This window comes from Paracoccus sp. IB05, assembly GCF_016405985.1.
GTDB lineage: Bacteria > Pseudomonadota > Alphaproteobacteria > Rhodobacterales > Rhodobacteraceae > Pseudogemmobacter.
Window position 1 is genome coordinate 54,777 of the sequence record NZ_JAEFCF010000017.1, and the last position, 40,619, is coordinate 95,395.

Sequence of the window (40,619 nt, forward strand, 5' to 3'; positions counted from 1 at the left end):
GTCTGACGCTCTCAGGTCACAACCAGGTGCGGAATCTGCATTTCTTCTCTGGAAACCATGCGCAACATTCCTATTATTCGCGCAACCCGGTCGGCTTTTCCGCATCCGGGCGAGGTGGGCTTGATGCGGGTGTTCCGCCGGCCTCACCGGATTTCTCAAACCCGCAAGTGAAGCGGGCCCAGGCGCAAGGCAAAACAAACAATGGCTGGCGATAAACAGAACCTCCAGGACGCCTTCCTGAACCATGTCCGCAAGGCCAAGGTTCCGGTGACGATCTTCCTGATCAACGGGGTCAAACTGCAGGGTGTGATCACCTGGTTCGACAATTTCTGCGTGCTGCTGCGGCGCGACGGTCAATCGCAACTCGTGTATAAACACGCGATTTCGACCATCATGCCCGGTGCGCCCATCAATCTTTACGAAGGCGAAGATTGATTAATACGCCCTCCGATCCCGCATCCGATCCCCCTGAAAATTCAGTCGGGCCCGAGTATCAGGACGCGCCCGGATCTTCCGGCTGGACGGACGATGATGATCTGTTCTCTGATCTGTCCGCGCTCCGGGCAGAGCGGAGCAAATGGCAGCTGACCGCGACTGAAAAGACGCGGGCAGTTGTCTTGCATCCCGATATCCGCAGCCGCCAGACCCGCCGCCTTCCCGAACATGGTCTTGCCGAAGCCGTAAGCCTGGCTGCAGCGCTTCCGAATATGGATGTGGTCTGGTCGCAGGTGGTCAGGGTTTCAAAGACCGTGCCCGCGACACTGTTTGGCCCCGGTAAGGTTGAAGAGATCGGCGAAAGGCTGAAGGCGGAAAACATCGGTCTCGTCTTTATCGACGGGCCGGTGACGCCGGTACAGCAACGCAATCTCGAACGTGACTGGAAGGTCAAGCTCCTTGACCGGACCTCGCTGATTCTCGAGATTTTCGCCGACCGCGCCCGCACCCGCGAAGGTGTGTTGCAGGTGGAACTGGCCGCGCTGAACTATCAGCGCACCCGCCTCGTGCGGGCCTGGACTCACCTTGAACGCCAGCGGGGCGGCTTTGGCTTTGTCGGTGGCCCCGGCGAGACGCAGCGCGAAAATGACCGCCGCGCCATTGACGAACAGGCGATCCGGCTGCGCCGTCAGCTGGAAAAAGTGGTCCGCACCCGGGAATTGCACCGCGCGGCCCGTGCCAAGGTGCCTTTCCCGATCGTGGCGCTGGTCGGCTATACCAATGCCGGAAAATCGACGCTGTTCAACCGGGTGACCGGGGCGGAAGTGCTGGCGAAAGACATGCTTTTCGCCACGCTCGACCCGACGATGCGGGCGCTGGAAATCCCCGGAGCGCTTGGCGGCAGCCGCCGCGTCATCCTCTCGGATACGGTGGGCTTCATCTCGGATCTGCCGACCCAGCTGGTCGCCGCCTTCCGCGCCACGCTGGAAGAGGTGCTCTCTGCCGATCTGATCCTGCATGTCCGCGACATCTCGCATCCCGAGACCGCCGAACAGGCCGCCGATGTCGAAGAGATCCTGACCTCGCTCGGCGTGCCGCCCGAGACCCCGAAATTCGAGATCTGGAACAAGCTCGACCTGGTTGATCCCGCCGCCCGCGAGGCGCTCGCAGTACAGGCTGAAACCCGTCCCGACACTTTCGTGATCTCGGCGCTGACGGGCGAGGGCGTGCCGGATCTTCTGACCGCCATCTCCGCCAGTTTCGAGGCCGAGCGCCGCGAGGAAGAGCTGGCGCTTGGCTTCAGCGAGGGCCGCAAACGCGCCTGGCTGCATCAGACCGGTGTCGTGGTCCGCGAGGACCAGACCGATGAGGGCTGGCAGATCACCGTGCAATGGAATGAAAGGCAGGCGCAGGAATGGGCGCGGCTCTGATCCCGTTCGCGCGGGCGCTGGCTGCGGGTCTGATCGGCACGGCCCTCGCGACCGGGGTGCATTTCATGACCCTGACCTCCGGTGTGGCACGGGGCCTGATCGGCTCCGGCCAGGGGCTGCCGCAAACACCCGGCCTGCCGCTGACGGCAGGCGGGCTCGCGCTCGAATGCCTGATTGCCGCGCTGCCGGTACTGCCGGTGGTCGCACTCACTGTCTTTGCCGGGCGCTTCCTGATGAGCCTTGGTTTTCTCGCCACCTGGGCCTGGGGCGGCGCCCGCCTCGGCACGCTTATCGCTGCCGCCAGCGGCAGAACCCTCGGCTGGGGCGACGGCTTCTCGTTGGTTTACAGCAGCGGCATGTTCAGCCTGATTGCTGCACTGACCGCCGCCTTCGTGCTCTGGATCCTCGCGCCGCGCCCGCTCTGAGACGCGGCCATATCATTTTCCCCTGACCCAAATACTCCCCCGCCGGAGGCGTTCCCCGGCGGGGCAGAGGCGGCTCATTCAGCCGGAACAGACGGTGTCAGCAGCATCACCCCCGCCGCCGCCGCATGGGCGAGATCGGGGTCCAGCGACATCGGGATATATTCGCCGCGCCGCCACAGCTCGCCCAGATCATCATAATGGCGCGACAGCGGGTGGCCCGACTGTCCGGTCGCCGTGATGAAGATCGAGCTGTCGGGATCGGCGAAATCATAGACTCCGCGATAGCCGGCGCCATGGACGTTCAGATAGGGCTCCGGCCCCGATCCCTTGGTCACGCCGCGCATCAGCGTGTCATCGCCGCCGGATGTCGACTGGCGGATATTCACGAACCATTTGACGAAGGGGATATTTCCCAGCACCGGATGGTCATGCGTCGCCTGATGCGCATCGCCCCATCGCCAGCTTTCGATATTGCGCCCAAAGGTCTCGCTCAGCTCGATCAGCGCCTCGTCCAGCGCCATCCGCGCCATATCGGTGCAGGTCTCGACCGGCGCCGATTGCACCACATCACACCAGACCGCCGCACCATCGATATTGCGATAGACGCGTTCGAGGAAGACCGGATCGATACGGCGGAAATTCTGCGTCAGTGGCCCCATCTCGTCCTGGATCAGCCGCCCCATCAGCACCCTGAGCCAGGCTTCGGCGATCAGCGGTTCGGGCGCATGTTCGCTCATCTCGCCATTCCAGGCCGCCAGCAGTTTCAGCGCGCGCTGGCGGAATTCCTCTGCCGTGCCCGTTTCCGCCGCCTCGCCGGTGAACCACAGATCCGCCCCGATCAGTGGCAGCAACAGCCGCGCCGTCGGGTTCATCGTATCCAGCTGCGCCTCCATAAAGCTTTCGCGGGTATGGACCTCGCGGGTGCGGATCAGCGCGAGCCAGGCCTGGATGCGCTGCGTATCGCCCCAGGTAAAGCTGACATGATTGGGGAAGGGGCGGTCGACCGTCTTGTTATTGGTATTGCCGAGAATGCCCTCGGGCGGGTTCACGAAACGCGGATTTTCCTCATAGGGGAAGATCCCCTTAAAGCCGGTGGCCTCGACCCAGCCCGGGGACGGCATCCGGCCCTGGCTCGGATGGGCCGCGTCGCGGATCGGCATGGCGCCGATCAGCTGCATCGCAATGCCGTCCTTTCCCGCCAGCATCAGGTTCTGCGCCGGTGCGACATAGAGCCGCCCGGCCTCGATCGCATCCGCGACCGTATTGGCCGACATCAGCCGCACGGCAGCCGTCATCGAGGTATCTGCCGGCGAAAGCGCGGTCCAGGACATCACCGCGACATGGCCGGTGGGGGTCACCGATTGCAGGTCATATTGCCTGCCCGAAAGCACCGGGCCATTTCTCGACCAGCGCAGGGTCAGCGTGATCGGCGCGCCGTCCTTGACCCGAACCACACTCTGGCGGGTGATAAAGCGCTCATAGCTGCCATCGGGGAGCAGATATTCTTCCTGGTTCTCCGGGTTCAGCTTTTCGATGACGATATCCTGGTCATCAAGATAGGCCGTGGTCAGGCCCCAGCCGAGTTCTTCGCTGCGCCCGATCATCACCACCGGAATGCCGGGGATCGTCGCGCCGATCACGCCGCCTTTTTGCAGTTCCAGCCGCGCCAGATACCAGATCGTCGGCGCGGTAAAGCCCAGATGCGGATCATTGGCCAAAAGCGCGCCGCCCGCAGCCGAGCGTCCCGCCATCGCGGCCCAGGCGTTTGACGCGCCCGAAAGCGCCGGCTCCACCAGAGGCGACAGCGGCCCGAGCGCGAAATCAACGGGCTTTTCGCCGGGCTGCACGCCGGGGATCAGGCTCGCGTAATCGGGAGAGGTGATGCCTTTGGTCGGATCTTCCGGCAGGATATCGGCCAGCCTTTCAGGCGACAGCACCAGCGAGGCGCGGGCGCGCAGGACTTCATTCTGCCCCATGCCGGTCAATTGCAGCGCCATCAGCTTCAGGATCGCGATGGAATCGGCGGGCGCCCAGGCGGCGATCTCGGGCTCAAAGAACCAGAATTCCGGCGCACCTCGCCCACGCGCGCCCGTGTTCACTTCACCGATCCAGGCATTCACCCCGGCCGCATAGGCCTCAAGCACCGCCAGCGTCTCGGGATCCTGCGCCTTCACCGAGTCCAGCGCGAGACCGTAGAGATCGTAGCGCCGGATCAGCTCATCCACAGCCAGCGTCCGCTCGCCGAATATCTCCGACAACCGGCCCTGGGCTGTGCGGCGCAGCATGGTCATCTGCCAGAGCCGGTCCTGGGCATGGGCAAATCCAAGTGCGAAATAGGTGTCATGATCGTTCTTGCCGAAGATATGCGGCACCGAGTCATTGTTCCTGACCACCTCGACCGGGGCCGAGATGCCCTCAAGGGTGAAACCCTCGTTGTAATCCACCAGCGAGCGCGACAGGAACCAGTAGCCGATCAGAACGGCCAGGACCGCGAGCACAAGCAGCCCGGCGGTAATCCGCATCAGCCAGCGAAAGAGGGTGAGCATCGGGCCTGTCCTTGACGTCCTTGGTCCAAAGGGTTCCTAGTCCATCACGAAACCAAGGGCAATTCACGGCGACAGGAGCGGATCATGGCAAAGGTGGCATTTCTCGGGCTGGGGGTGATGGGGTACCCGATGGCCGGGCATCTCGCGGCGCAGGGCCATGAGGTGACGGTGTGGAACCGCACCGGGGCCAAGGCCGCAACCTGGGGGGCGAAGTTCAAAGGCCATGTGGCTCTGAGCGCGAAAGAGGCGGCGTCAGGCGCGGAATTCGTCATGGCCTGTGTGGGCAATGACGAGGATCTGCGCGAGGTTTGTCTGGGCGCAGAGGGCGCTTTCGCCGGCATGGCGAAGGGCGCGATCTTTGTCGATCACACCACGGTTTCGGCGAAGGTGACGCGCGAGCTGGCAGAGATCGCAGTGGCGCGCGGTTTTGGCTATGTGGATGCGCCGGTCTCGGGAGGCCAGGCGGGGGCCGAAAATGGAATCCTTTCCGTTATGTGCGGCGGGTCTCAGGCCGATTACGACCGCGCGGCCCCGGTGATCGATGCCTATTCCCGGATCTGCCGCAGAATTGGCGATGCGGGGGCCGGGCAGCTTGCGAAAATGGTCAACCAGATCTGTATCGCGGGGCTGATGCAGGGCCTTTCCGAGGCGCTGGCCTTCGGATCAAGGGCCGGGCTTGACGGTAAGGCCGTGGTCGAGGTGATCTCGCAGGGCGCGGCGGGCAGCTGGCAGATGGTGAACCGGCATCAGACCATGCTGGAGGACCGGTTCGATTTCGGTTTTGCCGTCGACTGGATGCGCAAGGATCTGAACATCTGCCTGGAAACCGCCGAAGAGATCGGCGCAAGCCTGCCGGTGACCGCGCTGGTCGATCAGTTCTACAAGGATGTGCAGCTGATGGGCGGCGGCAGGAACGACACGTCAAGCCTGATCCGCCGTCTGCCGCGCTGATTAACGTCTTGCCTTGCGTTGCAGGATCAGATGCAGCGCAAGGCCGATCCCGGCGACAATCATCAGCATCAGCCCCAGATGCAGCCCGTGCAGCCGCCCCAGCATCAGCGTGACCGCGCGCCCGAAATGATAGCCAAGCCCGGTGAACAGCACCGCCCAGACCGCGCAGGACAGCGCATTCAGGGCGGTAAAGCGCCGCCATCTCATCGCGGTCTGCGCCAGCAAGACCGGCCCGACGATCCGCGTCCCCGGCACAAAGCGGAAGGCAAGCGTCAGCCCGTCCGGATGGCGCGAGAGCCATTGATGCAGCCAGCTTGCCTTTGTCCTGTCTGCCATCCGGGTCAGCCAGCTGCCGATGCGCCCCTCGCGCGGCATATGCCGGGACAGCAGGAACCAGATCTGATCGGCAAGGAAGGCGCCGGCGAAAGCGCTCAGCGCGGTCAGCGCCCAATGGCTCAGCCCGTGATGGGTGATGACGCCGCCAAGAATGGCGGCGGTTTCGCCTTCGAAAAAGCAGCCCCAGAAGACCGCGACGAGACCCCAGCGGGACAGGAGGCCCTCCAGGGTCATCGCAGATCAGGGAATGATGCGGGTATATTTGACGCCGGCAAGTGTTGCGCCCGCAATCAGCCCCTGCTGGCCGAAGATCAGCGCGATCACCGGGTCACTTTCCGTGGTGGCCTTGCCGATCGAGGCGCCTTCCTCGGGCGTGGCATAGCGCAGATCCGCCGAGGCGGCCCAGCCGGTCGAGCGGCGGAAATCCTCCAGCGCGTTCGGCGTCATGTAGAACAGCGCATGGGCATATTGCTGCGCGCCGATCTGCAGCCCGACACTGGCCTTGGTCGCGGAATAGTAATCCACCGTGGCGCCCTGGATCCTGAGCGCGCCGCGCCCGAAAGCGCCGCCCCAGACCAGACCGGCCTCGGTCATCAGCGGCATGTAAAGCACGCCATTGGCGCGCGACGCCAGCTCACGCGTGCCGGGGTAGCGGCCGAAGAGATAGTTCTGCGTCGCATCCACCCGCGCATCGATCTGCGCTGCACCATTCGAGCCGACACCATTGCCGCAGGCGGCGGTCAGCAGCGTGGCCGAGCCGGCTCCGGCCAGCATTGCGCGTCTTGTGATCTTTTCCATGGCTCTGCCCTCAATGATTTTTGCCGGCACATCCGGCAGAGGCTCTGCGGCCCCGTTCCCGCTAAATCTAGCGGCGGATCTGCGGTTTGTCATCGGTTATGCGCAATTCTCCGCAGGATCGGCGGCATTTCCCGCCGATCCTGCGCGGGCCGGCGGTCAGCCGCGCAAAAGCCGGGCGGCCTCGGGGGCGAAATAGGTCAGCACGCCGTCACACCCGGCCCGCCGGAACGCCATAAGGCTTTCCAGCATCACCTTTTCGCCGTCGATCCAGCCATTCAGCGCCGCCGCCCGGATCATCGCATATTCCCCCGAGACCTGATAGGCGAAGGTCGGCGCCCCAAATGCCTGTTTCACCCGGTGGCAGATGTCGAGATAGGGCATCCCGGGCTTCACCATCACCATATCGGCGCCCTCGGCGAGGTCACGCGCCACCAGACGGATCGCCTCATCGCCATTGGCCGGGTCCATCTGATAGGTCTTTTTGTCGCCGACCAGCCGTCCGGATGCGCCCACCGCATCGCGGAAGGGGCCGTAAAAGCCGCTCGCATATTTCGCGGCATAGGACATGATCGAGACATTGCGGTGGCCTGCGGCCTCAAGACCGCTGCGGATCGCGCCGATCCGGCCATCCATCATATCAGACGGCCCAAGGATATCCGCGCCCGCCTCGGCCTGGGCCAGCGCCATTTTCACCAGCGCCGCGACCGTCTCGTCATTGATGATCTCGCCATTCACGACAAACCCGTCATGCCCGTTGGCATTATAGGGATCAAGTGCGATATCGGTCATCACCGCCAGATCCGGGATCTCGCGTTTCAGCGCCCGGATCGCGCGATTGGTGAGGTTTTCGGGGTTCCACGCCTCTTCGCAGGTCTCGGTGCGCAGCGCCGCATCGGTATAGGGAAAGAGGCAGATCGCGGGGATGCCAAGTTTTGCGGCCTCTTCGGCCCGCATAAGCAGCCGGTCCAGCGACAGCCGGTTCACCCCGGGCAGCGAGTGGATCGGCTCTTCAACGCCAGTCCCTTCGCGGATGAAGACCGGCCAGATCAGGTCATTCACGGAAAGCTCATTCTCACGCGTCAGCGCCCGAAGCGCGGGTGTCCGGCGGATGCGGCGGTGGCGGGTGGCGGGGAAATCGGCCTGAATCGGGTGCATATCTGATCCTGCAGGATGGCGGCACGGTCACAGATCATGCCGGACAGGCTGCCTTGCTTTGTGTCTCTTGTCCTGGGGGCTTGCGGCCCGTGCCCTTGCCTGCCATGGAATGGGGTGGGTCTTCAAGCGAGACCCGTCGGGATCGGCATCGGACAGACGAAGGATACTTCGCGCTTGGAGCTTTACGGCATTCTCTCTGAAGTGATCGACCTGCGATCCTTCTCTAACCTGTGGTACTGGATTGTCCTGGCGGTGCTGTGGTCTTCGGCCAGTCACTGGGTTCTGGGCGTGCCCTATGACCTGATCTCGCGCGGGCGCCGGAGCGGCGGCCAGGCGCAGCTGGATGTCGAGGCCATGGTCGCGATCAACAGCCGCCGGATGCTGAATGTCACCCGCACCGCTGCCATTCCGTTGTTCTTCGGCGTGGCTTTCTTTTTCACCACGCTTGCGATGCTGGCCTTCTGGTACTGGCTTGAATTCGCCCAGGCGCTGTTTTTGCTGACGGTCTGGCTGGTGCCGGTGGGGTGGCTGTCGCTCTGGACCGCGCTCAGGATCGAGGCGGGCGAGAATATCGGCGAGGCGCTCAACCGCCGCCTGATGATCCTGCGCCGCCTGGTGCAGGTTCTGGGGATGTTCGCCATCTTCATCACCTCGCTGTTCGGCATGTGGCGCAATCTGTCCTATACCGTTTTCCACTGACTTCTGATGAGCTTACCTGACCTGCCATGACCACACGTCTGCCGATCATTCTCGGAGGCGCCCCCGAGGGCTATGACGGGCACCTGCTTGCGCGTGAGCTGGAGCGCGGGGCGCCGGTGATTTTTGTTGCGCGCGATGACAAGCGGGCTGAAGCGATGCGGGTGGCGCTCGCGGCTTTCGCGCCCGGCGTGCCGGTCCTGAGCTTCCCGGCCTGGGATTGTCTGCCCTATGACCGGGTTTCGCCCAATCCCGAGACATCCGCGCGCCGCATGTCGGTGCTGGCGGCGCTGGCCGATGGCATGGCGGGCGCCTTTGTCCTGATCACCACGCTGAACGCCGCCACGCAGCGGATTCCGGCACGCGAAGTGGTGCGGGCGTCTTCGTTCCAGGCGAGGCTTGGCGACCGGGTCGATGAAAAGCGGCTCAGGGATTTTCTGGCCCGGATGGGATTCACGCCGGTCTCGACCGTGTCCGAAACCGGGGATTACGCGCTCAGGGGCGGCATCGTCGATATCTGGCCGCCGGGGGTTGGCGGGCCGGTCAGGCTGGATTTCTTCGGTGATCAGCTTGACGGTATCCGCCGGTTTGACGCGACCAGCCAGCGCACCACGGAAAAGCTGAAATCGGTCGAATTCGCGCCGATGTCCGAGGTGATCCTTGACGAGGCTGCGATCAGCCGGTTCCGGCAGAATTACCGCGTGGAATTCGGCGCCGGTGGTTCGGATGATCCGCTTTACGAAGCGGTCAGCGCGGGGCGCAAACATCAGGGGATGGAGCATTGGCTGCCCTTCTTCCATGAGCGGCTGGAGACGGTGTTCGACTACCTTCCCGATGCCACCGTGATGCTGGATGACCAGGTGGTCCCGATGCAGCTCGCCCGCTGGGAGGCGGTCGAGGATGCTTATGACGCCCGCAATGACGCGATGGCGGCCCGGGCAAAGATGGACAGCCCCTATAAGCCGGTGCAGCCGCAGGGGCTCTATCTCGACGAGGCCGGCTGGAAGGCGGCCCTGGCCGACCGGCGCGAGATCCGGCTGTCGCCTCTGGCGCAAAGCCCGGGGCCGGGCGTGCTGGATGCGGGCGGGCGCGCGGGGCGGTCTTTCGCCCCCGAACGTCAGCAGGAAAGCATCAATCTCTTCGAGGCCCTGGCCGATCACATCCGCGCTTTGCGCGCGGATCGCCATGTCGTTCTGGCCTCCTGGTCCGAAGGCGCGATGGAGCGTCTGCGGGGGCTTTTGTCGGATCAGAAGATCGCGACCGAAACGATCCGCGATCTGCGCGATCTGGATCAGCTGCCGGCAAAGGGCCAGGGTAAAGCGGGCGGCAAAGCGGGCGGCCATGTCTCGCAGATGATCTGGGCATTGGAGGCGGGGTTCACCGCCAAAGGCCTTGCCGTCATCTCGGAACAGGATGTGCTGGGCGACCGGCTGGTCGGGAAACCGGCGCGCAAGCGCAAGGCCGAGAATTTCCTGCGCGAGGTCGACAGTCTTTCCGTGGGCGATCTCGTCGTTCATGTCGAACATGGCGTCGGCCGCTATCTGGGCATCGAGACCATCACCGCGCTTGGGGCCCCCCATGCGATGGTGATGATCGAATATGCCGAAGAGGCGAAACTCTACCTGCCGGTCGAGAATATCGAGCTTCTGTCGCGCTACGGCCATGAAGAGGGGCTGCTGGACCGGCTTGGCGGCGGCGCATGGCAGGCGAAGAAGGCAAAACTCAAGGAGCGCATCCGTGAGATCGCCGACAAGCTGATGCGGGTCGCGGCAGAGCGCATGCTGCGTTCGGCGCCGATCCTTGAGGCGCCGCATTCGGCATGGGAGGCCTTCGCCGCGCGGTTCCCCTGGCCCGAGACCGATGACCAGCTTTCGGCGATCCAGGATGTGGTGGCGGATCTGGAAAAGGGCTCGCCCATGGACCGGCTGATCGTCGGCGATGTGGGCTTTGGCAAGACCGAGGTCGCGATGCGCGCGGCCTTTGTGGCGGCGATGGCGGGGATGCAGGTCGCGGTGATCTGCCCGACCACTTTGCTCGCGCGCCAGCATTACCGCAGTTTTGCTGAACGGTTCCGGGGCTTTCCGCTGAATGTGCGGCCCCTGTCGCGCTTTGTCGGCGCGAAAGAGGCGGCAGAGACCAGGAAGGGCCTCGCCGAGGGCGGCGTCGATATCGTCGTCGGCACCCATGCGCTGCTGGCCAAGGGCGTGTCGCTGAAGAACCTCGGCCTCCTGATCATCGACGAAGAGCAGCATTTCGGCGTGTCGCATAAGGAACGCCTGAAAGAGATGCGTTCCGAAGTGCATGTGCTGACCCTGACCGCGACGCCGATCCCGCGCACGCTGCAACTGTCGCTGACCGGGGTGCGCGATCTGTCGATCATCGCAACGCCGCCGGTGGACCGTCTGGCGATCCGCACCTATGTCTCTGAATTCGATACGGTGACGTTGCGCGAGGCGCTGCTGCGCGAACGCTATCGCGGCGGGCAATCGTTCTTCGTCGTGCCGCGTGTTTCCGACATTCCCGAGATCGAGGAATTCCTCAAGGCGCATGTGCCGGAAGTGTCTTACGTGATCGCGCATGGCCAGCTGGCGGCGGGCGATCTCGATGAGCGGATGAACCAGTTCTATGACGGGCGCTTCGATGTGCTGGTGGCGACGACCATCGTCGAATCCGGCCTCGATATCCCGACCGCGAATACGATGATCGTGCATCGCGCCGATATGTTCGGGCTAAGCCAGCTTTATCAGATCCGGGGGCGGGTGGGCAGGTCCAAGACCCGCGCCTATTGTTACCTCACGACGCGGCCCCGGATGATCCTGACACCGCAGGCGCAAAAGCGCCTGAAATTGCTGGCGAGTTTCGACAGCCTTGGCGCAGGGTTCAATCTGGCGAGCCATGATCTCGACCTGCGCGGGGCTGGCAATCTGCTCGGCGAGGAACAGTCTGGCCATATCCGCGAGGTCGGCTATGAGCTTTACCAGCACATGCTGGAAGAGACGATTGCCAAGCTGAAATCGGGCGAGATCGACGGGCTGGCGGATGTCTCGGATGACTGGTCACCGCAGCTGAACCTCAATGTGCCGGTGATGATCCCGGAGGCCTATATTCCCGATCTGGATATCCGGCTGGGGCTTTATCGCCGGCTGTCGGGGCTGAGTTCCAAGGTGGAACTGGAGGGCTTTGCCGCCGAGCTGATCGACCGGTTTGGCGCGATCCCGAAAGAGGTCAATACGCTGATGCTGATCGTCCGGATCAAGGCGATGGCAAAAAAGGCGGGGATCAACCGGCTGGATGCCGGGCCGAAAGGCGCGACGCTGACCTTCCAGAATGACAGATTTGCCAATCCGGCGGGGCTGGTGGAATTCCTGAAAGCCCAGGGGCCGGCCGCGAAAGTGCAGGGCAATAAGATCGTGCTGCTGGGCGAGATGAAGACCGAGGCCGAGCGGATCCGGGGGGCTTTCGCCATTGCCCGTGATCTTGCGGAAAAGGCGCGCGGCAAGTAACCGCGCGCCTTTTTTCTGAGGTCGGATGCCTCCGGCGGGAGTATTTTTATCAGGGGAAAGAGCTGGTCCCGATCCGGGATCAGCGTCTGGTGAGGCGCATCAGAGCCAGCGCGAGGCCGAGGAAAACCACCGAACCCGCCACCAGCGGCAGATGGCTGCCGGAGAAGCTCTGGGTGACCGGCAGCGAGATGACCACCGACAGCACCGTTGAGACCCCCGCCATGATCGAGGCGGCGAAGCCTGCGATATGGCCCACCGGTTCCATCGCGAGGGCGTTGAGATTGCCCATGGTCAGGCTCATCATGCAAAAGAGGCTGATGATCCAGATCATGAACAGGGCGAATTCCAGCTCCTGCGGCAGCACGATCCAGAGCAGCGAGGCCAGCACGAGGACCGAGACCAGCAGAACCGCCGCAAAGGTCAGTGTGATCACGCGGCGCATGCCCACGGTCATCACGAGGCGCGCATTGGCAAGCGAGCCCATCGCCGAGAACCCGGCCGCCAGCGCGAACCAGAGCGGGAATTCCGCGCCGCGTTCGAAATGCTGTTCGAAGACCGGCGAGATCGAGGAGAGCAGCGCGACCAGCACTGCCATCACCAGCGTCTGGATCAGGATCGTCACCACCACGACGCGATGCGAGAACATATCCTTTGCCGAAGCGATCAGACGGGGCACATTCAGCGGGATGCGGTCGCTCACCGGCAGGGTTTCGGGCTGCCGCAGGCCGAGCCAGACAAGGCTGACCAGCGAAAACACCACGAAGACGAGGAAGATCGCGTGCCAGTCGGCAAAATGGATCACCGCCTGGCCCATCAGCGGGGCAATGGCGGGGGCGACCATGAAGATCATCATCGCAAAGGACATGATCCGGGCCATTTCACGGCCGCTATACATGTCGCGCACCATGGCAAGCGAGACCGTGCGCGGGCCGGCAGCACCGATGCCCTGGACCACACGGGCCACGATCAGCATTTCGAGCGAGCCTGCGAAGTAGCAGACCAGCGAGGCCGCGCAATAGACCGCGCCGCCGATCATCATCACCGGTTTGCGGCCCCAGGCATCAGAGAGGGGGCCGGAGACAAAGGTGCCGAGCCCCATCCCGAGGAAGAAGGCGCCGATGATCAGCATGGCGCGGTTGGGCGCCTCGGGGGAGAGGAGCTTGCCGATATCGGTGATTGCGGGCAGCATCGCGTCGATGGAAAGCGCGATGGTCGCGAAAAGCATGGCAATCAGCGCGATGAATTCGGGCTGGCTCAGCGCCGGTTTCGCGTGATTGGGGCCCGGATCATGCGGGCTGTTCGGAGTTTTCATATTTCAGGTCTTTGTTATTTCCTGGATCACATTCCCCCAGAATTCAGGGGGTTGCGCTCCGTTTACGACATATTGCTGTGCGACGAGGAAGGTGGGCACCGCGTTCACACCTTTGCGGCGGGCCTCGGTCTCTCGGGCAATCAGCTCTGATTTATCGGCATCCGACTGCAAAAGCCGCAGCGTCGCCTCGCGGTTCATGCCGGCACTGGCGGCGATATCGGCCAGCACTTCGGCATCCCCGATGTCACGGCCCTCGTCCCAATAGGCCTGGAGGATGAGGGTGACAACCTCATGCTGCACGCCTTCGATCCCGGCCCAGTCGATCAGCCGATGCGCGTCAAGCGTATTGGGAATGCGCGAGGGGCGGTCGGGGTCGATCTCGCCCCCGGCGTCACGGGCCACCTGGCGCAGACGTTCATTGATCTCACTGACCTTCTCCTCGCCCCCGAAACGGGCGGCGAGATAGCTGCGCTTGTCGACACCTTCGGCGGGGATATCGGGGTTCAGCCGGAACGGGTGCCATTGCAGGCGAAACGGATGTCCTGGCGCGGCGGCAAGCGCACGTTCGAGGTTCTGCATCCCGATATGGCACCAGGGGCAGACGGGGTCGATAAAGATGTCCAGCCTGACGTCAGGCCGGGTTGCGTCGATGGTCATTGTGAGGCTTTCCGGCTCGGGGGGGATGACAACCCGTCTCCATATACAAGGCCACGAGACGGCGGCGGAGCACTTTGCCGGTCGGACCACGCGGCAATTCCGTCAGCCCGAGGGCTGTGAGCGGTATCCAGGCGCGCGGGCACTTATAGCGCGCGAGGCGCGCGGCTGCAAAGTCATTTGCGGTGCGATCAGACACAGCCTCGCCTGCGTAAAAACACGCAATGATGCGGGTGCCGCTGCCCGGAGTGGCGCCTGGCGGCTCGATTTCAGCCACGGCCAGTTCGGTGATGCCGGGCAGGCCCGCCAGGGCGATCTCGACTTCGCGCGGGCTGACGCGGATGCCGCCTGCATTCATCATCTCATCGGCGCGGCCCTGGTAATGGAAGGCGCCGCTTGCATCGGTCGCGACAAGATCGCCGGTGGTGAACCACGGCCCTGAGGGGGCAGCGGATCCCTCATAAGACAGCATGAGCCCCGGATCATCGGTTGCTATGGCGAGATGGCCGGTTTCGCCCGGGGCGACCGGCTGGCCGGCCTCATCAAGCACCGCGATGCGGCGGCCGGGCTGGGGAAAGCCGCAGCTTCCCGGGGGCGCGGGGCGGGCGGGGCTGCCCGAGAGAAAGGTCGAGACCTCGCTCATCCCGAGGGCTTCATGGATGTCGGTTCCGGTCTTCACCTGCCAGTCGCTGCGCAAAGCGGGGGGCAGCGCCTCACCGGCGCAAAGCGCGTGGCGCAGGCGCGGGAGTGCGGGCGATGGCCCCCGCAACAGGCGGCGGAAGATCGCAGGCACCGAGGCGAAGATCGTCGCATCATGGCGTCTGAGCACCAGGGCGAGCTGTTCCGGCGCGATGTCCGGCGCGGCAATCAGCGCGGTCGCCCCGACCGTCCAGGGGTCCATCAGACCGGTTCCCATCGTATAGGTCCAGTTGAAGGCGCCCGAATGCAAAAGCCGGTCCTCGGGCCGCAGCCCCTCCCATCCGTCATGCATCGGCTGGCGGCCAAGGATTGCGCGATGGGCGTGGCGCACCGCCAGCGGCGTGCCGGAGGTGCCGGAGGTGAAGACGATATAAGCCTCGCGCTCGGCCGGGCCGGGGTGCCAGTCGGCGGGGGGCAGGGTTTCGGGCGCGGGCGGCACGGTCAGGCGGCGCAGCCCCTCGGGGCAGGCGATGCCTTCACCGGCGATCACCGCTTTCGGGCTGACCTGCGCGGCCATGCGGGTGATTTCAGGCCCGGTCAGAAGGGGCGAGGTCGCGACGGGCACGATCCCTGCCGCCATCGCACCAAGATAGCAAAGCGGGTAATCCGGCGTATTCCCCAGCCGCAGGAGCAGCCGGTCGCCGGGCCGCAGCCCTTCCTCCAGCAGCCAGCCCGCAAGCCCCCGGACCGAGGCGATCAGCCGCGCATAGCTCCAGCGTGTCGCCCCCGTCAGGCTCAGGACCGCCAGCGCAACCTTGTCGGGCGTCGCCGCCCCGGCGCGCAGCACATGTCCGGCGAGGTTGAAACGGCTGGGGTCGGTAAAGTCCATCATCGAGACGGCCTCCGGGCGCGGGATGCAGGGGCAGGGCGGCTGCGTCCGGCATAATCCGCAGCCCGGCCCGGTACAAGCCGGGGCGCGGGTTGTCAAAGGCACGGGGACACAGCGTCACCGGAAGAACTTCAGCCCCGACCGCCTGCCACAGACCTTTGGCTGGCACGCAGTCTGACGGCGCATGAAGCGCATAGCCCCCGTGGCTTCGGGAAAGTCAGAAAACCGCTCTCCCAAAGCGCGCCGTCATCGCAGATGCGCTCAGGTCAGAGCCGGAAGGCGCGGCCCGATCGCGTCTCAGAACCAGCCCTGTACGGTGCGCGCGCCGCCAGAGACATCGTCGCCCACGCCCGCAACCGTGTTGCAGCCCGCAAGCCCTGCGACAAGCGCACCAAGAAGAAGAAGTTTTTTCATGATCTTACTGCCTTTCTGCCCAAAGGCCGGACCATCTGCGCGGCCCCGAACCCGATTTTATGCGCGGGAATATAGCCACTCAATCGGCCTGATACCACCATGTATCCGGCTGGAACCCGTTCCAGTCGCCATAGAGTGGGATTTTTGCCGGATAGCGCAGCTCTTTGCGATGTGCGATGCGGGCGCGGTCGGAATACCAGATTGGCATGACATAGCGCCCGGCGGTCAGGATCCGGTCCAGCGCCCGGACGGCGGCCTGAAAGCTCCCGGGGTTATCGGCGCGCAACAGGGCCGCGATCATCGCATCGGCGGCGGGCGAGTTCATCCCCATCCAGTTGCCGCTGCCCGGGCTCGTGACGCCCCCCGAACCCCAATAAAGCACCAGCTCATTCCCGGGCGAGAGCGAGAGAGAGCGGATGTAATGGGTGACTTCGAAATTGTAATCCTTGGTGCGTTCGCGCATCTGGGCCGCGTCGATGATCGAGACCCGCGCCTCGACGCCCAGCTGTTTCAGTGCTTCGACCCAGATCGAGGCGACCGCGATCAGCTCGTCCTGGCCGACGCTCAGAAGGATCTCAAACCGGAACGGCGTGCCCCCGGCATCGCGCAGGATGCCCCGGTCATCGACCAGCCAGCCGGCCTCTTCCATCAGCCGCGCCGAACCCCTGAGCTTGCGGCGGTAATCGCGCTCATCACTGGCAAAGGGCAGCCGGTAGCCGTCCAGCGTGCCGGGGATGAGGCTGTCGGCAAAGGGCTCCAGCAGCGCGCGTTCCAGCCCCTCAGCCGGCGTGCCGGGGATCATACCGAGCGGTGAGTTCGAAAAATAGCTTTCGATCCGGGGCTGCACGCCGCCATTGATCACCTGATTGACGAATTCGAAATGGAAGGCCTGGATCAGCGCCTCGCGCACCCGCCAGTCCCGGAACAGCGGGTTGCGGGTATTGAACACGAACCCTTCGATCCCCGAGGGCCGGTGATGCGGGATTTCCGATTTCACCACATCGCCCGCAAGCCGCGCCGGGAAGTCATAGGCGGTCGCCCATTTCGACGGGTTGGTCTCGCGGAAACTGGTGATGAAGCCGGATTTGAACGCCTCGAAAATCGCCTGGGGATTGGCAAAATACTCATAGCGGATCTCGTCGAAATTCCACTGGCCCCGGTTGAAGGGCAGATCCTTGCCCCACCAGTCGGGATTGCGGCGATAGATGACGCTGGTGCCGCGTTCGACTTTTTCGACAAGATAGGGGCCGGAGCCAAGCGGGGGATCAAAGCTCGTCGCGGTAAAATCACGCCCCTCCCAGCTGGCCTTTTTCAGGATCGGGCGCAGGCCGAGGATCAGCGGCAATTCACGGTCTTCGGTGGTGAAGGTGAACCGCACCTTGCGCGGGCCGGTCTGTTCGGCTTTGGCGATCTTTTTCCAGGCGGTGTGATAGCGCGGCGCGCCATCGGTCCCGAGCGTCTCGAAAGACCAGAGCACATCCTCGGGTGTCACCGGCGATCCGTCAGAGAATCGGGCCGCTTCACGAAGGGTAAATTCTGCGTATGTCCGTGCCGCATCCGTCTCAACCGATTCGGCCAGCAGCCCGTAAAGCGAGAAGGGTTCGTCGTAATTTCGACCCAGCAGCGTCTCGGTCACCAGAGAAGAGACGCTGACCACCGGCTGGCCCGAGGTGATGAAAGGATTGAGGCTGTCAAAGGTGCCGGGAAGCGCAATTGTGATCGCGCCACCTTTCGGAGCATCAGGGTTGACCTGCGGCAGCGACACAAAATCCGGGGGGAGCGCGGGCTCTCCATACATAGCTATGCCATGCTTTGGTTCTGCAACTGCAGGGTGCGGCAGCAAAGCCGCCAGAACCAGGCCGGCAAGAGCCCCCATAAGAGCCGGGTTGCGGCGCATCGGTCGCAGGGGAGATTCGGTCGACATAGTGGAAACAATCCCTGGGCCGTCATGGTGTATTGGCGTGATCCTAAGCCGAGGGGCCAGGGTTTTCAAACTTTTAGCTTGGCCATCGGCGCAGAGAGGACTATATAAGACTCACTGCTCGATAGGTTTCTTGCCTGTATGAAACCTGCCTCAACGACTTAACGCCGGCCTCGCGCCGGCGTTTTTTTTGGCCCAAAGGCCATGGGTGATGCAAGAGCGGGCAGCCTGAGAACACCATAGATTTACCAATCCTTGCTGGAAATCCCGGGTTCAGGCGCTAGAGTCCCTTGCAGGTGCAGCATGGAGTATCGGGTCATGGATCTGAGGGAAAAACGCGCGGTGATCACCGGTTCGAATTCGGGAATCGGTCTCGGAATCGCTGAGGAACTCGCGAAGGCAGGGGCCGAAATTATCCTCAACAGCTTTACCGATCGCGCGGAAGATCACGATCTCGCGAAGAGTTTCACCGAAAGATTCGGGGTGAAGTCGCGCTATATCCAGGCCGATCTCTCCTCGGGGGCTCAGGCGAGGGCGCTGGTCGAACAGGCGGGCGGTTGCGATATCCTCGTCAACAATGCCGGCATCCAGCATGTGGCGCCGATTGATGAGTTTCCGGTCGAGACCTGGGACCGGATCATCGCGATCAATATGAACTCGGCCTTCCATACCACGGCAGTGGCGCTGCCGGGGATGCGGGCAAAGGGCTGGGGCAGGGTGGTCAATATCGCTTCGGCGCATGGGCTGACGGCAAGCCCGTTCAAATCGGCCTATGTCACTGCGAAACATGGGGTGGTGGGCATGACAAAGACCGTGGGGCTGGAGACGGCAGGGCAGGGAATCACCTGTAACGCGGTCTGCCCGGGCTATGTTCTGACGCCGCTGATCGAGGCGCAGATCCCCGATCAGATGAAAGTTCACAATATGGATCGCGACACCGTGATCCGTGAGGTGATGCTCGACCGCCAGCCCTCGCGTCAGTTCGTGACCACGGAACAGATCGGCGGCACCGTGGTCTGGCTGTGTTCGGATTATGCCTCCCAGGTGACCGGGACGACGATCTCGGTCGACGGAGGCTGGACCGCGCTTTAGGGCACGCGAGCAGCACGACGCGGGCGGCGCCGGATCCTGCACAGGATCCGGACCGTTTCCTGTACAGGAAACGGCGCTGACGCGGCGGCGTGACGGCGGGGCAGCAAAAAGAGGAAGATCTATGACGGCCATCAGCCTTGCATTGCAGGGGGGAGGCGCGCATGGCGCCTATACCTGGGGGGTTCTTGACCGGCTTCTCGAGGAGCGGGACCTTGAGTTCGCCGCCATCAGCGGCACCTCTGCGGGGGCGCTGAATGGCGCGGCCCTGAAGGCCGGGCTGGTTGCAGGCGGGCGCGAGGCGGCGCGCAAGCGGCTGCGCCAGCTCTGGGACGATATCGCTGATATCGGTGACTTTCGTGTTTTGCTGCCCTGGTTCCAGCCCTTCCTGCCGATGATGCGCATGGTGCAGGATGTGACCGAGGCGCTGATGCCCGTCAGCCCGCAGGGAATGGCGGCACAGATCTACAGCCCCTATTCCTGGGGCGCGGCCTGGCGCAATCCGTTAGAGCCGGTCATCCGTGACCTCGATTTCAGCCATGTCTGCACCGCCACCGGCCCCGCGCTTTTCATCGGCGCCACCAATGTCCGCACCGGCAAGGCCCGCGTCTTCCGGGGCGGAGAGATCACGCCCGAGGCGCTGATGGCCTCGGCCTGTCTGCCCTCGGTCTTCCAGGCGGTCGAGATCGGTGGCGAGGCCTATTGGGATGGCGGATTCGCCGGCAATCCCTCGCTCTGGCCGCTTTATGACCGGGCGCTGCCCGACGATATTCTGATCGTGCATGTCAACCCGCTGCGGCGCGAGGATCTGCCCGAGACGCCGCTCGAGATCCAGAACCGGATCAATGAGATCAGCTTCAACGCCACGCTTCTGTCAGAGCTGCGCTCGATCGCCTTTGTCAAACGGCTGATCGCCGAGGGCCGTGTCCAGCCGGGGCAGATGAAGGATCTGCGCCTTCATATGGTGCTGGACGATCTGCTGATGAACGCGCTTTCGGCCAGTTCAAAACTGCAGCCCTCCGCTGCGCTGATTGAACGGTTGTTCGAGGCGGGCCGCGCCTCTGGTGAGGGGTTTCTGAGCAGATGTTCGGATAAGATCGGACGCGAATCTTCCGTGGACCTGGCGGCTCTGTTCGGCTGAGGCTGCTTTGCCGTGATCAGGCCGGCTCTTTCGGGGTCGGATAGACCAGCCCGCCCGAGACGATCAGCTTGGCCGCATCATCGACGCCGGTCTCATCAAGGATCACCAGCTCGCGCGTCGGAACAAAGATCAGCATGCCGCTGGTGAAGGGCGTCAGCCCGACAAACACCGCCGACATCTCGCCGCCCAGTGTCGCGAGACGTTCCGCGATCTCGCCTTTCGGGCGGGTCGAGATGAAACCAAGCGCCCAGGAGCCGGGGCGGGGAAACTCGACCAGGCAGGCCTTGTCGAAACTGGTTTCCTTCTTGTTGAAGAAGGTTTCGGCCACCTGTTTGATCGCACCGTAAACAGATCGTACCACCGGCATCCGGTCGACCATCGTCTCGGCCTTGCGGATAATCGACCGCCCGATCAGCCCCTTGGCGATCCAGCCGACGAGGATGGTGAAAATCAGGAACACCAGCACACCGACACCGCGCACCGGGAATTCATATTCCGGCCCGAGATAGCGCAAAAGCACCGCATCGGGCTGCCAATAGGCCGGGATCAGCGGCAGGATCCAGCCATCGATCCAGCCAATCACCGCCCAGACGAGGTAGAGCGTCAGCCCGACCGGCAAGACGACGACAAGGCCGGTGAGAAAGCTGGCCCTGAGGCTTGCGAAAAATCCGCGCTTTTGCGGCGGAATGGGCAGGATCGGATCGGACATGCTATCTCCCTGATAGCGCTAATCTAGGGGGGGGCGCCCCCCCCGCGCAATGGGCGATCCGGGAAAATCCCGACTGATCAGGCCTGTTTTACCGAAGCCGCCGCGATCCGGGCGGCGAGCCGGGCATTGTTCAGAACCAGCCCGATATTTGCAGCCAGCGAGCGGCCGCCGGTCAGCTCATAGATCCGGTCGAGAAGGAAAGGCGTCACCTGTTTTGCCGTGATGTGACCCGCCGCGACCTCGACCAGCGCGGCCTCGACATGGGGCATGATCTCGGTCAGCGGGATCTCATGTTCCGGGGGGATCGGGTTGACCACCAACTGGCCGCCGGGAATGCCGAGCGCCGCGCGCATGGCCGCCGCCGCCGCGATCTGCGCCGGATCATCCATCCGCAGGGGCGCCTTCAGGCCCGAGTCGCGCGACCAGAAGGCCGGCAGATCGTCCTGGCCGAAAGCGATCACCGGCACGCCGGCGGTTTCAAGATATTCCAGGGTCTTCGGCAGGTCGAGAATCGCCTTGGCGCCTGCCGCCACCACCGTCACCGGGGTCTGGGCGAGCTCCTGAAGATCGGCAGAGATATCGAACGAGGTCTCGGCACCGCGATGTACGCCGCCGATGCCGCCGGTCGCGAAAGTGGTGATGCCCGCAAGCCGTGCGCAGATCATCGTCGCCGCCACCGTCGTCGCGCCATTGCCGCCCCGGACCATACAGGCCGCCAGATCGGCGCGCGAAAGTTTCGCCACATCGGTGAACTGGCCAAGCGCGTTCAGCTCGGCCTCGGTCAGCCCGATATGGATGCGGCCCTGTAGCACCGCCATGGTCGCGGGCACGGCGCCGGCGGCGCGGATTTCGGCCTCGACCCTGGCGGCGGTTTCGACATTTTCCGGCCAGGGCATGCCATGGGTGATGATGGTCGATTCCAGGGCAACCAGGGGCATGCCGTTTTTGCGGGCCAGGGTCACTTCGGGCGAGAAGGTCAGCGGGATCTGGGTCATCAGTTGATATCTCCGGAAACATAGGTGGCGGCGGCCAGGAGGGCGGCGTGCAAAGCCGCCTCGCGGGGCAGCCCGCGCAGTTCGGCTGCGATATGGGCGGCCATGAAAGTGTCGCCGGCGCCGGTCACCCGGGTCACGAGGACCTGCGGCGGGCCGCCGGAAACGGTGGGTCTCAAACGGCAGGCCTCGGCCGCCGGGCGGCCGCCATCGGTGACCAGCACCCGCGCGGCGCCGCGCGCGATCAGGGCATCGGCGGCCGTGGCGGCGATGTCGAAAGCGCCTCCTGCCAGCAGCCCGGCCTCTTCGAGATTGAGATAAAGCGTCGCGCCGGGATGGGCGAGGAGCGGGCGCAGCCTTCCGGCCTTGCCGGGGCTTGCCGGCGCAATCCTGAGATCGGCCTCGCGAAACAGCGGTGAAGTGGCGATTTCCGCGAGCAGCGCTTCGGTCAGATTGCCGTCAAGCGCGATCAGCCCGGCCCAGGGGGCGGTCGCGCAGCCGAGCCGGCCATCTTCCAGCGGGGCAAGAATACGCGCGCCGGCCAGTTCCAGCGAATGGGCATCGGCGATGGCGGCGATCAGCCCGTTCGCGCCTTCGACCGCCAGATAGCGGTCGGTCGGCAAATCCTCGGATCGCAGCGCAAACCCGGTGCCGACGCCAAGCGCGGTACAGGCGCGGATCAGGTCATCGCCCTCGGCGTCGCAGCCGATCAGTGTCAGCATCTCGGGGCTGAGGCCAAATCGCGCCAGCCCCATGGCGATATTCAGCGCGACGCCGCCGGGCAGGCGGGTGATACGACCAGGCACATCCGAGCCCCGCCGCATCACGGCCGGGCTGCGCCCGATAATGTCCCACAGAACCGAGCCGATACAGAGAATCCGCGATACATCTGTCATCATCCTCTTGTCGCGCAGTTTTCAGCGCCACGCCAGCCTGTGTGGTCCAGGGGGGCATCGCCTGCGCGGGCGCCGGCGACAAAATGCGCAGGCCCCGCTAAGTTGAATAATGTTCATATTTCGTTCACGAATTGCAGTTGGCGCGGCGCGGATTTTATCCTATCTCTCTTTCGCGTTTATCCCCTGAGTGTCGAGATGGCGGTGTGATGATGGCCGAGCATAAGTTTATCGAAGTGCGCGGCGCGCGCGAACATAATCTGAAGAACGTCGATCTTGATATTCCGCGCGATCAGTTCGTGGTGATCACCGGGCTGTCGGGCTCGGGAAAATCCTCGCTGGCCTTTGACACGATCTATGCCGAAGGGCAGCGCCGCTATGTCGAGAGCCTCTCGGCCTATGCGCGCCAGTTTCTCGACATGGCCGGAAAGCCCGATGTTGACCATATTTCGGGTCTGAGCCCGGCGATTTCCATCGAACAGAAGACCACCTCGAAGAACCCGCGTTCGACGGTGGGGACGGTTACCGAAATTTACGACTACCTCCGTCTGTTGTTCGCGCGGGTCGGCGTGCCCTATTCCCCGGCGACCGGGCTGCCGATCACCGCGATGCAGGTGCAGGATATGGTCGATGCGGTGATGGCGATGCCGGAAGGCACCCGCGCCTATCTTCTGGCCCCCATCGTGCGCGACCGTAAGGGCGAATATAAGAAGGAATTCCTGGAACTTCGTAAACAGGGCTTCCAGCGGGTCAAGGTGAATGGCGAATTCCATGAGCTGGAGGAGCCGCCCACACTCGACAAAAAATTTCGCCATAATATCGACGTGGTGGTCGACCGTATCGTGGTGCGCGAGGGGCTGGAGGTGCGGCTTGCCGACAGTTTCCGCACCGCGCTGAACCTCGCCGACGGTATCGCCGTGATCGAAATGGCCGATGAGGGCGCCGAGCGCAAAACCTATTCCGAGAAATTCGCCTGCCCGGTTTCCGGCTTTACCATTGCCGAGATCGAGCCGCGGCTCTTTTCCTTCAACGCGCCCTTCGGGGCCTGTCCCTCCTGCGGCGGGCTCGGTGTCGAGCTGTTCTTTGACGAGCGTCTCGTGGTGCCCGACCAGGGCATCTCGATCCTGCAAGGCGCGCTTGCCCCCTGGGCGAAGTCGAAATCGGCTTATTTCACCCAGACCGTCGATTGTCTGGCGAAGCATTACGGCTTTGACAAAAAGACCAAATGGCGCGACCTGCCGGAGCAGATCCGCCAGCTTTTCCTTTACGGATCAAAGGGGGAGGAGATTGACTTCACCTATGATGAGAATGGCCGCGTCTATAAGGTGCGCCGTCTTTTCGAGGGGATCATCCCCAATATGGAGCGCCGCTACCGCGAGACCGACAGCACCTGGTCGCGCGAAGAAATGGAGCGATATCAGAACAATCGGCCCTGTTCTTCCTGCAATGGCTACCGGCTGAAACCCGAAGCGCTGGCGGTTAAAATTGCCGGGTTGCATATTGGCCAGGTGGTGCAGAAATCGATCCAGGAGGCGTTTGACTGGATCTCGACCGCGCATGAAACGCTCACCGGCCAGCAGAATGAAATCGCGAAAGCCATTCTGAAGGAAATCCGCGAACGCCTTGGATTCCTTGTGAATGTCGGGCTGAACTATCTGACGATGGCGCGCAATGCCGGCACACTTTCGGGCGGGGAAAGCCAGCGGATCCGTCTGGCGAGCCAGATCGGGTCGGGGCTGACGGGCGTGCTTTATGTGCTGGATGAACCTTCGATCGGGCTGCATCAGCGCGACAATGACCGCTTGCTGACGACCCTGAAAGGGTTGCGCGATCAGGGCAATTCCGTGCTGGTGGTCGAACATGACGAGGATGCGATCCGCGAGGCGGATTATGTTTTCGATATCGGGCCCGGGGCTGGTGTCCATGGCGGCCAGATCATTGCGCGCGGCACCCCGGCGGAGATCGCGGCCAATCCCGACAGCCTGACCGGCCAGTATCTCTCGGGGCAGCGCGAGATTGCGGTGCCGAAGGAACGCCGCAAGGGAAACGGGAAAAAGCTCACTGTTGTAAAGGCTTCGGGCAATAACCTCAAAGATGTGACGGCTGAATTCCCGCTGGGCGAATTTGTCTGTGTCGCGGGGGTTTCGGGGGGCGGCAAGTCGACCCTGACCATCGAGACACTCTACAAAACCGCTGCGATCAAGCTGAATGGCGCGCATGAGACGCCGGCGCCTTGCGAGACGATCAAAGGGTTCGAGCATCTCGACAAGGTTATCGATATCGACCAGCGCCCGATCGGGCGGACGCCGCGGTCCAATCCGGCGACTTATACCGGCGCCTTTACCCATATTCGCGACTGGTTTTCCGGCCTGCCCGAGGCGAAAGCGCGCGGCTATGGGCCAGGGCGGTTCTCGTTCAACGTCAAAGGCGGGCGGTGTGAGGCCTGTCAGGGCGACGGCGTCATCAAGATCGAGATGCATTTTCTCCCCGATGTCTATGTCACCTGCGAGACCTGCAAGGGGCAGCGCTACAATCGCGAGACGCTGGAAATCAGGTTTAAAACCAAAAGCATCGCCGATGTTCTTGATATGACCTGCGAAGATGCGCGTGATTTTTTCCAGGCGGTGCCCTCGATCCGGGAAAAGATGGATGCGCTGTGTGAGGTGGGCCTTGGCTATATCAAGGTCGGCCAGCAGGCGACGACGCTTTCCGGCGGCGAGGCACAGCGCGTCAAGCTCTCAAAAGAGCTCAGCCGCCGCGCGACGGGGCGCACGCTCTATATCCTCGACGAGCCGACCACGGGTCTGCATTTCGAGGATGTGAGGAAGCTTCTTGAAGTGCTGCATTCTCTGGTTGATCAGGGGAATACCGTGGTGGTGATCGAGCATAATCTCGACGTCATCAAGACCGCTGACTGGGTTATTGATATCGGCCCCGAGGGCGGTGATGGCGGGGGGCAAATTGTCGCCAGCGGCACGCCCGAAGCGGTCGCCAGGGTCGCGGCCAGCCATACCGGGCGCTATCTCGGCCCGATGCTGAAGCCGCGGCGGGTGGCGGCAGAGTAAGCCGCCAGAACCCTTTCAGCCGGGCCTGGATTTCCCGGGCGGTACTTTCAGGCCCGGTTCACCCGGGTCTGGGTCATAAGGCCGCGCAGGTCGCTCTGTCGAACTGATCCTTCAGACCGGATCATAGCGGGATGTCTGCGCGCTTCCTGATCATTGAGGGCCTCTCCTGCCTCACTTGCAGGCGAAACCGGTCTGCTCGGCCGGCGCTGCATCGAGAATCAACCTTTCCTCTGCGGAAAATCACGGCGTCTGTAAGCACCTCTCGCGACGTCTGGCTGCTGCTCTGTACTGCCCTGGCCCGAAGACCGGCCCTCCTTGCGGCGGAGTTCCTTTTTTGAGGCACTTTTTCAGGCAGATTTCCTGCGCGCCCCGGTCGCATCGCTTTGGCGGCCGGGATCTTTTATTGCCCGTTGCATTGCGCTGCCGCATTTGCTTACGTCTGTGGCAAGAGAGCGGTTAATCCGCCGCAGAATTCGGCTGGCCAGGCCAGCACTGAAGTCAGGGAGAACTGAGTGACGGTTGATCCGAAGAACGACGCTTTCGTCGCTTTCGAGCATGTTCAAAAAAGCTATGACGGTGTCTCGCTGGTCGTTAAGGATCTGAACCTCCATATCGCCAAGGGCGAGTTTCTGACCATGCTCGGGCCATCGGGATCGGGTAAGACCACCTGCCTGATGATGCTGGCGGGGTTCGAGACGGCGACCCATGGCGAGATCCTTCTGGATGGCCGCCCGATCAATCAGGTGCCGCCGCATAAGCGCGGCATCGGGATGGTGTTCCAGAATTACGCGCTTTTCCCGCATATGACGGTGGGGGAGAACCTCTCCTTCCCGCTGGAAGTGCGCGGCATGGGTAAGGATGAGCGCGAGACGCGGGTGAAACGCGCGCTGGATATGGTGCAGATGGGGGCCTTTATCGCGCGGCGCCCGGCGCAATTGTCAGGCGGGCAGCAGCAGCGTATCGCGCTTGCGCGGGCATTGGTGTTCGACCCGAAACTGGTGCTGATGGACGAGCCGCTCGGCGCGCTCGACAAACAGCTGCGCGAGCATATGCAGTTTGAAATCAAGCGCCTGCACGAATCCCTCGGCATCACGGTCGTCTATGTGACCCATGACCAGGGCGAGGCATTGACCATGTCCGACCGGGTCGCGGTGTTCAATGATGGCCGGATCCAGCAGCTTGCTCCGCCCGCCGATCTCTATGAACGCCCCGAAAACAGTTTTGTCGCGCAGTTCATCGGCGAGAACAACAAGCTGCCGGGCACGATTGAGGAGATCGGCGGCGGCAAGGCACGGGTGCGGCTTTCGACCGGCGAGCTGATCGACGCGACGCCGGTGAATGTCACTGCGAATGGTCAGAAAACGCTGGTCTCGATCCGGCCGGAACGGATCGAGTTCAAGCCCTCGCTGATGCCGCCGGGTGCGCTGACGCTGGATGCCGAAGTGCTGGAGGTCGTCTATATGGGCGACATCCTGCGCACCCGGATGCGCGTCGCCGGGACCGACGATTTTGTGGTCAAATGCCGCAATACGCTGGATCAGACCCGGCTGAGCCCGGGCGAAAAGATCAAGGTTGGCTGGCATCCGGAAGATGCCCGCGCGCTTGACGCGGTCTGAGATTGCAAAAGCGCGCGCCCCGGATCGTCATCCGGGGCTTTACCAGGGGGCTGTAAAAGCGGGCACCAGACCCGCGCGGCCCCGAGGTCACTGTTTTCCCCCGAACGGGGTCCAATTTCAACACGGGAGACTGAAATGAAGAAACTGCTCGTCCTCTCCACCGCGCTTGGTGGGTTCGCGCTGCCCGCACTGGCTCAGGAGGTCACGGTCATGGGCTGGGGCGGCGCCTATGCCAACAGCCAGATCGAAGCCTATTTCAAACCCTTCACCGAAAAGACCGGCATCAAGGTAAATTCAATCGATTCCGACAATCCGGCGATCCCGGTCAAGGCGCAGGTCGATGCGGGCAATGTGACCGTTGATGTGGCTGTGCTTGAAATTGCCGATGCCGTGCGTCTCTGCGACGAAGGCCAGCTGGTCCAGATCGATGGCGCCGATCTGCCCGATGGCGCCGATGGCACCAAGGCCATGGACGATTTCCTTCCCGGCACCGTGACCGAATGCATGGTTGCAGCCGATATCTTTGCGACCATCATCGGGTATGACACCACGAAGTTCCCTGAGGGCGCCGGCCCGACCACCATCGCCGATTTCTTCGATACCGAGAAATTCCCCGGCAAACGTGGCGTTCGCAAGAACCCTAAAGTCACGCTTGAAATGGCGCTGATGGCGGATGGCGTTCCGGCGGCTGAGGTCTATGCCGTGCTCGAGACCCCGGAAGGCGTCGACCGCGCCTTCGCAAAGCTCGATACGATCAAGAAAGATGCCGTGTTCTGGGATGCCGGCGCACAGCCGCCGCAGCTTCTGGCGGATGGCGAGGTGGTGATGACCATGGCCTATAATGGCCGGATCTTCAACGCGGCCCATGGCGAGAACAAGCCTTTCGACATCGTCTGGGACGGCCAGGTCTATGAATGGGAAGGCTTTGCGATCCCGAAAGGTGCCCCCAACGAAGCCGGCGCCCTCGAGCTGATCAAATACGCAACCTCGAGCGAGGTTTCGGCGAAAGCGGCCTCTTACATCTCTTACGGCCCGCCGCGGAAATCGGCTGCAGCTTTCGTCGGCAATATCGACGGCACCGACAAGCCGATGCTGCCGAACCTGCCGACCGCGCCGCAAAACCTCGGCAATGCGCTGGCCTCGTCGCAGGATTTCTGGGTCGACCGCGATACCGAACTGGGCGAGCGCTATAACGCCTGGCTTGTGTCGAACTGAGCTGAAACGGGGGTGCGGGGGGATATCCTCCCGCACCCCCGCCATTCCCTCCCTGTCGCCAGAGTGCTGTGATGACCTTTGCCCAACCGAGCCGGATCGCCGCTGCCCTGTTTCTTGGTCTCGGGCTTGCGCTCGCGATGCCGCCGGAGTTGCAGGCCAGAGATACCGGGGCAGAGACGGGGTCGAAATCGGGTGCGATGGCCTTTCTCACCGCCGACATCGCGATGAATGCCGCGATGGAGGCCGCGCGTGCGAGCCTGCCATCTGTGCTGGCGACGGCTGCGAAATCCGATCTCTCCGATCACAGCTATATGGTGAAATGGGCGCATCCGGTTGATCTGGGGGATGCCGGCACCGAACACAGCTGGGTCGTGCTGACGGGCGTTCGCGGTGGTCTTGTCGAAGGGACACTGGCCGCCCAGCCGCAGGGCTTTCACGGCAAGGCCGGCGATCCGGTGACTTTCCCCGCAAGCGAGATATCGGACTGGATGCGGTTTCGGCCCGATGGGGTGATCGAAGGCGGCTATACGACCCGCGTGATGATCAGCCAGATGAGTGAGGAGGAGCGCGCCTCTTATGATGTCGAATTCGCCGCATTGCCCGCCGCGCGCCCCGGTCTGAAAATCAGCGCCGGCAACTGACCGGCTTCGCCTTACTTCGTGACGGGCCCTCTCGTGGACCGGACCATGCCCGCCCGGCCCTGAGACGCGATCCAGGCCGGACCAACCAGAAGAATAAGCGCCCCCGCCTGTGCGGGGCAGAAGTTTCAGGACAGAATTATGGCAGAAACCACGATGGATTCCACCGCCGCCGGGCTGACGACAGCCGATGGCCGCCCGCTGAAAGTGGCGCTGGCCGCCGCACAGTCGCGGGCGAAACGGCGGGCCTTCCTGCTGGTTCTGCCGCTCTTGCTGTTCATCGTGATCACCTTCGCGCTGCCGATCGGGCAGATGCTGCAACGCTCGCTCTATCATGACGGGTTTTCCAAGGCCTCGCCCGCGCTCGGCGCCTGGTTTGCCGCCAATCCGGCCGGCACCGAACCCGATGAGGCCGCCTATGCCGCGCTCGCCTCCGACCTGCTTTTGATGAAGGAAAACCGGCTTGCCGGTGAAGCGGGCACCCGGATCAACTATTCCATGCCCGGGACACGCTCGCTGATCACCTCGGCTGCGCGCGGCGCGGATGATCTGCAGCCGCCTTACCGCGAGGCCCTGCTGGCGCAGGACAGGAAATGGGGCGAGCCGCTTTTGTGGGTCGCGATGCGGGAGGCGGCCTCGCCCTGGACCACCGATTTCTACCTCTCCGGCATCGATATGCAGCGCTCCGCGGATGGCGGTATCGAGCGCGTGGCCGAGGTGAACCGCGTCTATATCTGGCTCTATGTCCGGACCTTCCTGCTTTCGGCGGTGATCACCGGCATCTGCCTGCTGCTGGCTTTCCCGATCGCCCATATGCTGGCGACGCTGCCGATGGCAAAGGCCAATCTGCTGATGATCCTCGTGCTGCTGCCGTTCTGGACCTCGCTTCTGGTGCGGACGACGTCCTGGATCGTCTTGTTGCAGGGCCAGGGGGTGATCAATTCCCTGCTGGTCTCGATGGGAGTGATCGATGACAGCGGGCGGCTCGCGCTGATCTATAACCAGACCGGCACGATCATCGTGATGGTGCATATCCTGCTGCCCTTCATGGTGCTGCCGCTCTATTCGGTGATGCGGGTGATCCCGCCCAGCTATGCCCGCGCGGCGCGCTCGCTCGGCGCCACCTCCTGGACCACCTTCCGCCGCATCTACCTGCCGCAAACCCTGCCGGGGATCGGCGCGGGCGTGCTCCTCGTCTTCATCCTGGCGGTCGGCTATTACATCACGCCCGCGCTTGTCGGCGGCGCTGATGGTCAGCTCTTCTCGAACCAGATCCAGTTCCATATGACCAAATCCAACTGGAGCCAGGCCGCTGCCCTCGCCGCGATGCTGCTCGCCGGCGTGTTGCTCCTCTACTGGCTCTATGACCGTCTGATCGGCATCGACAAGCTCAAGCTCGGCTGAAAACGCGCAGGGGCACCACAGACGGCCCCTGTCATTTTCTGTCCTTAAATATCCTCTGGGGGTCCGGGGGGCGAAGCGCCCCCGGCGCCTTTCTCCCGCTCCAGCCAGACAAGATACCACCTGTCAGGAGACAGCCATGGCCCTTCCGACCTATGCCGACCCGCTCGAGCGCGCCTGGTATTACACCTATATCGTGATCTGCACGCTCATTTTCATCTTCCTGATCGCGCCGATCCTGGTCATCATCCCGCTCTCCTTCAACGCAGAGCCCTATTTCACCTTTACCTCGAAGATGCTGAGCTTCGATCCGGAGGGCTATTCCCTGCGCTGGTATGACGAGCTGGTGGTCAAGGGGATGCAAAGCACCGGCGCCACCGGCGCGGCCTGGTGGTCGGATATGTGGCAGAACTCGGTCTGGGTGAAAGCAGCGAAAAACTCGGTGATCATCGGCTTCTGGGCGACGATTCTCTCGACGGTGCTGGGGACGCTCGCAGCCCTTGGCCTGTCGCGCCCGGAAATGCCCTGGCGCCGGCTGATCATGGCGGTGCTGATCTCGCCGATGATCGTGCCGATCATCATCGTCGCCACGGGGATGTTCTTTTTCTATTCGAACCCCTGTTCGGTCATTGGCGTGACCTGCGGCACCGAAGAACAGCCCTGGCGGCTGACCTCGACCTATACCGGCGTGATCCTCGCCCATGCAGCCCTTGGCATTCCCTTCGTGATCATCACTGTGACGGCAACGCTTTCGGGCTTTGACCAGTCGCTGATCCGTGCAGCCGCAAGCCTTGGCGCCAACCCGCGCACGACGTTTTTCAAGGTGATCATGCCGCTGATCCTGCCCGGCGTGATCTCGGGCGCGCTTTTCGCCTTCGTCACCTCCTTCGACGAGGTGGTGGCAGTCCTGCTGATCGCGGGCCCGGAACAGCAGACCATCCCGCGCCAGATGTGGAATGGCATCCGCGAAGCGATCTCGCCCGCGATCCTTGCCGTGGCAACGATCCTCGTGGTGATTTCCATCGCGCTGCTGACCACGATCGAAGTCCTGCGCCGCCGCTCGGATGCGATGCGCGGCGTTACGGGGCGCTGAAGATGTCGACGATTTCTTGAGAAAGAAATCGGGCCGGAGTTTTCCTTAAAACTCCGGCTCACCAAACCCGGGCTCACCGCGTCAGGGCAGGATTTGCAGCCAGATCCAGACCGAGAGGATCGAGAACGCCGTGCCAAACAGCACCGCCGAGGCATTCACCCGCTTGGCCACGCCATACATATGCGCGAACAGATAGGCATTGGCGCCAGGCGCCATAGCTGCCGTCAGGATCACCGAGCGCAAAGCCGCATCGCTGATCCCAAAGATTCCTCGCCCGATCCCCCAGGCGATGGCCGGATGGATCACCAGTGACGTGACGCAAATCCACACAATCGTCCAGCGATCCCCCTCGGGGCGGTAGCGAAACAAGACGCCCCCCAACCCGAACAACGCCGCCGGCAGCGCGGCCAGCGCCAGCATATCCACCGCCGACCAGACCGGACCGGGCAGGGCGACCCCGCTCAGATTGACCGAAAAGCCGAAAATGATCCCCAGCACCAGCGGCTGACGCAGGATCGCGCCCGCGATCTGGCGTGACAGTCGAAATGCCGAGATGCCCTGTCCTCGCGAACGCGCCCATTCCATCAGCGAGATGCCGAGCCCGTAGAACAGCGGCGAATGCACCGAGATGATCGCGAAATTCCCCGCCAGCGCTGCGGTCCCGTAGGCGCGTTCGGTGATCGGCAGGCCCAGAAGCAATGAGTTCGAGAACATCCCCGCAAAGCCGATGGCGATGGAATCGGTCAGCGGCCGGTCGAACAGCCACAGCGCCCCGGCAAAGCAGATCGCAAAGCCCGAAAAGGCGCCGATATAGAAAGAGAGCATCATCCCCGGATCATAGGCAAGCGACAGATCCAGTCCGGCCACGCCGCGAAACAGCACACAGGGCAGCGCGTAGCTCTGGGCGAATTTCATCAGCCCGTCGACATGGCTCTCGCTGAATTTGCCCGCTCTTGCCGCCAGCCAGCCGAATCCGATGACAATGAACACCGGCAGGATAACGTCTAACAGCGCGGACATGGCAGCTACTCTTGCAGGGCCTCAGCCCGGGATGTCGTATTCTATGACCATGCCGTCAAAGGCGGGGCGGATATGCCGGGGCAATTCGCCACACAGCGTGTCATAATCCAGATCGAGATGCATATTGGTCAGAACGGCCCGCTTCGGCGCCGCACGGGAAATCCAGTCCAGCGTCATCGCCAGATGGGCATGGGTCGGATGTGGTTTCCGGCGCAGCGCATCGACCACCCAGCAGTCAAGGCCCTGCAAATGCTGCCATGCTGCATCGGGCAGGGCGACGGCATCGGGCAGATAGGCGAGCGGGCCGATCCGGAAACCGAGTGCGTCAATCGTGCCATGCTCAGCCAGGAAGGGAATGAATTCGATCGCGCCGCCGGCGCCTTCGATCACCACCGCGTCCTCGATCGTGTTCATCTCGAGGATGGGCGGATAGCTGCTGCCGGCGGCCTGGATGAAAGCATAGGCAAAGCGCGAAAACAGCGCCTCCTGGGTCGGGCCATCGGCCCAGACCGGCAGCCGGCGCTGCATGTTCAGAACGACCTGGCGCAGATCATCCAGGCCATGGACATGATCGGCATGGGAATGGGTATAGATCACCGCATCCAGCGTGCCGATGCCGGCATCGAGCAGCTGATCACGCATATCCGGGCCGGTATCAATCAGCACGCGGGTGGTGCCCCCGGCACTGATCCGTTCGACCAGCATGGAACAGCGGCGGCGCCGGTTTTTCGGATTGGAAGGATCGCAATCGCCCCAGTTATTGCCGATCCGCGGCACGCCACCGGAAGAGCCGCAGCCGAGAATGGTAAAGCGCAGGAGGCTCATGGCCGGCCTCCGGTCACCGACGGGGCGCTGGCTGGCGCATGGCCCCCGGCGGGGGGCTGGACGTCGCGCGGCAAAGCCCCGAACGCGGCGGCCCGGGGAAACAGCCGGTCGAAATTCGCGCTGGTGGCCCGGGCGAATTCAGCCTCGCTCAGCCCGAAAAGACCCGCGCCCACACGGGCGGTATGGGCGACATAGGCCGGCTCATTGCGTTTGCCCCGATAGGGCGGCGGCGCGAGATAGGGGCTGTCGGTCTCTACCAGCACGCGCTCAAGCGGCGCGCGGGCGAAGATATCGCGGATCTCCTGGCTTTTCGGGAAAGCGGCGATCCCCGACATCGAGAGGTAAAAGCCCAGATCCAGCACCACTTCCGCCAGCCTTGCGCCAGAGGTGTAGCAATGCATCACGCAGCTGAAGGGTGCGGCTTTCATTCCATCCGTCAGCAGGCGCTCCATATCCGCATCGGCATCGCGGGAATGGATCACCAGCGGCAGGCGAGAGAGCTGCGCCGCCTCGATATGGACCTGGAGCGAGGCGAGCTGCGCGTCGCGGGTCTCGGGCGTATAGTGGAAATCGAGGCCGGTTTCGCCAAGGGCCACGAATTTCGGATGCTGGCTCAGCGCGATCAGCTCCGGTGCGGTGATCGCCGGTTCCTCGGTCACATGCAGCGGGTGGACGCCATAGGTGTAGAAGACGCCGGGATGGGCCTCGGCCAGGCCCTGGCACAAGGGCAGCCGCGCGATCCTGGTGCAGATCGTCACCATCCGCGTGACCCCGGCTGCGGCGGCACGGGCGATCAGCTCATCGGTCTGCCCTTCGAAATCCGGGAAATCGAGATGGCAATGGCTGTCAACCAGCAGCGGCAGAGAGGGGATATCGGCGGGCGTATCGGGGCGTATTTCGGGGTGCGTTTTGGGGGGCATCGTATTCCGGTCTCGGTTCTGGCCGGCATGTCAGCCGGAGGCGAGGCTTCCCGCCATGGCGTCGATCCTCAGGAGGATATCCATGAGAAGCGCGGCAGGGTCAAGGTTGACCGACTTGCCGCGCCTCGCGCGCAGCGTCAGGCTTTGCGCAAGTTCGGCCCAGGGGCGGGCGGCGGCGGTTCCGGGCGCGAGCCGGGCAAAGAGCGCGGCTTCGCCCGGCGCGGCCTCGGGCGGGGTTTCGCGTTTGGCGGCAGCGCGGGCGAGGCGCGAGAGGAAAAGCTCGATCTGGGTCAGGACGAGGTCGAACCGGTCACTCTGGCCCCGGGCGCCAGCGGCCTCGCTCAGCGCAAGCGCGCGCGGGCGGTCAAGGCGCGGCAGGGTGGAGAACAGCGTCACCAGCGCGGCATAGGTTTCCAGCCCTTCGAGATTGGTCAGGCGAAAGGCCTCGCCCGCCGAGCCGCCTGCGAGTTCGCTCAGGGCCGCGATCTCATGCGGCTGGGCCACGCCGCCGGCCTGGGTCAGCGCATCGGAAAGCGCATCGGGGGCCAGCGGTGTCAGGCGCAGCTCGCGGCAGCGCGAACGGATCGTCGGCAAGAGCCGCGCCGGCTGATGCGAGACCATGAGGAAAGTGGTGCCGGGTGGCGGCTCTTCAAGCAGTTTCAGAAGCGCATTGGCGGCATTGGGGTTCATCTCGTCAACGCTGTCGACAATGGCGACGCGGCGGCCGCCATCGGCTGCGGAGAGGGCGAAAAAGCTCTTCATCCGCCGGACCTCATCGACGGTGATCACCTGCGAGATGGCGTTGCGTTTGTCATTCGGGGCGCGGCGCAAGAGGAAAAGCCGCGGCTCGGCCAAAGCGCGCATCCGCCGCGCGACCGGACTATCAGGATCGGTGTCGAGGGAGGCGGGCAGGTCGGGCGCGCCGAAAAGGCCGCCATCCGTGCCGGGATCGGGTGTCGTCAGCAGGAAACGGGCGATCTTCCAGGCCAGAGTGGCCTTGCCGACGCCTTTGGGGCCGGTGAGCATCCAGGCGTGATGCAGCCGGCCATGGGTCCAGGCGTCGAGGAAGCCGGCCTCGGCGGCCTGCTGGCCAAACATCGCAGCAGTCTCGCGCGGATGGGGCGCGCCTTCGGTGCGGTCGGGTTCCGGGAGATCAGGATCGTCAGCCATGGGCTTTCATTGCATGTCGGGGGGCCTGGGGAAAGGGGCAGCAGGCAGGATGCTGCGCGCGGGGGCACTGCCCCCGGCTTTGCGCGGTCAGGCCCGCGCAAAGCTCCCCCGGAGTATTTTGGTCAAGAGGAAGGGGGCAGGTCTGGCGCGAGGGTCCGGCGGATGCGCGCGGCGATCTGGTCGGGGGAGGCATCGCCGCTGATCACCCGGAACCGGCCCGGATGGGCATCGGCGAGGGCGAGAAAGCCGTTGCGGGCGGCGGTCTGGAAGGCGAGGCCCATATCCTCGAACCGCATCTCATGGCCCTGGCGGGCGGTGGCACGGGCAAGGCCGGTTTCGGGGGCGAGGTCGATCAGCAGGGTGAGGTCGGGTTCGATCCCGATCATCAGGTCATGGAGCCGGTCGACGGTGCCAGTCAGATCACCCCGGGTCAGGCCCTGGAAGATGCGGGTGCTGTCGGCAAACCGGTCGCAGATCACCACCTCGCCGCGCGCAAGCGCCGGGCGGATGGTCTTTTCTACATGGTCACGGCGGGCGGCGGTGAAGAGGAGGATCTCGGTCTCGGCCGACCAGCGGTCGGTGGCGCCCTCAAGGACAAGGCGGCGGATTTCTTCGGCCCCCGGCGAGCCGCCCGGTTCGCGGGTCAGGGTGACGCTGCGGCCCTCGGCACGCAGGCTCTCGGCGAGGCGCCGGGCCTGGGTGCTCTTGCCGGATCCGTCGATCCCTTCGAAGGAGAGGAACAGTCCCGTCAAATTGGCCTCAGCTGGCCGGAGCGGGCGCAGGCACGGGCGCGACATAGGTGTTCCACAGGATGCCCGAGGTCACCGTCAGCCGCCGCACGAAACCGGCTTTCGCGACCGGTGCCTCAGCCACCAGCGGCACGCGGTGATCGGGCAGGCCGGGGATGCGGATGATCAGTTCGGCAAGTTCGGTGCCGGCTTCGACCGGGGCGGGGATCGGCCCCTTATAGACCACGGAGGCATTGATATTGGTCTGGCCCATGGTCGGCACCAGCAGCGTCAGATCCTTTGCAGGGGTCAGCCCGACGGTCGCGGCCTCGCCCATGAAGACCTCTGCCTCGGCAACCCGGCTGCCCTGTTTCACCACGGTTTTCGCGGCGAACTGGCGGAAGGCCCAGTTGACGATGGCCTCGGATTCCTGGGCGCGCGCCGCATCGGTCTCGAGCCCGGTGATCACAAAGACCACGCGGCGCCCGTCATCATGGACCGCCGAGCCGACAAGGCCAAAGCCCGCCTCCTGGGTGTGACCGGTCTTCAGCCCATCGGCCTTCCAGTCGCCGCCCTTGATCCTCAGCAGCGGATTGCGGTTCTCGCTGTTCGAGGGCACGCGGTCTTTATAGACAAAGCCCGTCATGCCAAACATCGGATAATATTCGGGAAATTCCTCGATCAGCCGCACTGCGAGGATGCCCAGATCCTGCACGCTCATCCGCTGGCCCGGGTCCGGCCAGCCCGAGGAATTGGCGAAATGCGACTGCGCCATGCCAAGTTCGCGGGCGCGATCCGTCATCAGCCTGGCGAAATTCTCCTCCGATCCCGCCATGCCTTCGGCCACGACCACACAGGCATCATTGCCGGAATTGATGATGATCCCGTGCAGGAGGTCTTCGATACTGGGCCGGTCATCGGGTTTGACGAACATTTTCGACCCGCCCATCTTCCAGGCCTTTTCCGAGACCGGGAAGGTGTCGGTCATCTGCATCCGGCCCGATTTCAGCGCCTCGAACACCATATTGATGGTCATCAGCTTTGACATCGAGGCCGGCGGCAGCGGCTCGGACGCGTTCTTATCCAGCAGGACCGTATGGGTCGTTACGTCGTATACCCAGGCGGCACGCGCCTGGGTCTCAAAGGCCTGAGCCGGCACCAGGGTGGTCGCAAGCGCCGCGATGGCGTATTTGAGCGAAGAGAAAAGCCGTCTCAGGGACATATCTGTATCCTATTTCAGCATATAGGCATCGGCAAAGCCGGCGGATTTGATTTTCTTCAGCGTGGCGGCATCGCCTTTGGTGAAGACCGACCAGTAATCCTTGCCCTGCGAGCTTTCCTTGCGGACCTGGGCGGTGACGCCGGCCTTTGCAAGCTGACCCTGGGCGCGGGTGGCATTGGCTTCTTGCGAGAAAAAGCCGATCTGGATCGACCGGCCTTTGGCGGCGGCCGGGGCGGGGGCAGGGGACACTGCCGGTTCTGCCGGTTTTGCGGCGGTCGCACCCGCGGCGGTCGCACCCGCTGCCGGGGTGGCGCCAGCGGCGGCAGTGGTTTCTGCGGCTGCAAGCCTGGCTTCGGCCTGTTTCGCGGCCTCTTCTGCCTCGCGTTTCAGCTGGCGTCTGGTCTTTTTCTTGCCGGCCTGCGCGGGGGCTGCCACAGCGGCCGTGGTCGCAGTCGTAGTCGTAGCAGTTGCGCCAGCTCCGGTGGCGGGCAGAGCGGTCGAGGTGACGCCCCCCCCATCCAGCGGACCCGTCGCTACCGGAGCTGTCGCGACGGCGAGGCTTTCATTGCTGTCGAGCACCGGCTGACCGGGCGCGGTCTGCGGCGCCTCTTCGCGGCGCAGCGCCGTCACCGAAAGCTTTGCCGGTTGCCCGGCGAGGAGCCCGAGCGCATCAGCCGCATCTGACGAGATCTGCAGTTTCGGCCCGGGATTGTCGGCCTCACGCTTGAAAAGCGCGCCGATGACGAATTTCCCATTGGCCTGATTGCGCATGATCACCCGCTCGGGGTCGGTCACATTCGGCGAGGCGACCCAGACACCGCCCAAGGACGGCCGCCCGTCCCAGAGCGCCTCTTCGGTGACCTGGAAGACCTGAGGCGCTTCGACATCGCGCTCGACGATCGTGGTTGAGCGTTTCGGTTTCGCGGCATTGGTGGCGGACGCAGTCGCAGCGCTGCTGCCGGGCGATGATGTGAACGGTCCGGTTCCGGGCTCGCAGGCCGCAAGCGCCAGCAAGGCGCCAGTGGCAAGCAAGGCCCTGCGCAGTCGCCCCATTGCGACCGAACCGCCATTTGCCGGGTCACCGGACAGGCGGCCTGCGCCACGCGGTGCCGGAAAACCGAAGGGAGCCTTCAACTCCGGATCGGCTGGCTGTTCACATCTGCTCATGTCCGCCCTCATTCGCGCCATACGCGGTCTCGAATGCCGCGCTTTTAAATTGTTTTTCAGGCGTTCACAAAAAACCGGGTACCACCCTGCGGGGATCCCTGATCCTGCACCGGAACGGGCCGGTCGTATCGCCGGCCGTCCCGCTTGCGGGAATGTCTGTCTGCTTTGCCTGTCTGCTCTTTTGCGCGTGAGTATACCCGGAGCCCCCCATTATGGAAAGAGCCGAGGCGGCGCGGCCTTTCACGATTGGCGGAGATTGGTATGGAGTCGGGGTTGTGGAGATTTTTGTTTAAAATACAGGTGTTTATGTCGTATCTCGGGTGCAGATATCCTGACGCTGTCCTGCCCGCTCTGCTTATCCGCGAGTGACGGCTGCGCCTTCAATCCAAACCTGCCTGCCCCGGCGATGCGCCAGGGAATTGCACCGTGAGGCAAAAAGGCAGGAGGCAGAGTTCACATTATCAGCTTGGAAATTGTTCCCGCAGTCAGTAAGCAAGACCTGCGCGGTCGGGCGGGCAACCGTCTCACCGGGGGACAAACCCTGACAGGCGCCTGCGGATGAGTGGCCGAGTGGTTTAAGGCACTGGTCTTGAAAACCAGCGAGGGGCAACCCTCCGTGGGTTCGAATCCCACCTCATCCGCCAATTATTCCACATAAGCGCTTGAAAGTATTTAATAATTTAGATTTTCGCCTTGTCGTTTCCGCCATTAATTCCCCCAATTGGCGGCGGATTTCTGCGGAACGTAGCGGAACACTATCACCCGTTTGTGATCGCCTAGCCCCGACCAAAGCAGGGGCTAGGGCAGGGGGCGGGTCACCCCAAAACGCTGTAGACGTGGCCGGAGCTGCGGTTGAGATACCGCCCGATTTGCCGGAAGGTCGCCCCGCCACTGCGCAGCTCAGCCATCTTCTGGCGCTCTTTCGCCGTGAGCTGTCGACCCCGCCGCACAGATGCGGCAGGCGCCCACGGGTCATAGATCTCCGCGATCACCCCGGGCGGGATGATCTGGACGGGACAGCGCACCGGTACGCCATAGCGGGCGGCGACCTCGGCCCGGACCTTGTCGGAATAGCTCATGGGCTGGCCTCCGCATTTTTGGCGCCGTGAAGCATGTCGATCCCGGCATTGAGCCGGATCAGCGCGGCCTCGCACCCCGAGCCGAGAGCCTTGCGGTCGTTGTCGGGTTGGTGGCGGGTGGTCATTTCCAGAAGCTGGACCAGATCGCGGGCGCGGGTCAGTTCATCGAGGGCGTCGAGGATCTGGGTCATGCTGGCACCCCCACCAGCGCGCGGGCCTCGGCTCAGAACGGCGACGTATCGTAGTTCAGACAGGTGAAATCGCCATGGCAGTGCGAGACCAGCGTCTTCGCCGCCATGTCCTGTGCGGTGGTGGGCGGGATCGCCATTATAGCATCCTCAACCTGATCCCGCTCCCGGAAGAACAGCCGCTCGACCGCGTCGTCTTCGCCCTCGCCGGAAGTCTCGTCGTGAACATATGTCCGAGCGGCATCGCTTATGTCCACGTACCTGCGATACAGGGCCATGATCGGCGTTTTGGACCTGTCCCGGTTCTGTTCCGGTCAGGTGCTCATGTTAGGCGGCCCTCTGCT

The 40,619-nt window shown here is 63.7% G+C and carries 36 protein-coding genes and 1 tRNA gene; 15 read left to right on the plus strand and 22 right to left on the minus strand.

What is annotated here, in order from left to right:
• Nucleotides 1-201: 201 nt before the first annotated feature.
• From hfq to JC607_RS12690, 3 genes are all read left to right on the plus strand, one after another.
• Nucleotides 202-435: an RNA chaperone Hfq gene (gene hfq, locus JC607_RS12680; protein ID WP_023664101.1), complete on the plus strand. Its 234-nt coding sequence runs from the start codon at nt 202-204 to the stop codon at nt 433-435.
• 113 nt (nt 436-548) lie between these two features.
• Nucleotides 549-1,865, plus strand: a complete 1,317-nt coding sequence (hflX, locus tag JC607_RS12685; RefSeq protein WP_370584801.1) for a GTPase HflX — start codon at nt 549-551, stop codon at nt 1,863-1,865.
• Nucleotides 1,850-2,290 (plus strand): hypothetical protein, encoded by a 441-nt coding sequence (locus tag JC607_RS12690; RefSeq protein ID WP_198837290.1) that lies wholly within the window; start codon nt 1,850-1,852, stop codon nt 2,288-2,290. Before hflX ends, JC607_RS12690 begins: the two co-directional genes overlap by 16 nt.
• A 74-nt stretch (nt 2,291-2,364) precedes the next feature.
• On the opposite strand, the gene JC607_RS12695 is transcribed toward JC607_RS12690, so the two are convergent.
• Entirely contained in the window at nt 2,365-4,836 is a 2,472-nt protein-coding gene (locus JC607_RS12695; RefSeq protein WP_198837291.1) for a penicillin acylase family protein, read from the minus strand.
• An 84-nt stretch (nt 4,837-4,920) separates the two neighbouring features.
• Here JC607_RS12695 and JC607_RS12700 point away from each other — a divergent pair, with 84 nt between their 5' ends.
• Nucleotides 4,921-5,787 carry an NAD(P)-dependent oxidoreductase gene (locus JC607_RS12700; protein ID WP_198837292.1) on the plus strand — a complete coding sequence of 289 codons (867 nt, stop codon included), beginning with the start codon at nt 4,921-4,923 and terminating at the stop codon, nt 5,785-5,787.
• On the opposite strand, the gene JC607_RS12705 is transcribed toward JC607_RS12700, so the two are convergent.
• The 3 genes from JC607_RS12705 to hemB all read right to left on the minus strand — a co-directional run bounded on the left by JC607_RS12705 (nt 5,788) and on the right by hemB (nt 8,076).
• Nucleotides 5,788-6,357 (minus strand): DedA family protein, encoded by a 570-nt coding sequence (locus tag JC607_RS12705; RefSeq protein ID WP_198837293.1) that lies wholly within the window; start codon nt 6,355-6,357, stop codon nt 5,788-5,790.
• 6 nt (nt 6,358-6,363) lie between these two features.
• Nucleotides 6,364-6,921: a YSC84-related protein gene (locus JC607_RS12710; protein ID WP_092901718.1), complete on the minus strand. Its 558-nt coding sequence runs from the start codon at nt 6,919-6,921 to the stop codon at nt 6,364-6,366.
• Between the two features lie 156 nt (nt 6,922-7,077).
• Nucleotides 7,078-8,076: a porphobilinogen synthase gene (gene hemB / locus JC607_RS12715; RefSeq protein WP_198837294.1), complete on the minus strand. Its 999-nt coding sequence runs from the start codon at nt 8,074-8,076 to the stop codon at nt 7,078-7,080.
• Nucleotides 8,077-8,250: 174 nt separating this feature from the next.
• Here hemB and JC607_RS12720 point away from each other — a divergent pair, with 174 nt between their 5' ends.
• Both JC607_RS12720 and mfd read left to right on the plus strand, forming a co-directional pair.
• Nucleotides 8,251-8,775, plus strand: coding sequence for a component of SufBCD complex (locus tag JC607_RS12720; protein WP_198837295.1), 525 nt, complete (start codon nt 8,251-8,253; stop codon nt 8,773-8,775).
• A gap of 26 nt (nt 8,776-8,801) precedes the next feature.
• Nucleotides 8,802-12,275: a transcription-repair coupling factor gene (gene mfd, locus JC607_RS12725; protein ID WP_198837296.1), complete on the plus strand. Its 3,474-nt coding sequence runs from the start codon at nt 8,802-8,804 to the stop codon at nt 12,273-12,275.
• Between the two features lie 79 nt (nt 12,276-12,354).
• Here mfd and JC607_RS12730 read toward each other — a convergent pair whose 3' ends face one another.
• The 5 genes from JC607_RS12730 to JC607_RS12750 form a co-directional block, all read right to left on the minus strand.
• Entirely contained in the window at nt 12,355-13,587 is a 1,233-nt protein-coding gene (locus JC607_RS12730; protein WP_198837297.1) for a multidrug effflux MFS transporter, read from the minus strand.
• Nucleotides 13,588-13,590: 3 nt separating this feature from the next.
• Nucleotides 13,591-14,244 (minus strand): DsbA family oxidoreductase, encoded by a 654-nt coding sequence (locus JC607_RS12735; RefSeq protein ID WP_198837298.1) that lies wholly within the window; start codon nt 14,242-14,244, stop codon nt 13,591-13,593.
• The gene (locus JC607_RS12740; protein ID WP_198837299.1) at nt 14,219-15,772 is read right to left on the minus strand and encodes a class I adenylate-forming enzyme family protein; all 1,554 of its coding nucleotides are present in this window, start codon (nt 15,770-15,772) and stop codon (nt 14,219-14,221) included. The genes JC607_RS12735 and JC607_RS12740 overlap by 26 nt, the downstream gene beginning before the upstream one ends.
• Before the next feature lie 294 nt (nt 15,773-16,066).
• A complete protein-coding gene (locus tag JC607_RS12745) occupies nt 16,067-16,183 on the minus strand; it encodes an entericidin EcnA/B family protein (protein ID WP_092897888.1) in 117 nt (38 codons plus the stop codon).
• Between the two features lie 79 nt (nt 16,184-16,262).
• Complete coding sequence (locus JC607_RS12750) at nt 16,263-18,107, minus strand: extracellular solute-binding protein (RefSeq protein ID WP_370584799.1); 1,845 nt, start codon at nt 18,105-18,107, stop codon at nt 16,263-16,265.
• Nucleotides 18,108-18,422: 315 nt separating this feature from the next.
• Here JC607_RS12750 and JC607_RS12755 point away from each other — a divergent pair, with 315 nt between their 5' ends.
• Together JC607_RS12755 and JC607_RS12760 are read left to right on the plus strand one after the other, a co-directional pair.
• On the plus strand, nt 18,423-19,196 hold the full coding sequence (locus JC607_RS12755) for a 3-hydroxybutyrate dehydrogenase (protein ID WP_198837300.1): 774 nt from the start codon (nt 18,423-18,425) through the stop codon (nt 19,194-19,196).
• 121 nt (nt 19,197-19,317) lie between these two features.
• A complete protein-coding gene (locus JC607_RS12760) occupies nt 19,318-20,334 on the plus strand; it encodes a patatin-like phospholipase family protein (protein ID WP_198837301.1) in 1,017 nt (338 codons plus the stop codon).
• A 16-nt stretch (nt 20,335-20,350) separates the two neighbouring features.
• Here the strand turns inward: JC607_RS12760 and JC607_RS12765 are convergent, their stop codons facing one another.
• The 3 genes from JC607_RS12765 to JC607_RS12775 all read right to left on the minus strand — a co-directional run bounded on the left by JC607_RS12765 (nt 20,351) and on the right by JC607_RS12775 (nt 22,931).
• Entirely contained in the window at nt 20,351-21,043 is a 693-nt protein-coding gene (locus tag JC607_RS12765) for a DUF502 domain-containing protein (protein WP_198837302.1), read from the minus strand.
• A 77-nt stretch (nt 21,044-21,120) separates the two neighbouring features.
• Nucleotides 21,121-22,038, minus strand: a complete 918-nt coding sequence (locus tag JC607_RS12770; protein WP_198837303.1) for a pseudouridine-5'-phosphate glycosidase — start codon at nt 22,036-22,038, stop codon at nt 21,121-21,123.
• A complete protein-coding gene (locus JC607_RS12775) occupies nt 22,038-22,931 on the minus strand; it encodes a PfkB family carbohydrate kinase (RefSeq protein WP_198837323.1) in 894 nt (297 codons plus the stop codon). The genes JC607_RS12770 and JC607_RS12775 overlap by 1 nt, the downstream gene beginning before the upstream one ends.
• A gap of 209 nt (nt 22,932-23,140) precedes the next feature.
• On the opposite strand from JC607_RS12775, the gene uvrA reads away from it, so the two are divergent.
• The 6 genes from uvrA to JC607_RS12805 all read left to right on the plus strand — a co-directional run bounded on the left by uvrA (nt 23,141) and on the right by JC607_RS12805 (nt 31,956).
• Nucleotides 23,141-25,993, plus strand: a complete 2,853-nt coding sequence (gene uvrA, locus JC607_RS12780; RefSeq protein WP_198837304.1) for an excinuclease ABC subunit UvrA — start codon at nt 23,141-23,143, stop codon at nt 25,991-25,993.
• A gap of 512 nt (nt 25,994-26,505) precedes the next feature.
• On the plus strand, nt 26,506-27,609 hold the full coding sequence (locus tag JC607_RS12785; RefSeq protein WP_198837305.1) for an ABC transporter ATP-binding protein: 1,104 nt from the start codon (nt 26,506-26,508) through the stop codon (nt 27,607-27,609).
• A gap of 135 nt (nt 27,610-27,744) precedes the next feature.
• On the plus strand, nt 27,745-28,824 hold the full coding sequence (locus JC607_RS12790; RefSeq protein ID WP_198837306.1) for an ABC transporter substrate-binding protein: 1,080 nt from the start codon (nt 27,745-27,747) through the stop codon (nt 28,822-28,824).
• A gap of 71 nt (nt 28,825-28,895) precedes the next feature.
• Complete coding sequence (locus tag JC607_RS12795; protein ID WP_198837307.1) at nt 28,896-29,465, plus strand: DUF2314 domain-containing protein; 570 nt, start codon at nt 28,896-28,898, stop codon at nt 29,463-29,465.
• 138 nt (nt 29,466-29,603) lie between these two features.
• Entirely contained in the window at nt 29,604-30,866 is a 1,263-nt protein-coding gene (locus JC607_RS12800) for an ABC transporter permease (protein WP_198837308.1), read from the plus strand.
• A 136-nt stretch (nt 30,867-31,002) separates the two neighbouring features.
• The gene (locus JC607_RS12805) at nt 31,003-31,956 is read left to right on the plus strand and encodes an ABC transporter permease (protein WP_198837309.1); all 954 of its coding nucleotides are present in this window, start codon (nt 31,003-31,005) and stop codon (nt 31,954-31,956) included.
• 81 nt (nt 31,957-32,037) lie between these two features.
• Here JC607_RS12805 and JC607_RS12810 read toward each other — a convergent pair whose 3' ends face one another.
• The 7 genes from JC607_RS12810 to JC607_RS12840 form a co-directional block, all read right to left on the minus strand.
• Complete coding sequence (locus JC607_RS12810) at nt 32,038-32,976, minus strand: AEC family transporter (protein WP_198837310.1); 939 nt, start codon at nt 32,974-32,976, stop codon at nt 32,038-32,040.
• A 21-nt stretch (nt 32,977-32,997) separates the two neighbouring features.
• Entirely contained in the window at nt 32,998-33,801 is an 804-nt protein-coding gene (locus tag JC607_RS12815; RefSeq protein ID WP_198837311.1) for an MBL fold metallo-hydrolase, read from the minus strand.
• Nucleotides 33,798-34,721 carry a TatD family hydrolase gene (locus JC607_RS12820; RefSeq protein WP_198837312.1) on the minus strand — a complete coding sequence of 308 codons (924 nt, stop codon included), beginning with the start codon at nt 34,719-34,721 and terminating at the stop codon, nt 33,798-33,800. Before JC607_RS12820 ends, JC607_RS12815 begins: the two co-directional genes overlap by 4 nt.
• Nucleotides 34,722-34,751: 30 nt before the next feature.
• Entirely contained in the window at nt 34,752-35,891 is a 1,140-nt protein-coding gene (locus tag JC607_RS12825; RefSeq protein ID WP_198837313.1) for a DNA polymerase III subunit delta', read from the minus strand.
• 122 nt (nt 35,892-36,013) lie between these two features.
• Entirely contained in the window at nt 36,014-36,688 is a 675-nt protein-coding gene (gene tmk / locus JC607_RS12830) for a dTMP kinase (protein ID WP_198837314.1), read from the minus strand.
• On the minus strand, nt 36,651-37,841 hold the full coding sequence (locus JC607_RS12835; RefSeq protein ID WP_198837315.1) for a D-alanyl-D-alanine carboxypeptidase family protein: 1,191 nt from the start codon (nt 37,839-37,841) through the stop codon (nt 36,651-36,653). The genes tmk and JC607_RS12835 overlap by 38 nt, the downstream gene beginning before the upstream one ends.
• Before the next feature lie 9 nt (nt 37,842-37,850).
• On the minus strand, nt 37,851-39,008 hold the full coding sequence (locus tag JC607_RS12840) for an SPOR domain-containing protein (RefSeq protein ID WP_233092886.1): 1,158 nt from the start codon (nt 39,006-39,008) through the stop codon (nt 37,851-37,853).
• A 556-nt stretch (nt 39,009-39,564) separates the two neighbouring features.
• Between JC607_RS12840 and JC607_RS12845 the strand changes: the two genes are divergently transcribed.
• Nucleotides 39,565-39,652 (plus strand) — tRNA-Ser (locus tag JC607_RS12845).
• Between the two features lie 171 nt (nt 39,653-39,823).
• Here JC607_RS12845 and JC607_RS12850 read toward each other — a convergent pair.
• The 3 genes from JC607_RS12850 to JC607_RS12860 are packed head-to-tail and all read right to left on the minus strand — an operon-like array spanning nt 39,824 to nt 40,532.
• On the minus strand, nt 39,824-40,087 hold the full coding sequence (locus JC607_RS12850) for a helix-turn-helix domain-containing protein (RefSeq protein WP_198837316.1): 264 nt from the start codon (nt 40,085-40,087) through the stop codon (nt 39,824-39,826).
• The gene (locus tag JC607_RS12855) at nt 40,084-40,278 is read right to left on the minus strand and encodes a hypothetical protein (RefSeq protein WP_198837317.1); all 195 of its coding nucleotides are present in this window, start codon (nt 40,276-40,278) and stop codon (nt 40,084-40,086) included. Before JC607_RS12855 ends, JC607_RS12850 begins: the two co-directional genes overlap by 4 nt.
• Before the next feature lie 32 nt (nt 40,279-40,310).
• A complete protein-coding gene (locus JC607_RS12860; RefSeq protein WP_198837318.1) occupies nt 40,311-40,532 on the minus strand; it encodes a hypothetical protein in 222 nt (73 codons plus the stop codon).
• Between the last annotated feature and the right edge of the window lie 87 nt (nt 40,533-40,619).

Coding starts and splice junctions, on each gene's coding strand:
- hfq (WP_023664101.1), top strand. CDS start 202: ATGGCTGGCGATAAACAGAACCTCCAGGACGCCTTCCTGAACCATGTC.
- JC607_RS12690 (WP_198837290.1), top strand. CDS start 1,850: ATGGGCGCGGCTCTGATCCCGTTCGCGCGGGCGCTGGCTGCGGGTCTG.
- JC607_RS12695 (WP_198837291.1), bottom strand. CDS start 4,836: ATGCTCACCCTCTTTCGCTGGCTGATGCGGATTACCGCCGGGCTGCTT.
- JC607_RS12700 (WP_198837292.1), top strand. CDS start 4,921: ATGGCAAAGGTGGCATTTCTCGGGCTGGGGGTGATGGGGTACCCGATG.
- JC607_RS12705 (WP_198837293.1), bottom strand. CDS start 6,357: ATGACCCTGGAGGGCCTCCTGTCCCGCTGGGGTCTCGTCGCGGTCTTC.
- JC607_RS12710 (WP_092901718.1), bottom strand. CDS start 6,921: ATGGAAAAGATCACAAGACGCGCAATGCTGGCCGGAGCCGGCTCGGCC.
- hemB (WP_198837294.1), bottom strand. CDS start 8,076: ATGCACCCGATTCAGGCCGATTTCCCCGCCACCCGCCACCGCCGCATC.
- mfd (WP_198837296.1), top strand. CDS start 8,802: ATGACCACACGTCTGCCGATCATTCTCGGAGGCGCCCCCGAGGGCTAT.
- JC607_RS12730 (WP_198837297.1), bottom strand. CDS start 13,587: ATGAAAACTCCGAACAGCCCGCATGATCCGGGCCCCAATCACGCGAAA.
- JC607_RS12735 (WP_198837298.1), bottom strand. CDS start 14,244: ATGACCATCGACGCAACCCGGCCTGACGTCAGGCTGGACATCTTTATC.
- JC607_RS12740 (WP_198837299.1), bottom strand. CDS start 15,772: ATGATGGACTTTACCGACCCCAGCCGTTTCAACCTCGCCGGACATGTG.
- JC607_RS12745 (WP_092897888.1), bottom strand. CDS start 16,183: ATGAAAAAACTTCTTCTTCTTGGTGCGCTTGTCGCAGGGCTTGCGGGC.
- JC607_RS12750 (WP_370584799.1), bottom strand. CDS start 18,107: ATGTCGACCGAATCTCCCCTGCGACCGATGCGCCGCAACCCGGCTCTT.
- JC607_RS12755 (WP_198837300.1), top strand. CDS start 18,423: ATGGATCTGAGGGAAAAACGCGCGGTGATCACCGGTTCGAATTCGGGA.
- JC607_RS12760 (WP_198837301.1), top strand. CDS start 19,318: ATGACGGCCATCAGCCTTGCATTGCAGGGGGGAGGCGCGCATGGCGCC.
- JC607_RS12765 (WP_198837302.1), bottom strand. CDS start 21,043: ATGTCCGATCCGATCCTGCCCATTCCGCCGCAAAAGCGCGGATTTTTC.
- JC607_RS12770 (WP_198837303.1), bottom strand. CDS start 22,038: ATGACCCAGATCCCGCTGACCTTCTCGCCCGAAGTGACCCTGGCCCGC.
- JC607_RS12775 (WP_198837323.1), bottom strand. CDS start 22,931: ATGACAGATGTATCGCGGATTCTCTGTATCGGCTCGGTTCTGTGGGAC.
- uvrA (WP_198837304.1), top strand. CDS start 23,141: ATGGCCGAGCATAAGTTTATCGAAGTGCGCGGCGCGCGCGAACATAAT.
- JC607_RS12790 (WP_198837306.1), top strand. CDS start 27,745: ATGAAGAAACTGCTCGTCCTCTCCACCGCGCTTGGTGGGTTCGCGCTG.
- JC607_RS12795 (WP_198837307.1), top strand. CDS start 28,896: ATGACCTTTGCCCAACCGAGCCGGATCGCCGCTGCCCTGTTTCTTGGT.
- JC607_RS12800 (WP_198837308.1), top strand. CDS start 29,604: ATGGCAGAAACCACGATGGATTCCACCGCCGCCGGGCTGACGACAGCC.
- JC607_RS12805 (WP_198837309.1), top strand. CDS start 31,003: ATGGCCCTTCCGACCTATGCCGACCCGCTCGAGCGCGCCTGGTATTAC.
- JC607_RS12810 (WP_198837310.1), bottom strand. CDS start 32,976: ATGTCCGCGCTGTTAGACGTTATCCTGCCGGTGTTCATTGTCATCGGA.
- JC607_RS12815 (WP_198837311.1), bottom strand. CDS start 33,801: ATGAGCCTCCTGCGCTTTACCATTCTCGGCTGCGGCTCTTCCGGTGGC.
- JC607_RS12820 (WP_198837312.1), bottom strand. CDS start 34,721: ATGCCCCCCAAAACGCACCCCGAAATACGCCCCGATACGCCCGCCGAT.
- JC607_RS12825 (WP_198837313.1), bottom strand. CDS start 35,891: ATGGCTGACGATCCTGATCTCCCGGAACCCGACCGCACCGAAGGCGCG.
- tmk (WP_198837314.1), bottom strand. CDS start 36,688: ATGTCGCGCCCGTGCCTGCGCCCGCTCCGGCCAGCTGAGGCCAATTTG.
- JC607_RS12835 (WP_198837315.1), bottom strand. CDS start 37,841: ATGTCCCTGAGACGGCTTTTCTCTTCGCTCAAATACGCCATCGCGGCG.
- JC607_RS12840 (WP_233092886.1), bottom strand. CDS start 39,008: ATGAGCAGATGTGAACAGCCAGCCGATCCGGAGTTGAAGGCTCCCTTC.
- JC607_RS12850 (WP_198837316.1), bottom strand. CDS start 40,087: ATGAGCTATTCCGACAAGGTCCGGGCCGAGGTCGCCGCCCGCTATGGC.
- JC607_RS12855 (WP_198837317.1), bottom strand. CDS start 40,278: ATGACCCAGATCCTCGACGCCCTCGATGAACTGACCCGCGCCCGCGAT.